Raw genomic sequence first — 57,671 nt, forward strand, 5'->3', positions numbered from 1 at the left:
GCGTGACTCATGCACGTGGCGTTGCCGTTGTGATTGATTCCGCACATATGTGTATGATGATGCGTGGTGTTGGTAAACAAAGCTCAACCACACGTACAGTTTCTTTTGTTGGTCAATTTAAAACTGACGAAGAAGTCCGCCGCGAATTTTTACGCGTTGTTCCTGAAAGCTATTAAGCTAGATGGCTAAAGGCAAGTATTTACTTGCCTTTTTTATCTAAGAGATGAACATCATCAATCTGCCAATTGCCTTGGGCATCACGTTTACCCAAGATCTTCATGACCAGCACCAAGCTCAGCAATAACAATAAATACCACGAACCGATTTTGCCCCACCAAACAATATGCCAACCATCAATCTGGCTTGGATAAACCCAGATATCATAAAAAGTACTGATATTTTCCGCAATCCAGATCAAAAATGCCAAAAACAGCAGCACAGGGAGCATCGGCAAATGCCATGTCCTTTTTAAAACTTGGAAATTGACTTTGGTTTTCCAAAAAATCAGTACACTCCAGACAAATAAAATACTGCGAATATCCTGAATAAAAAACTTACTGATAAAGTTAATATAGGCACACAACGCCAATGTCAGCATGTTGATCAGGCTTGGTAATTTTTCAAATGAAATATAAAACAGCCGAATCGAGCGAGCAAAAAAACTACCAATTGCCGAATACATAAACCCAGCAAACAGCGGTACAGTTAAAATTTTCAGGATGGCAGGTTCAGGATATTGCCATGAACCAATTTTAGGCGCGGTCAGAACCAGTTCCATGATCATTGCCATAACATGAAACAAAGCGATCACTTTGGCTTCTTGCCATGATTCCATCCGAAAATACAGCATCAATCCCTGAATCAAGACTGCACAGAAAAATAAATAATCGTAACGGTAAAAACCCAAATACGAGTGATGCCCCATTTTAAAACTCAAGGCAAAAATGATGAGTAATAAAATACCAAAAAGTGCAGCGGACATTGCACGCTGCACTACAGTATAAATAAAACGAACGGTGAGGTTCACGCAAATTTAGCCTAGATACTTGGCACTATATTCATGAACCGTATCCACAAACACTTTGGCATGATCAGGGTTGACCCACTGGGTAATTCCATGTCCAAGATTAGCAATATAGCCTGTTTTTTCACCATGTGCATAAGCATCATCTAACATGGCATGCACGGCTCTTTCTATCGACTTTGGTGAACCATATAAAATCGCAGGATCTAAATTCCCTTGTAGAGCCACCTGCCCATGTACCAGTTCACGAGCCGTTTTCAGTGACGTTGTCCAGTCTAGCCCCAAAGCATCAGCGCCCGTTGCCAGCATTGGAATCAGCCATTGCCCACCACCTTTGGTAAAGAGAATCACAGGAATGCGCTGCCCATCTTTTTCGCGTTGCAAACCTGCAATAATTTTCTGCATATATTGCAAGGAAAATTCCTGATACTCGCGATGTGCCAGTGAGCCGCCCCAACTGTCAAAAATCTGAATTGCCTGAGCACCTGCATCAATTTGTGCATTTAAATAATCAATCACCGATTCTGCCAGATGATCAAGTAAAGCATGCAACAGCTCAGGTTGGGCATACATCATCTGTTTGGTAAAACGGAATTCCTTACTCGATCCACCCTCAACCATATACGTTGCCAGTGTCCACGGACTCCCCGAAAAACCAATCAATGGTACTTGCCCTGCCAATGCCGAACGAATGGTCGAAACCACGTCCATGACATAACCCAAGTCTGTTTTAGCATTGAGTTTAGGAAGCTGTGCAATATCTTGTTCAGTTCTGACTGTTTTATGAAATTTTGGCCCTTCCCCAGCTTCAAAATACAAACCTAAACCCAAAGCATCAGGTACAGTTAAAATGTCAGAAAATAAAATGGCAGCGTCCAACGCATAACGACGCAAAGGTTGCAATGTCACTTCACATGCAAAATTGGTATTTTTACATAAAGAAAGGAAATCGCCTGCCTGAGCACGTGTCGCGCGATACTCTGGTAAATACCGCCCAGCCTGACGCATCATCCAGACAGGTGTGGTATCAACAGGTTCACGTAACAAAGCACGCAGGAAACGATCATTTTTTAAAGTCGTCATATCCTTTCCATGAATCATCAAAAATTCACCTATCATAACAAAAAGCCCGTATTTTGAATAATCAACCCGCTTGTTATTTTTATAGACGCAATATAGATACGAAATAATTAATGCATCGGTTTATTATTTCTGTAATACTGACCGCGTTTTTTCATCATACATACATAATTCTTAAGGTTGAATTAGATGTTCGTTCGCTCATTACTCGCTATGAGTCTAAGCTACCTCATGCTAAATACTGCTTTTGCAGCTCCTAATGCAGAGCAACCGTTAAATCCTAAAAAAGTAGCCTCAACAACTACTATTCAAGACCCGATCAATCCTCTTGCGCTCGATACCAAAGCGGCGTCTGAAGTGATGGAAGGTCGTAGCCCTGCAGCTTCTGAGGTTGCATCGGCGACAGCGGCATCTGAAGTACAAATCACTCAACAAGAACAGAACAATCTTAACCAAGTCACTAAAACGGTTAAAACGATTGATCAAAGTTCAGAGAAAACCACAGCGACATCAACAAAAAATAACGCTGCAAAACATGCATGGACACTTGATAATTTAAATAATATTCAATGGTATCCAAACATTGGTAAAGGGCAATTCCCTGTCTATGCACGCGCACAAGTCATGTTGAACAATAACCATGCTTCGCCTGGTGCAATTGATGGTAGCAGTGGCAAAAATACGCTCAAAGCCCTAGCTTCTTTCCAGCAAATGCAAGGTCTACCGACTACAGGCGAGCTTGATCAAGCGACTTGGAATGCCTTAATTGCAACTCAGAATAAACCTGCTTTTATTGAATACACAATTACTGAAGCTGATCTGAAAGGTCCATATGCGAAAAGCATTCCTTCAGACTACGCATTACAAGCCAAAATGCCAGGTTTGTATTACACTCGCGTCACCGAAATGCTAGGTGAAAAGTTCCATATGGATGAAGCGTTTTTAAAACAGCTCAATCCAAAAGCAACTTTCAATAAAGTCGGTGAAAAAGTTATTGTGACCAATATCCGCAATAATTTACCTGAAAATATTCATTTGATTGTGGCGCATAAAGGTGCAAAACAATTGTATTTGTTCAATGACCGCAACCAAATGATTGGGTCATTTCCTGCAACGATTGGTAGTAGTGATACTCCATCTCCAACAGGAACATACAAAGTTGTTGGTGCCTCCAAGAACCCATACTACAGTTACTCTCCAAGTAACTTTGTACAAGGCAAAAACTTAAAACCTTTGACTCTGCCACCTGGCCCGAATGCTCCTGTGGGTAATGTCTGGATTGGTTTGAGTAAGCGTTCATTTGGTATTCATGGTACACCAAATCCATCTGCAATTTCTAAAACAGCATCCCATGGTTGTATTCGTTTAACCAACTGGGATGCCAATGATTTAGCAAGTAAAGTAAAAGCTGGCGTAACTGTAAAATTTATTGAATAATTTTTATAGCCATCCTTAAATAAGCTCAGAATTTCTGGGCTTATTTTTTATCAAAAACAATCAACAAGAAAAATATTTATGGACACGAAAATTCTTTTTCTGCCTGGTGCATCTGGAAGTACTCAGTTCTGGCAGCCTGTACAAAAAGATCTTGCCAAAGATTATCAAACCAACATCATTGGCTATCCTGGGTTTGGTCAAACTCCAGCCAATGCAGATATTCATAATTTCCAACGACTCACAGAGTATGTACTCGATCAGATTCAACAACCGTGCTATTTGGTTGCTCAGTCTATGGGCGGCATATTTGCAATAGCCGCAGCCCTACGTAAACCTGAATTAATTCGTGGTCTGGTTCTTCTTGCAACGTCTGGCGGGATTGATCTTACTGCTTTTAAGGTGGCTGACTGGCGAAAAACCTACCGTGAGGAATATTTAAACCTGCCTGACTGGTTTATTACGGCACAAAGCAACCATCAAGATCAATTACACCTGATTCACTGTCCAACTCTTTTACTTTGGGGAGGATCTGATCCCATCAGCCCAGTGGCTATCGGACAATATTTACAACAACAACTTAAACAATCCAATTTAAACATCATTGCCCAAGGACAGCATGATTTTGGCAAAACACATGCTCTTGAAGTCACTCAACTGATTCGAAACTTTTTAACACGACATAAAAAAGCCAGCATATAGCTGGCTAATGGGCATTCAAAATTAAAGTTTTGGATCTCGTAACTGTACCTGTGACTGGTTTGCTTTAGTCAATACATCGGTCAGTTTATTCATAATTGCAGGTATAAGCTGGTCTGCAATTTGCGCTGCCTGCAAACCTAACTTTTCACCTAAAGTTGGTTTACGACGCGTGCTAATCAGATACACATCGTACTGCGGCAAAAGCTTCAAGATGACTTCATCTGAAGTTTGTAATTCATCAATCAGATTCAACTCTAGCGCATCCTGACCATACCAGTGCTCACCTGTTGCCACTTTTTCCACATTCAGTTTTGGACGATATTTTTCGACAAAGTGCTTAAACAGTGTATGGGTCTGTTGGAGCTCCTGCTCGAACTTGTCTTTCCCTTCCTGAGTATTTTCACCAAACATCGTCACGGTACGTTTATATTGACCGGCAGTATACAGTTCAAAATCAACGTGATGTTCACGCAGCAAACGGTTAAAGTTTGGAACCTGAGCCACCACACCAATAGATCCCACAATCGCAAATGGTGCTGCAATAATTTCATTAGCGATACATGCCATCATATAACCGCCGCTAGCCGCGACCTTATCGACAACAATCGTGACATGAAAACCTGCTTCGCGTAAACGCACCAGTTGAGCAGCAGCCAGACCATAACCATGCACCATACCGCCTGGGCTTTCAAGGCGAATCACGACCCGATCTTGTCCTGCTTTTGCAGTTGACAAAATCAAGGTAATTTCTTCACGTAAAGCTGAAACAGCAGACGCCTGTACATCACCATTAAAGTCAACAATATAAACTTTCTGATTATTTTTTTTACGCAGTTTTGCTTCTTTGGCTAACTGTTTGTTAAATTGTAATAATTCAAATTTTGATGCTGTACTTTGAATAATTTTCTTTCTTTGTTCATTGACACGTGCATTGAGATGGGTCACGTGAATTTCAGCAGGAATTTTGGGCACTTGAAATAGCATATCTTAGCCTAATACATAAAGTCATGACTTCAAGATGAGGGTTTAAGTAGTAAAAATCAATAGCCAAACATGAATCACTACAATTCAATAAAAATCCCCATGTAAACATGAGGATATAATTGAAAATCTTAAATTTAAATCAAAAATCAACCAAAGCGGCCTGTAATATAAGCTTCTGTTAATTGGTGGTCTGGCTGGGTAAAGACTTTCTCTGTTGAATTAACTTCAATCAAGTCGCCCAAGTGAAAATATGCTGTACGATCAGACACGCGCGCTGCTTGCTGCATTGAATGCGTCACAATCGCAATCGTGTATTGCGTTGACAAGTCAGAAATCAATTCCTCAATTTTTGCAGTTGCAATGGGATCGAGTGCTGAACAAGGTTCATCCATCAAAATTACTTCTGGGCTGACTGCAATAGTACGCGCAATACATAAACGCTGTTGCTGACCACCTGACAAGCTTGTTCCTGGGTGGTTTAAACGGTCTTTGACTTCTTCCCACAAACCCGCTTTACGCAAGCTGTTCTCTACAATTTCCTCCATATCATATTTGTCACGTGCCAAGCCATGAAGCTTAGGGCCATAAGACACATTATCAAAAATGGACTTGGGAAACGGATTTGGTTTTTGAAATACCATTCCGACCTGTGCACGTAACAATACAACGTCTAGGCTCGGGTCATAAATATCCTGTTGATCCAGTGTCACCTTCCCTGTAACACGGCAACTGTCAATCGTGTCATTCATACGATTTAAAGTACGTAAAAACGTTGATTTACCACAACCCGATGGCCCAATAAAAGCAATCACTTCATTTTGATAAATTTTTAAATCAATACCTTTAATGGCTTCGGTTTCACCATAGTAAACATGTACATTTTCAGTGCTGATTTTCACCTCTTGCACTGCTTTTTTCTTGTGGCTTTCATATTGGTCAAAGTGACCAATATGAACATTCACTGGACGATGATGTTCAGTACCTTCGTATGACGTATGAGATTCTGGCATCACCTGTATATCCTGTGTTTGTAATGAAGTTGTCTTTGCTGTATTCACGTTATTTTGCCCCGATTACCAACGAACTTCAAATTTCTTACGTAACCAGATGGCCAAACCATTTAACCCAATCATCATGACTAACAACACGATAATCGCAGCTTCGGTACGACCTTCAAAGAAGTTACGAAGTTCATTGCCCTGCCACAGAAAAATCTGTACAGGTAATGCGGTCGATTGATCCAATGGCGTAGCTGGGACACTCGCTACGAAAGCACTCATACCAATTAAGAGTAATGGTGCAGTTTCACCCAAAGCCTGAGCCACGCCAATAATCGCACCCGTTAAAATACCAGGCAGTGCGAGTGGCAAGACATGATGCAAAACAGTTTGTATGTTGGATGCCCCCAAGCCTTGCGCCGCTTGGCGAATCGAAGGAGGTACCGCTTTTAGTGATGCACGTGTGGTAATAATGACTGTTGGCAAGGTCATTAAACTCAGAACCAAACCACCGACCATAGGTGCTGATAATGGCAAATGCATCCAGCCCACAAAAATTGCAGCCCCCAGCAAACCAAATACAATTGAAGGAACTGCTGCCAAATTATTGATATTCACTTCAATAATATCGGTCAGGATATTTTTCTTGGCAAACTCTTCCAGATAAATTGCACTTGCTACACCAATTGGAATCGCAACAAAGATCACGATCAACATCATGAACAATGACCCCATAAAAGCACCTGCCAAACCACTCGATGCAGGTGAACTACGTGAGTCACTATTGGTAAAGATATTGAAGTTAAAAGTACGCTCAAGCATATTTTTCTTTGCTAACTGATCGACCAGTTTACGTACCTCAGGACTCAGTTGTTGTTGATCATCAGGTAAACTACGATCAATCTTGCCAGCCAGCCAAACATCCACATTCGCTTCAGCAAGGAACTTTAATTCCTCTTTTTTACCAATCAGGCTGGTATCTTCAAAAACCATATCACGGATACGAAAGGCTTCAGAGCTGGCATAAATACTACGTAAATTATCTTCTTGCCCAGCAAGACTCGGATCTTTTGCAATCATGCCCTTAACAATCATGCCATCCCAATCAACCATTCCCATTTTGGTTTGCCAGTCGATATAACGCTCTTGATATCTGGCTGGAGATTCACCTGCTCGCTGGACCGGTTTTGCACCCACATCAATCATCTTTGGATCAAAATACACGGGAACAGTCATACTGGCTTGCCAGAATGAAGGTAAACCTTTATACAAAATACTACCGAACAATACCGCCACAAAGAATAAACCTGTCACAACTGCTGACAGCCCCAAAGACCGAAAGATTTTTTCTTTACGGTGGCGCTTTGCCAAAGACTGGGTAATCATTCTTTTACGTTTTTCACGCAACTCTGCAGCAATATTCGGATCAACCGCAGGTTGCCGCATTGAGGTCATATTCATTCGTATTGCTCACGATATTTACGCACAATGTACAGTGCAACAATATTAAGACAAAGGGTAATGACGAACAGCGTTAAACCTAATGCAAAGGCAACCAGTGCCTGAGGACTCGCAAAGTCTGTATCACCTGTTAACTGGTTCACAATAGTTACGGTCACGGTAGAAACAGCTTCTAGTGGATTGGCCTGCAACAATGGGCTGTTGCCTGCTGCAAGTACTACAATCATGGTTTCACCAATTGCCCGTGATGTCGCCAGCAAAAATGCCCCCACAATACCTGGCAATGCAGCAGGTAAAACCACCTGACGAATAGTTTCAGACTGTGTTGCACCTAGACCTAGAGAACCATCACGCAAAGTACGTGGCACTTGGGTAATAATGTCATCAGACAAAGATGAAACAAATGGAATGATCATGACACCCATGACAAAACCAGCGGTTAAGGCACTTGTTGCATTAATATCTACACCAATACTGGCACCGACATACTTAAAGAATGGCCCAACCACCATTAAAGCAAAAACCCCATACACAATAGTTGGAATGCCTGCCAAAATTTCAATACTTGGTTTTGCCCATGCACGCAGCCTTGGAGAGGCATATTCAGCAAGGTAAATTGCAATCATTAATCCAACAGGAATGGATACCAGTAAGGCAATTGCACTCACCATGAGCGTCCCCCATAGCAAGGGCAATAAACCATAACTGCCTTCCGCACTGCCTGTTGTGCTAAACCCAGGGTTCCATTCAGTGCCGAAGAAAAATGTACTTGGGCTAACAAAATGAAAAAAACGCAATGCCTCACTCAGCATTGACATGACAATACCAATCGTCGTCAGAATCGCAACACCTGAACATAACACCAAACTAATACGAATGACTTTTTCTACATGGTTACGGGCACGATATTTTTGACTAATACGTTTTTGAGCAAAAATAAGACCAACCATTGCGACACAGATGACGACCGCAAACTTGGCATACTCACCAATTTTCACAAACTGTGCATATTGTTGTGCGGCTTTTAGCTCATATGGCATAACCTGATCGGTAACACCAAATCCTGTAGCAATTGCTTGAACACGATCAAGTAAAACTGTTTTACTCGCATCATCTAAATTTAGAAGCACTGATGCAGGCACCTGATTAAATACCGCCTGATGCAAGAAAGTGGATTGTAACAGATTCCAAATCGCCAAAATAAGGAATGCAGGCATACCACACCACATTGCAACAAGTGCACCATAATATCCTGGACGGGAGTGCAAACTAACGGAGCTATTGCCTTTCCCTGCCAACTGACGGCTCTTTTTTAAGCCTAACTGGTATGCAACTGCAATCAATGCCAGCAGTACACCCAAAAGAAGCAGATTCATCTTATCTCCGCTCGTTTTATCTTGATACAAAGCCCAATTGATCAACCTAAAACCCTAGATTAACCTGATTTTGAGCAAATCCAATTAGTTAACAGTTTTACCTGCTTGAAAATCTGCCAAAATTTTTGCACGCTCTGCATCAGACATTGCAATCAACCCAGCACGTTCAAGTTTTGAACCTTTACCAGAAACGTGCTTATTTAAAAAATATTCAACGTACTGTGGTAAACCTTTCACAAGTTTCACATGTTCTCCTTTTACATAGAAGAATAATGGACGAGATACAGGATATTTACCATTCAAGATCGTTTTTTCACTTGGAACAACATTATTGACTGTCGCAACGCGCAAACGGTCACGGTTTTGATTATAAAAACCAAGACCAAATACCCCCACCGCGCTTGGAGAAGTTTTTAAACGTGCCAATGTTTCCGTGTAATCCCCAGAAATTTCTATCACGCGACCATCTTTACGAAAGCTAGAACATGCATTTTTTTGTGCTTCTTTATCTAACTTCTTAAAGTAATCATATGCTTCACAGCCAGCATCTACCATTTTTTCTTGAAACACTTCACGTGTACCATGGTTAGATGCGGGGATCACCAACGTAATAGGTTCATTGGGTAAGCTTGGATCGATCTGATTCCAGCGCGTATATGGGTTTGGAACTAACTTGCCTTTTGATGGAAGCTTCTCGGCCAGTGCTGCAAATACATGATAAGGCTTTAATTTATAGGTTGGTTTTGCGCTGTTTGATGCAAATGCAATACCATCATAACCGATTTTTATTTCTTGGATTTTGTTCACACCTGCTTTTTTACAGGCTGCAATTTCAGTGTCTTTAATTTTACGTGATGCATTGGCAATGTCGATGGTATTATCACCTACCCCCTGACAAAATTGCTTCAAACCAGCAGATGAACCACCAGAACCAACAACTGGCACTTTAAACTGTGGGAAAGTATGTCCGAAGTCTTCTGCAACAATACTTGCGTAAGGCAATACGGTAGAAGAACCTGAGATTTGAATAGTTTCGCGCGCTGCATGCGCGCCTGTTGCGAATATTGTTACTGAACAAGCAAATGCTAAGGCAAAATATTTTTTGCTAAAATTCATTCCCATCTCTCAATTTAATTTATACCAATAAAACTGCTGCCTTTATTGGTAAATTCATGCTGAATCGCTTGCATTTTGAGTTTTTTATATGACATTTATGTTACAAATTAAAGACTATTTTGTAATAATCCAGATTAGGGCAATTTTTATAATTTTCATTAAAAATCAATAATAAATACAACTTAGATTAACTTGGCCATTCTACTTGCGATCATCTAAAGATTGAGTTCAGCTAGTTTAAATATGATGAATTCCATAGAAAAAGGTCACCTCAGTGACCTTTTTCTACAGCTTGATAGCAACTTATATTATTTAGTCAATCGCTGGAACATAAGTTCCCGCTGCAATTGCATCTTTAATACGATTAGCTTCAGCTAGAACCAATCCAAGTAAGTTCTGTACATTCTCAAGCGTTGCTACTGGGCTTAAAGTAGTCATTTTCAATGATTGAACATGACCTACTTTTGTTACACCAATATTCGCCTCGCCACGTGCAAACAGTTCATCTGCAACGTTTTGATTTAGGCTATCCAAAAATTCAGCAGGATAGCCTTCTGGCACAACTCGGAACAAAACTGACGCAAATTGTGGTTCAACCAGCAATTCAAGACCAGCAGTCGCTTTAATATAATCCGCCACTTGACGTGTTAACTTCACGCCGTGATCGATCATTGAACCATAAAGTTCTTCACCCAATGCTTCAACAGTCATCCACAATTTCAATGCATCAAAACGACGAGTCGTTTGTAATGATTTAGATACAAGGTTTGGTACACCATGTTCTTCATCATAAGCAGAGTTTAGATATTCTGCTTCATAATGCATAAAGCGATAGTTTGCTTCGTCTTTCAACAAGAAAGCACCACAGCTAATGGTTTGGAAATAGTGTTTATGGAAGTCTAGCGTCACTGAATCTGAAAATTCAATACCATCAAGCATTGAACGGAATTCATTCGATAAAATCAGCGCGCCACCCCAAGCTGCATCGACATGCATCCACGAACCATACTGGTTGGTGATGTCACGAATTTTCTTGAGTGGGTCAATTGCACCAGCGTCAGTTGTACCTGCTGTTGCAACAACACAGGCTACGATTTTACCTTCAGCTTTCAAATGCGCCATGGTTTTTTCGAGCGCATCGACATCCATTTGAGCATTTTCGTTCACAGGAACAGTCACAACTGACTGAAAGCCCATGCCCATCATTGCCATGTTCTTTTGCACAGAGAAGTGTGCATTTTCAGAACAAATGACTTTGACATTTTTCAATGCATCAGCAGGTAAGCCATCACGCTGAACAGACCATTCCTGACCGTTTTCGCCTTTCCAGTTTTTCGCAATACACCAGTCACGCGCAAGCAATACACCCATAAGGTTAGATTGCGTGCCACCAGAGGTAAATACCCCTGCCTGACCTGTGCCATAGCCCACTTTTTGACGTAACCAGTCAATCAATTGAACTTCCATCAACGAACCTGCAGGGCTTTGATCCCATGAATCCATTGATTGGTTGGTCGCATTGATTAACACTTCCGCAATCTGGCTCATCACCATCGTCGGGCAGTGTAAATGTGCCAATGAATGTGGATGATGTACTTTTAAGCTTTTATTGAGAAAAAGCTCAACCATACGTTGTAAAGACTGCTGTACACCTAAACCATCTTTAGATGGTTTAAAAGAAATCGCAGCACGCAAATCTTTGATGCTACCGCCTGTGTACATTTTATCATTTTGTAACCATGCAGAAACGGCTTTCACCGCTTCGCCCATTGCTGACTGATAGTCAGCAATGGATTGTGCATCATTACAAAGTAAAGCTTTGCGATGTTGTGCAAAATCAACCATTAAGCACCTCGAACGGCAACAAGCGCCTCAGCAATTGCTTTCTTGAAGCGTACAATAACTTCTACACACTCATCTTGAGTAATGATCAACGGGCAAAGTAAACGAATCACTGTACCGTTACGACCACCTTTTTCTAACAACAATTTGTTGTTAAAGCATGCTGTTTGAATCGCAGCAGCCAATTGAGCATCTGCAGGTAATGAACCCATGTGATCAGCAGCTTTACGCTCATCAACAATTTCAATACCTAACATTAAGCCGCGACCACGTACGTTACCGATACATGGGAATTCTTGTGCCAATTTTTTCATTTCAGCTTGTAAGAAATCACCACGTTCTTGCGCATTTTGAGCCAAGTTTTGCGCTTTAATAACTTGTAAAGAAGCTAAACCTGTACCCATTGCCAATTGGTTACCACGGAAAGTACCCGTGTGACCCGCTGGTTGCCAAGCATCAAATTTACGTTTAATGCCCAATACTGCAAGTGGCAAGCTGCCACCGACTGCTTTTGACATAACAACAACATCTGGCTCAATACCCGCATGTTCAAATGCAAACATTTTGCCTGAACGTGCAAAGCCCGCTTGTACTTCATCAAGAATCAACACAATGTTGTGTTTTTCAGTTACTTCACGGATTTTACGAAGCCATTTTGTAGGTGCAATGACGACACCGCCTTCACCTTGAATCGCTTCAAGAATGACAGCAGCAGGTTTAGTCACACCACTTTCAACATCTTCAATGAACTGTTCAAAATAGTAAGTTAATGCATCAACACCCGCTTCACCGCCAAGACCCAATGGGCAACGGTATTCGTGCGGATATGGCATAAACTGAACACCTGGCATCAGGTTATTGACTGCATTTTTTGCACTCAAGTTACCTGTCATTGCCAATGAACCATGAGTCATACCATGATAGCCACCAGAGAAGCTAATCACTGAACTACGGCCAGTATAAGTTTTTGCAAGTTTAATCGCTGCTTCTGTTGCATCTGCACCAGATGGACCACAGAACTGTAAGCAATATTCTTCTTTACCACCAGGCAAATAAGCCAATAAAGCTTCAGTAAAAGCATCTTTTAAAGGTGTCGTTAAATCTAAAGTATGTAAAGGCAGACCACTTGCAAGTGTGTCTTGGATACTTTGAATAACCGCAGGGTGGTTATGACCTAATGCCAATGTCCCTGCACCAGCTAAACAATCAAGGTACTCAGTACCTTCAACATCAGTAACCCAACAACCTTGTGCTTTCGCTATCGCTAACGGTAATTTACGTGGATAACTACGAACATTCGATTCCATCTGACTTTGGCGAGTCAAGTAATATTCGTTGGTGGAATTGGTGGCAGGATTTACAGAAGTAACGCTCATATCGAATTACCATCTCTGATATGGGTTGAAAGAAATAAGTCTGGTGACTTGTGGTCCTTTGACTCGGTGCTTGTAGAATTCTAGTTAGACAAAATTTATAACTTATAACTAGGAGGGCGATAATACCCTTTTTTCTATAAAAATAAAGACCTTTTAGCTCTTTATTTGACCTAATTCATTGAAAAAAACATTTATCTAATGAATTAGCTTCATTATTATGATACTCCATGACAAAAATAAGAAAATCCATCTCATCAGAAATATTTTTTTATCTTTAGATCAACAAAAAAAACCATCCAACATTCAACAATTAATTTACTGAATTTAAAAGATTTTATTTCTTAAACAAAGATACAAAAACTTAAAAAGTATTACAAAGAAGCGACAATTTAACTTTATATAATCCGTTTTCTCCAATTAACATGAGCCTGATAACAAACACTCCAAATTCAAGGAAAATTTATGAGAAATTTGCTCGTATCTAGCCTACTTATTGCTAGCGTCAGTCACCCAGTTTTTGCAGCCACTACCGAAGCATTAAACTACAATGTCATCAACATTCAAGCAGATGCTTCGCGCGAAGTTTCAAATGACCAGATTCAAGCTGTTCTTTACATTGAAAAGAACAATAAACAACCTGCTGAACTGGCAAATCAAATCAATACACTGATGAATCAGGCTTTGGCAACTGCCAAAAAATATCCACAGGTAAAAGTCAAAACTGGGGCTCAAAGTACCTACCCTGTTTACGACACTGATAACAAAAAACTCAAAGAATGGCGCGGGCGTGCTGAACTACAAATCGAAAGCCGTGATTTCAAAGCAGCAAGCCAGCTAATTAGTGAACTCCAACAAAACTTCCAGACCGACTCGATTGGTTTTAGTATTTCTGATGAACAGCGCAGCAAAGTTGAAAACGAGCTGATGCTTGAAGCTTCCAAAAACTTCCAGCAACGCGCACAGTTACTCACTCAGTCTTGGCATAAAACTAGCTACAATCTGGTCAATCTCAATATCAATACCAACAGTAGCTATCGCCCGATTATGATGAGTGCAAGAACTGCCAAGTTTGCTGAAGTTGCGGCTGCACCTATGGCGCAGGATATGAATGCAGGAGAATCTAAAATTAGTGTCAGCGCAAATGGAACAATTCAACTAAAATAAGACTTTGAATTAGTCTGAGTGAAACAACCCGATGAAATCTTTCTATGCCAACCACATTTCCTGTAGCCAAGACGATGATGTTTTCACGATTGGTTTGGCAGATGATGAACTTGACCCGATTGATTTCGTCATTTTAAGCCGTTTTGATGAGCCTGATATGGCAGTAAATCAACACATTGGTCTTCTGGTGAACGAAACTGAATTTGAATTTCACAATGCGATTGAATCTATCCGTTTTTTTGATACGCAAATGGTGATCCAGCTCAGAGCAAGCATTGTTGCAGACGAATTAGAATACTCTTCGATTCATATTGAACTGGCAGATCAAGGCGATGATTTACCGCGTGCTATCAAGCACATGTTTACAGGTTCAAGCGTACAACTAAAATTTAACTAATAAAAAAGCGCGGTTTAGACTGCGCTTTTTTATGACTTGATTCTTACTTTTTAAATGGTAGCGAGTATTTCAAAATACGTCCCAAAACCTGGCCATATTGTTTAAACAGGCTGGCATTGTTGTAGTTTAAACCGTATTTTTTACATACAGCTTCTACTTTTGGTCCCATCTTACGGTAACGGCGTGCAGGGATTTCTGGGTACAGATGATGCTCAATTTGATGACTCAAGTGCCCAGTCAAAATATGAAAGGCTTCAGAACCTGTTAAGTTAGATGAACCACGAATTTGGCGCATATACCAGTGTCCGCGACTTTCATTTTCCAAGACGCTTTTTGGAAAAACTTCAACATCTTTGGTGAAGTGACCACAGAAAATGATACTGAATGTCCAAACATTACGGATACCATTTGCCGCCATGTTTCCAAGCAATACAGGTACTGCACTTGGTCCCGCCACAAGTGGGAAAAAGACATAATCTTTGAACAATTGTTTCGCGACTTTACGTTGTACTGGACGCATTTCTTGTATAAATTTGGCTTTGGTCTTACGCCCCATCATGAGTTTGCCGATTTCCAAGTTTTGGATCGCGACCCCCCACTGGAACAGCAAACAAAATGGAATACTATACAAAGGTTGCAATAAATAGCTTTTTTTCCAACGTTGTTCTGGAAATAAACGAACTAGACCATAACCAATGTCATCATCCATACCTTTGATATTGGTATAGGTATGATGTTTATAGTTATGGGTTTGACGCCAGTTGTCACTTGTACCGACATTGTCCCATTCATAGGTTTGCCCCATAAATTTCGGGTCATTCATCCAGTCATATTGACCGTGCATGACATTGTGTCCGACTTCCATGTTTTCCAGAATTTTAGACAAACCGAGTAAGCCTGTACCCAGTACCCACGCTGGCGGAAACCAACCTGCGAACAATAAAGCACGACCTGCTAGACTGCTATAACGTACAACGGAGTAAACACGGCGAATGTACTGGGCATCTTGCTCGCCCAAGTCATCCACAACTTCTTGTTTGATGGCATCTAGCTCTTGAGCAAGCGCCTCTAAATCGGCTTCAGTGAGTTCGCGGTTTTTTGGATTTTTAAAATATTGTGTTTTTACTTGCATATTCATAGCAGATGCCTCTCTTAAAGATCTAACACAAGGTCAGTTTGAGCGGAGTTGACACATAAGCGTAGTAGGCTATTTGGTTCAGTATTTTCCGACTGATTATTTAAGTTTTTGGTTGCACCCGATACTTTATTACATGCACATTTATTGCAAATACCCATACGGCAACCGTGGGTTGGTTTGAGCTGAGCCTGTTCCAGACCAATCAGAATTGGCTGACCTTTGGCAACAGCAATAGTTTTATTGGATTTGCTTAAAGTAATATTTACAAAGCCAACATCATCAGTTTCTATATGTGTCAAGCTAAACGCTTCACCTTTGAAAAGTTTTGCGCCTGCAAACACACTTTCTGCGGCATTGACAAATCCTGATGGACCGCAAGCAAAGACCGTACGTTCAGCAAAATCTGCAACCAATTCAGCATGTTTCTGGTTAATACGTTCAGCAGCAGGTTCATCACGCGTACATAGCGCGGTAAACTTAAAGTTTGGATAGATTTGTTGCCATGTTTCAAATTCTGATTTGAAAGCCAGACCTGTGGCATGTTGTGCCCAGTACATCAAATGAATGTCATAGTCTTTCAGCTGACCAGACTGATGCAGTCCTGCCAACATACTATACATTGGGGTAATGCCACTGCCCGCAGCCAGCAACAGTACTTGTTTTTGTGGCTGTGTACCAATGAGCATATCGCCATAAGGCTGACCAAATTCAAGGATGTCGCCCACTTGAGCTTGTTCACAAAGCCAAGTACTCACCACACCGCCTTCAATTTTCTTCAAGGTCAGTTTGACATGATGGGCATCCAGCTGAGTCAAACTGTAGGTACGTTCATAGCGACAACCATGAATTTCGACATGTACGGGATGATGTTGCCCTGCAACGCCATATTGCATGCGTTGGTTACAATGAATGGTTAAACTCACGACATCATTGGCAATGATTTGTTTTTTGACAATTCGCCCAAGTATTTCATGAGTTGACCACAATGGATTGACTTTTTGAAGCCAAAAATTCACTGCGTTACTGTCATAGACACTACCAGACAGAAAATCTAAAAGCTGTTTTTTACGTTGAATGACATGCATTGTGGTCATCTCTATTATGTCTTTCTAATTATTATACACATGTATATATATATGTATAGTATTTATGCAATCAAGAAACAATTCTTTGCACTATTTCTTATCGTTCAGTTCTAAGGCTATAATCTTCAAATAAATCCGAGCTTGCCACATGAGTTTACATGCCCCCTTTATCGATAACTGCTATGCCAACTGATCACTCATTGCTTGACACTACACCTGCTCAAGTCAAAACACCTGCGCGTAGTGCTGGTCGTAAAGCCACGATTACTAAAGAAGAGTTATTTCAGGCGACCTTAAATTTAATCGGCCCAGAAAAAAGTATTTCATCTTTGAGTTTACGCGAAGTCGCCCGTGAAGCAGGCATTGCACCCAACAGTTTTTATCGGCATTTTAAAGACATAGATGAGCTTGCAATTGAACTGATTAATCGTGCTGGGGTGGTGCTACGTAAGATTATTCGTGAAGCACGCCTTAAAGCCTCTAAGCAAGAAAGCATTATTCGCACTTCGGTTGAAGTTTTTTTACAGCAACTCGACACCGATGACGGTAACCTGAGTTTATTGCTGCGCGAGGGCTATACAGGTTCAATTTCCTATAAACGTGCGGTGGAGCAACAACTCAGCTTTTTTCAGCAAGAATTACAAGAAGACCTGATTCGTTTAGAGCGTTTGAACCAGAACCGACTGTTTCATCCAGATTTAGCAGCAAAAGCCATTACCCAGCTGGTATTTAATATGGGTGCAAAAGTCATCGATTTACCTGTAAATGAACGTAATGTCGTAGCACAGCAGACCATGATCATGATTCGGATGATTCTTGAAGGTGCACGCCGCTTAAATGAATCGAAAATTGGCTAAACATTTTTGATTCAGATAAAGCGTATTTTTTTATTTCTAAGTATTTCCGAAGCAGTTAGAATGACCTTTGTCTAGGATTAATACAATTCTGTGCAGCCTCATTGCATTTCCTATGGCACTTCTTTTGCTAAATATCGGGTCAAACCAGCATGAATATCTTGAGCGACAGACAAAGCATTCTGGCAAGCTATATTCTTATTATATTATCTCTTGTGGCGATTATTCCTTTACATCTCCTGCCAAGTTTTTTTGCCGGCTTCCTGATCTATGAAATTATTCATAGTTTAAGCAAGGTGATTGATCGTTATATTGATAGTCATCGCGCAAAATTAATTATCAGCATTGTACTGAGTATTGTAATTGTTTCCTTAATTAGCTTCCTGATTACCAGTCTGGTCAGTTTCGTGATTTATGATTTACAAGGACCTGGACTGACTGCGTTTAGTGAAAAAATTGACCAAACCTTGATTTTATTACAACAAGAAGTTTCAAAATATATCTCCATTTATATTCCAAACAGCGTGACCGATTTAAAAAATCATATTTTTATTTTGCTTAAAGATAACGTTTCTGTTTTAAGGCATACAGGTTCAGATATTTTACATAATTTTGCCACTATGGTGATTGGCTTAATTATCGGGATCTTAGTTTCTATTCATTCTTTTAGCTATAAAGAAGCCCAGCCTATATTTAAAACAGCGCTGATGCTACGTATTGAAAAACTGGGATTGTCATTTAGAAATGTCGTTTTTGCCCAAATTCAGATCTCTCTAATTAACACTGCCCTGTTTATTGTTTTTGTATTTATTGCACTGCCATTATGTGGTGTGCATCTTCCTTTTGCTAAAACCCTAACTATTTTGACCTTTATTTTTGGATTGATTCCGATTGCAGGCAATTTAATTTCCAATAGCCTGATTATTATTTCAGGTTTAACCATTTCACTACCTGTCGCTGCTGCGGCTTTAATGTATTTAATCCTGATTCATAAGCTTGAATATTTTATTAATGCCAAAATTGTAGGAAGCAAAATTAATGCGCATGCTTGGGAAGTACTGCTTGCCATGCTGATTTTTGAAGCTATTTTTGGTTTTGGTGGGCTGATTGCCGCGCCAATTTTCTATGCCTATATCAAGCTTGAAATGAATGATGCCAAATTAATCTAATCACATCACAATAAAAAACTCCTGATGAACTGCCCTAGAAAAGTTGGGCAGTCAGTCACAATCAAGCCCGCTTCTTAATGGACTCAAGCCTAATATATTGATGTTAATTTTCGGTGTAAGGTGAGATTTTACTCAGCTTACAGGTCAAACAACATGGCACAGCAAGATTATGAAAATGGCTTAAAAGTTCGTACGGAAGTGATGGGCGAAGCATTTGTCAAACGCGCTCAAGACAATACCGTTGCATTTACCCAACCTTTACAGGACTGGATTAATGAACATGCTTGGGGTTCAACATGGCAACGCGAAGGAGTTTTGCCGCGCAAATACCGTTCTTTGATTACCATCGCCATGTTGGTTGCACAAAAATCTCCAACCGAACTGAAAGGCCATGTGCGTGGCGCGCTGAATAACGGTTGTAGTGTTGCAGAAATTCAGGAAACCTTATTACACAGCTTGCCATACTGTGGCGCGCCCGCTGCTCAAGAAGCTTTTCGTGCTGTGCTTGAAGTGATTCAAGAGTACCAAGCAACTCAATCATAAATTCTTCATGATTGATCATCTTGTTTTATGTCTCCTATTTTATAAGTAGAGGCAAAATTGCTTGATGAACAAAACCGAATATCTTCACTTGCACATAAATAACAGGTCACTGTGCTACTGAGGAACAAAGTGTTGCTCAGTAGCTTTTAACGGCGTTGAGTTGATCTTTTTCAATTGCGTTCATCGTGTATTTATGCAGTACAGGTTTCAGAAACCTGATTTTATTGATTCTGGGCAAGTTTTGCTTGCTGTGTTATATCCTGCGATACGTGTATTTTCAAAATTTAAACTTACTAATAAACGAATTACGATTTTGAAGTGTTTTTAAGATTTACCAATCAGATATTAAGCAATTTCAACTTGGAACACTTTTAGAATCCAAGTACAATACTTCGCTAGTCGAGGGATGCTGCGACGTTTTACAGGCACAAAATGTAAAATCGCCAGGCTCGACGATCGGTTAAATGTTCAATTTAGCCAACAACGGCATCCGCGAACTGAATGATCAACAATTGTTTTATTAAAAAGGAGATCGTGATGAACGCGGTTAATGCTTCATTTACTGATTATAAAGTTGCCGATATCAATCTTGCTGACTACGGTCGTAAAGAAATCAAACTTGCTGAAGCTGAAATGCCAGCCTTGATCGGCTTGCGTAAACGCTATGCTGCTGCAAAACCACTTGCAGGTGCCAAAATTCTTGGCTGTATCCACATGACCATTCAAACTGCTGTTTTGATTGAAACTCTGGTTGAATTGGGTGCAGAAGTTCGTTGGACTTCATGTAACATTTTCTCGACTCAAGACCATGCTGCTGCTGCAATCGCTGCCCGCGGTATTCCTGTTTTTGCTTGGAAAGGCGAAACTGAAGAAGAATACAACTGGTGCTTAGAGCAACAAATCAATGTCAATGGCACACCTTGGGATGCCAACATGATCTTGGACGATGGCGGTGACTTGACTTCACTTGTTCATGACAAATACCCAGAGCTTCTTGAGCGTATCCACGGGATCACTGAAGAAACTACAACAGGTGTACAACGTCTTCACGAAATGTTCCGTGACGGTACTTTGAAAGTTCCTGCAATCAACGTCAACGACTCTGTCACCAAGTCTAAAAACGACAACAAATACGGTTGCCGCCACTCGTTAAATGACGCGATCAAACGTGGTACAGACATGTTACTTTCTGGTCGCCGTGCATTGGTGATTGGTTATGGTGACGTGGGTAAAGGTTCAGCTCAATCTTTACGTCAAGAAGGCATGATCGTTCGCGTGACTGAAGTTGACCCAATTTGTGCAATGCAAGCCTGCATGGACGGCTACGAAGTCGTTTCTCCATACAAAAATGGCGTACAAACAGGTAAAAAAGAAGACATCAACCTTGATTTGCTTGAAAACACTGACTTGATCGTAACAACGACTGGTAACTACCACGTTTGTGATTCAGCAATGTTAGATACCTTAAAAGCGGGTTCTGTAGTCTGTAACATCGGTCACTTTGATACTGAAATCGACACCAACTACTTACGCGGTTACAAGTGGGTTGAAGTAAAACCTCAAGTACACCAAGTATATCGTTCAGAAAATGAAAATGATTACCTCATCTTGTTATCTGAAGGTCGTCTAGTCAACCTTGGTAATGCAACAGGTCACCCATCACGTGTGATGGATGGTTCTTTTGCCAATCAGGTTTTGGCTCAAATGCATTTATTTGCTGAAAAATTTGCTGATCTTCCTGCAGCAGAAAAACCAGCACACATCCGTGTTGAACTTCTTCCGAAAAAACTGGATGAAGAAGTTGCCGCAGCGATGGTTGCAGGTTTTGGTGGCGTATTGACTCAATTGACTCAAGTACAGGCAGATTACCTCGGTGTACCTGTTGAAGGTCCATTCAAATCTGACACTTACAAATACTAAGTTTTAGACCTCTCCTAACCTCTCCGTTTAGGAGAGGCACTTCCTTGATTGAGGTAGGTCTTCTCCTGCACAAACAATAAAAGCCACGCTTCATTGTTTGTATAGGGAGATGGTTAGGATGAGGATCAATATTCAAGAACAGTATTGATAAAAAGGATTTGAAATGACTAAACGCGTACCGATCTCCTTTGAATTTTTCCCACCAAAAACTGATGCTGGTGCCGAAAAACTTCGTGCTGTACATCAAGACTTACAGCAACTAAATCCAGAATTTTTCTCTATCACTTATGGTGCAGGTGGTTCGACTCGTGAACGCACTCTTGCTGCTATCAGTGACTTTAACGGTAAAGGCACACCTGTAGCACCGCACTTGTCATGTATTGGTGATGACAAAGCCCGTATTGCTGAACTTTTAGATTTATATAAATCTCAAGGTATTGACCGTATTGTGGCATTGCGTGGTGACTTACCATCAGGTCAGGTGGGTTTAGGCGAACTACCTTATGCACAAGACTTAGTTCGTTTTATTCGTGAACATTCTGGCGATCACTTTAAAATTGAAGTGGCAGCATATCCTGAAATGCATCCGCAAGCTGAAAGTTTTGACCAAGACATTCAACGCTTTGCAGAAAAAGTGCATGCGGGTGCCAATGCAGCGATTACCCAGTTTTTCTTTAATCCAGATGCATACTTCTATTTTATCGAACGTATTGCCAAACTGGGTGTGCATATTCCAGTTGCACCAGGCATCATGCCAATTACCAATGCCAGCAACCTGATTCGCTTTGCTGATGGAACAGGCGCAGAAATTCCACGCTGGATTCGCAAGCAGCTTCAAGCTTATGGTGATGACAGCAAGAGTATTCAGGAATTTGGTCACGAAGTTGTCGTCAAGCTTTGTGAACGTCTGATTGCTGGTGGTGCACCAAGCCTGCATTTTTATACCATGAACCATATCCAGCCAAATCGTCAGCTTGTGACGGATCTTGGACTCGCTTAATTTGTAACAGGTCACGAGCCCTATGAGTAATCGTTTTTTTATTGAAGCATCATTAACAGTGGGTCAGTCTATTGAGTTGACTGAAGTGGTGTTTCATCATTGGGTTCGCGTTCTGCGTGCAAAATTAAACGATCAAGCCATCTTGTTTAATGGGCAAGGTGGCGAGTATTTGGTTGAACTCACTGAAATTAATAAAAAGAATGCCTTTATTCAGGTTGTGTCTTTTGAACCAGCCAACCGCGCACCTAATTTTCAGGTGGTTCTCGGGCAAGTGATGAGCAAAGGGGATCGCATGGATTATGCGATTCAAAAAGCGACTGAACTGGGCGTACACAAAATTCAACTTCTTACCAGCGAACGCTGTGAAATGCGCCTGAAATATGACCGTGATCAGAAAAAAATCGATCACTGGCAAGCCATTGCAATTGCAGCATGCGAACAGTGTGGTTTAAATATTGTACCTGAAGTGCTTGCACCCATTTCATTACAAGAATGGTTTAGCCATTCCCTGCCTGCCACCAAGCTCGTACTTGCACCCGATACCGACGCTTTTGATATCGCTAAAGAGGCTACACCTGATCTTGCGCTATTGATTGGCCCTGAAGGTGGTCTCAGTCAGGATGAAATTACCCAAGCCAATGTTGCAGGTTTTAAAAACTGGTGTATTGGCGAGCGTGTCTTGCGTACCGAAACCGCGCCCGTTGTCGCTTTAGCCATATTGAATTATATTTTATAGCACATAAGGAAATCACATTTCTATCGTACTCAGTCATATACATTTGTCTTAAACAATACTATGTTAGTACGATTACTTGCTATTTCGTTGATGAAAACGGACTTCGAATGCCATTTATTCAAAATAATGATTTTTCTAAAGAAATCGCATCGAGTCAGATTAAAAAATCTGCACATTATCTACGTTATTTGCTGGTAAGTACCTTTATTGTCTGTAATTTTATTTTTTTAAATTTTTATTTGAGATATCTAGATAAAGCTTATTACATCAGCATTTGGGCGCTCTGTAGTAGTCTATTTTTTATTCCTTGCTTTGTATTCTTACATAAATTTGTGAGAAAAAAAAATCTTCACATAAGCACCATAGATTTAAGCAATAAACTCATTAGCGCAGGAACAGGTTGTTCCATTGGAGTTGGGGTCTATTTACTACATATTTACTTCCCCAGCAATTATGACTCAATTCTATTTTATGACACATTATATTTATCTTTAAGCTTAATCCTGAGTTGCCTAATTTTCTGCCTCATCTATCTAACACAACGTTTATCTTATTTTTTCTTGGTGTCCATCCCTGCCATTGCGCCAATTTTGCTCCTGCAACCGAGCAACCAGCAGGTTTTTAACCAGTTATTTTATTTTGCTTTTGATTTTATTTTGGCAGTCATTTGTGTTAGTGCTTTCGCTCTCAATCGCATGCATCGGAAACTGGCAAAATTATTTATACGTAATGAGCAATTGATTCGCAATGCAGAGCAGCAAGTGCAATATTCACAACGTGTTTGCAATGAATTACAACAGGAAATGCAACACTCAAAAAATATTAAAAACCAACTCCAAGAATATTCCCAAAGCCTTGAGCAAACCATTCATGAGCGTACACACACTTTAGAAAAACAAAAACAAACGATTGAAATGGCCAATTCGATTGCTTCAGTGCACACATGGGAATGGAACCTGATAAAGGGTACATTTGAAATCAATAATACCCATGTTAAAAAACTAGAATTCCGTTCACTCGAAAAAGATCTCACCCAAGCCTTACATCCTGAAGATATTCCCTTATGCATCGAAAAACTACATCAGCACTTTAATCATGAAACTGAAATTTTTGAGTGTGAATATCGTGTTAAAGATGAAAATGATAAATGGGTGTGGGTGATCAACCGAGGTAAAATCATTCAATACAATCCAGCAACCTCAAAACCTATGGTCATGATCGGAATTTTCCAAAATATTGATCGCCAAAAACAAGACCATGATCGAATTCAGCAAGCGGCCAATATTATGACGCATGTGGAAACAGGAATTGTGATGCTGGATGAACAATTACGCTATGTAGAAGCCAATCCTTATTTCTTTACCCTGTCCAATTTAACGATCGAACAAGTCCTTGGCAAGCAACTGTTTGAAATTACTGATAACTATCGCCCACGACAACGTAGTTTTCATTATTCGATTACGGAGCAACTGCTTAAAAATGCTGAATTTGATGGTGAATTTGAAGAAAAATTTATTTCAGGAAAAGAGTTAAGTCTACGTTTACGCCTAAATGCGATTCGAGATAATAAACAGCGGATTGTCAACTATGTCGGTATTTTTTCAGATCTGACCAAGATCAAACAACAAGAGCGACGCGTTTCCTATCTGGAAAATTACGACATTGTCACCAATCTACCCAACCGCTTTTATTACAACTATAAGATCTATCAATTTTTAATTACCAATAGCGACAGCATTCATCAGCTTGCCATTATTCGTCTGTCTATTGATCGTTTTACCGCACTTTATGAATTTCTAGGCAACCAAAATACATCTGAATTGCTCAAACTCGTGGCTCAGCGCCTACGCCTATCTAATCCAAATGCGTTAATGGTTGCCTATTTGAGCCGTGATGATTTTGTCATCGTGTATGAGCTCAATCATGTTCAACCGAGTATCCAAACCATCTGTGAGCAGATTCGTCAGTATTTTCATCAGGCAGTTAAAATTGCAGAACAAGAACTAATTATTACGTTATCAATTGGCGTGGCGATTTATCCTGAACATGCGAGTCAGTTTGAGCAGCTGAATAACTGTGCCCAACAAGCACTGAATCATGCGCGCCGCTTAGGTGGCAATACAATTCAGTATTACACCAAGTCACATGACAGCCTATATGAAAAAGATGTGAATCTGGAAAATGAATTACGCCAAGCACTACGAAATCAAGAACTCGAAGTTTATTTTCAACCCAAAATCTATATTCACAATGATCAAATCGTAGGCTTTGAAACACTGATTCGTTGGAATCACCCAGAAAAAGGCTTATTGCATCCAACCCAATTTTTACCTGCAGCACAGCAAACCAGTTTGATTTCTGATATTGGCGAATATGTTTTATTTACTGCGGTTGCTCAACTGCGTGAATGGCAAGATCAAGGATTACCTGAGGTTTTTCTCTCGATCAATATTGATGCTCAACAGTTGTATCGCGGGCAGCTCGTAGAACATCTTGATACGGCACTGAACCGTTATCAGGTAGCAGGTAAATATGTTGAGTTTGAAATTACTGAAGCTTCATTGATTGAAAATAGTGAATATATTCATAATCTTTTACATCAACTTAAGCAGCGTCATATTCAACTGTCTTTAGACGATTTTGGGACTGGCTATTCATCAATGGCATACTTAACCGAGTTTCCATTTGATGTCTTAAAGATTGATAAAAGCTTTGTGCAAAATATGCATATGAAACGTCACAATGCGATTATCAATGCGATTATTGCAATGGGTAAAGCCATGGATCTAAAAATTGTGGCTGAGGGAATTGAAACCCAAGAACAACTTGATTTCTTACGTGAAAAACAATGTGACATTGCGCAAGGCTTTTATTATGCCAAACCACTCAATAAAGCTGATGCCAGCCAGTATTTACAGACTTTTCACAGCAAATTCACACCATCATAACTAAAATTTATAGCGAACATCATTAACATAGGAATTTTTCGCTGGTTGTAACTGTGCGAAAACAAAAACAAATGATATAGTCAATTAGATTTTTTTTTGTGCCAGGACCGTTAAGTTACTGGATTAACTGTTGTAAATGAGATGCAAATGGACGACCAAACACTAAAACAGCAAGCTTTAAATTATCATGAATTTCCACGCCCAGGTAAAATCAGTGTTACGCCAAGCAAACAACTGGTTAACCAACGCGACTTAGCCCTTGCTTACTCACCTGGCGTTGCGGCGCCATGTTTAGAAATCGCGCGTGACCCTTCAACAGCAGCTAAATATACAGCACGTGGTAACCTCGTTGCCGTGGTCAGTAACGGTACCGCCGTTCTTGGTCTAGGTAATATTGGCCCACTTGCTTCAAAACCTGTGATGGAAGGTAAAGGTGTCCTGTTTAAGAAATTTGCTGGTGTAGATGTTTTTGACATTGAAATTGCCGAAAACGATCCAGACAAAATTGTCGATATCGTGGCAGCACTTGAACCGACATTCGGCGGTATTAACCTCGAAGACATCAAGGCACCAGAATGTTTCTACATTGAGAAAAAATTGCGTGAACGCATGAACATTCCAGTGTTCCATGACGATCAGCACGGTACCAGTATTATTGTTGGTGCAGCAGCACTCAATGCATTGAAATTAACAGGCAAGAAAATTGAAGAAATCAAAATTATTGCTTCAGGTGCAGGTGCAGCCGCACTTTCTTGTTTAAATTTACTTTGTGCATTAGGCGCACGTAAAGAAAACATTACTGTTGCCGACTCTCGTGGTCTATTAACCACATCACGTGAAGGTCTAGACGACTCTAAAAAACATTATGTACAAGATATTCCACAGACTCAGTTACATGAAGTCATGGAAGGTGCAGACATGTTCCTTGGCCTTTCTGCAGCAGGTATTCTCACCAAAGATATGGTGAAGAAGATGGCTAAAAACCCGATTATTTTTGCTTTGGCAAACCCAGATCCAGAAATTTTACCTGAACATGCTCATGAGGTACGTTCAGATGTCATTATGGCAACAGGCCGTTCTGACTATCCAAACCAAGTCAATAATGCACTTTGTTTCCCATATATCTTCCGTGGTGCGCTTGATGTTGGTGCAACCACTATTAATGAAGAAATGAAAATTGCCTGTGTACATGCGATTGCCCGTATGGCACACGTTGAAGCCGATGCCTCAACTTATGGTGAAAAATCAGCAGCTTTTGGTCGTGACTACCTGATTCCTCGTCCACTCGATCAACGCCTAATTTTGGAAATTGCCCCTGCAGTTGCGCAAGCAGCAATGGACTCTGGTGTTGCCACTCGTCCAATCGAAAACTTCGCAACTTACCGTCAACAGTTGTCTGAGTTTGTTTATAACTCAGCATTTGTAATGAAACCAATTTTTGCACAAGCGAAAAGCGCACCAAAACGTATTGCTTATGCTGAAGGTGAAGATCTTCGCGTATTACGTGCAGTACAAGTGGTCGTGGATGAAGGTTTGGCATTCCCAATCTTGGTTGGTCGAACCAAAGTTATTGAAGCGAACATTCAACAGTTGGGCTTGCGTCTAGAAAACGGTGAAAACATTGAAATCGTTGATCAAGAGCAAAACCCATTATACGAAGAGTTCTGGAAAGACTATTACAATAGCATGCAACGTAAAGGCGTAACGATTGAGTATGCTCAACGTGAAGCACGTCGTCGCTCAACACTGATCGCAGCAATGCTGGTGAAATTTGGTCAAGCAGACGGTATGCTTTGTGGTACGTATAGTAGCTATGACATTCACTTGGACTTCGTGCGCAATGTGATTGGTTTAAAAGAAGGTATGAACAACTTCTTTACGCTAAATGCCTTAATGCTCGAAGATCGCAACCTGTTTATTGCTGATACCTATGTCAATACCAATCCAACAGCTGAACAGTTGGCTGACATGACAATTTTGGCTGCTGCTGAAGTTCGTCGTTTCGGTATTGAACCACGTATTGCGTTACTTTCACACTCAAGTTTTGGTAGCAACCAAGATGATCCAAGCGCGCAGAAAATGCGTGAAGTGTATCGCCTACTTGCTGAACAAGCACCAGACCTTGCCGTTGAAGGTGAAATGCATGGTGATGCAGCACTTGATGAAAATATTCGTCATTTTGCATTCCCGAACTCACGCTTCAAGGGTTCTGCAAACTTGTTAATTATGCCAAACCTAGATGCAGCTAATATTTCATTTAACCTGTTGAAATCTACTTCAGGTAACAATGTAACGATTGGTCCAATTTTGCTTGGTGCTGCAAAACCAGTTCACATTTTAACACCAACAACAACGACTCGTCGTTTGGTGAACATGACTGCGTTAACAGTCGCTGAAATTCAGCAAGATCAACACGCTTAAACACATTTTTAAGCCCAAAGCTTAGACTTGTACAAACCTCTATTCTGTTGCATGATTGCTTTAAGAATAGAGGTTTTTTCATGCAAATTTATTTAGTAGGTGGTGCTGTCCGAGATCAGTTACTTGGGCACCCCTATCACGAGAAAGATTATGTAGTGGTGGGTGCGACACCCGAACAACTCATCGCACAAGGCTTCCAACCTGTTGGGAAGGACTTCCCTGTTTTCTTGCATCCTGACACCAAAGATGAATATGCACTTGCTCGTACTGAGCGTAAGCAAGGACATGGTTATCATGGATTTGAATTTTTCACTTCACCAGAGATTAACCTCGAAGATGATTTAATTCGACGTGACCTGACCATCAATGCCATTGCACAAGATATTCAAGGCAACATCTATGACCCGTATGGTGGCCAGCAAGATCTTGAAAATAAAGTACTACGTCATGTTTCTGATGCTTTTAGCGAAGACCCGCTCCGTGTGCTTCGCGTAGCGCGTTTTGCTGCACGCTATACCGAATATGGTTTTAAAATTGCCGATGAAACTTTGGCACTGATGACGCATTTAGCCAAATCTGGCGAGTTAAGTTGCTTGACTGAAGAACGAGTGTGGAAAGAAACATCGCGCGCTTTAATGGAAAAACATGCAGATGTGTATTTTCAAGTTTTGCGGGATTGTGGTGCATTAAAAATCCTGTTTCCTGAAATTGATGCCTTGTTTGGCATTCCACAACGTGCTGAATACCATCCAGAAATTGACTGTGGTATTCATACACTAATGTCTTTGCAACAAGCCTGCCAAGCCAACTATAGCCTAGATGTCCGTTTTGCTGTACTGGTACATGATTTGGGTAAAGCATTAACGCCAGAAGATGTTTTACCGCGGCATATCTTGCATGAACAGCGCGGAGTTGAGCCTGTCACCGAACTGTGTGACCGACTCAAAGTGCCAGCCAGTACCAAGCAATTGGCGATTGTAGTTTGCAAAGAACATTTAAAATGCCATCAGGCATTTACCTTAAAACCAGGAACACTATGGCGTTTACTACAACGGCTTGATGTTTTACGTCGCCCTGAGCGCGTTGAGGCATTTATACAAGCATGTGAATGTGATGCACGTGGACGTTTAGGCTTAGAACTGCGTCCTTACCCGCAAGCAGACTATTTACATGCAGCAATTGAATGCGTGCGAAATATTAAAGCACAAGACTTGCCTGCTCACATTACAGGCGCTGATATTGGTGAAATGCTGATTCAACGTCGTATAGATGCATTGGCACAGTTAAAACATGAACATATGAAACAACAACAGCCATCTTTTTGATGGCTGTTTTTCTAATACTTAAGCAATCTCGGCAGGAAAGGTAATCACCTGCTCAAGCTTCAATTTATTTTGAGCAATCATCAATAAACGGTCGATTCCCAACGCAATACCTGAACATTCTGGCATGTGCGGTAAAGCAGCTAACAAATGTTCATCGATTGGCATGACCGTTAACCCCTGCGCTGCACGTTCGGCATTGTCTGCCACAAAACGCTGACGCAATACCTCGGCATCGACCAGCTCATCATAAGCATTTGCCAGTTCCAAACCTTCAATATACACCTCAAAACGTGCGGCAACCTGTTCACCATCGCCATCAGTTTTAACTTTCGCCAGTGATGCCATTTCAGGTGGGAAATCGGTTAAAAATACAGGTGTATCGAAACCTAAACTTGGCTCGACCATATGGGAAAACAGTAAGTCCATATAGACAAGTCGATCATCGCCCAAATCCAGATTCAGTCCGACACGACGTGCGGTGTCTTTAAGCTGCTGTAATGTAGCTTGTAACGGATTAATGTCTAGACGATCCTGAAAAGCATGTTTGTAACTCAGCACCATCGGGCGTAATTCAGAAAAACGCTCTGCCAGACACACATTCAACAATGAAGAAGTTTCATGCATTAAATCAGTCAGGCTAAATGCAGGGCGATACCATTCCAGCATGGTAAATTCACTGTTGTGCTTGCGCCCATGTTCATCATCGCGAAACACCTTACAGATCTGGAAAATCGCACCGCTACCGCTTGCTAGCAACCGCTTCATGGAAAATTCAGGTGAAGTCTGTAAATAGTGGGTTTGCTGCTGACCATTGACATGGCGTAATGCAGGCACAGAAGCCAAATGCACATCGGTCACACCTGCCTGCGACAATACAGGCGTTTCAACTTCCAATACATCTCGCTCAGCAAAAAACTGACGTATGCGTTGATACATTTTGGCGCGGGCTTTGAGAGCTTGAACATCACATGTCGGTTGGAAGGTCTGACTCATGCCTGTGGCCCTCCATGCGCAGCCCATTCACGGCGCAATGGATAATTTTTACGTAAAGCATCAAACGCAGGTTGATGTACCCAGCCATCGACCACGCAGGCACACAAGTTGGCATCATCCTGTTGAATATCATAAATTTCTGATAGGTGCTTTACTAAAGCCTGTTTTAAGTCCTTCCCCTGGAAAAATGGCTCGCAAGCAGGCAACTGACTACGAAAGTCTTTATTGATCGCAAGTTGATATTTTTTACAAAATGCCTCGTAAATCATTTGTGTACCACGTGCCTTACCTTCAAGGCTATACCCTGCGATATGCGGCGTAACCAAAGTCACCAAGTCGAGTAGTTCTTGTGAAATCATCGGTTCATGCTCAAACACATCGAGCACTACTTTACGCTGCGTTTGGCGAATGTCTGCCATGAGATCTTGCTCGGCAATCACAGCACCGCGAGAGCTGTTGATTAAAATCGTCTCAGGTGCAAGCTGTGCCAAACGCTCTGCATTGATGAGGTGGTAAGTTGGGTGTTGCCCTGTTTTCACCATTGGCACATGCAAAGAAACAGCATTGGCATGTTGCAGTAATGTATTTAAATCGACCTGTTCAATCTGCTCACGCTGTACCAATGGGTCGCAGCCCAAGACTTTCCAGCCGAGCAATTTGGCCATGGCTGCCAGACGTGTGCCGACATTGCCCAATCCAACAATTCCTAAACAAAAACTGTCTGCGGCATCAATCAGTTCAGGTTTGAGTTTTAACAGTGCCGTAATTACGTATTCAGCGACTGCCTGTGCATTGCAACCTGCAGCATTTGCCCAGGTAATACCTTGTTGTTCTAAATAAGAAATATCGAGATGGTCTGTACCAATCGTAGCACTCGCTACAAATTCGACAGGCGTGCCCTGAAGTAATGCGGCATTGACTTGAGTCACAGAACGTACAAGCAGTGCTTGGGTTTTTATAAGATCTTGCTGTGTCAGGGTTCGCCCTGCATGATGCTGAATATCTGCCAGATCGGCAAAGAAATAGTCTGTAAATGCCAGATTTTCATCTGCAACAATGTTCATGCATGATCACCACAATTTAAGATAGCTTCATGATAACGTTCCTGTGGGCGTTAGGCTATGTTCATCCATGATAATTTAGTTTGCTAGCATGATTGCCTTTTCATTTCTATTTTTATAGCAGCAAAATACCAGCACATGGCAAGACATTCAGTTAGCATATCCTTAAAATTTCGAAATTTATTTATGCATGTCCTGTAAAACTTGGACAAAGGATTAGTTATGTTGATTAACGCTGATTTCTCTCAATCAGTCATGATGACACCTGAACAATATGAATGGATTCCTTCGCCACAAAAAGGTGTTGACCGAGTCATGCTTGATCGGATTGGCGCAGAAAAAGCAAGAGCAACAAGTATTGTTCGTTATGCACCATCTTCTATTTTTCCACCTCATAACCACCCAAATGGCGAAGAAATCCTTGTACTTGATGGCACTTTTTCCGAGCAAGGTCATGACTACCCAGCAGGATGGTATTTACGTAATCCCGATGGAACATCTCACCAACCCTTTAGTCACGATGGCGCTGTAATTTTCGTCAAATTACGCCAAATGAGCAGCGATGATGATCAAACTATTCGTGTCAATACAAATCTGATTGAAGCTTGGCATACTGAAAATGGTCAAAGAATTTGTCCCCTTTTTCAAAATGAAAATGAAAAAGTAGAACTGCGCCAAATTCCTATGAACGACCTTTTACACATTGAATCAGATCAATTCACTGAAATCTTAATTCTAGATGGCACAGTAGACATCAATCATCAGGCATTCCCAACGGGTAGCTGGATTCGATTGGCTAAAAATTCAAATCATTGGCAAATAACAGCAAAAACTCAAGTGAAGCTTTACCTGAAAACCATGAAAAATATAACTAATATTGACTAATATCAGCGTAGTCTCAGAATTTTATATGAACTTCTGAGACTGAATTTTTTATTTTGGTAAGTTTTAAATCACCTACTCACATTATTTCACCCTATTCACAACGGGTTATTAATTTCTATTAATATCAACAATATACCAACTTCTATTATATTTATTATTCGAGAATATATGAAATAAAAAAGCCCCTGCATCTCTGCAAGGGCTTTTCGAATTTGGCGGAAGCGGTGAGATTCGAACTCACGGAGGACTCACACCCTCGTCGGTTTTCAAGACCGGTGCATTAAACCGCTCTGCCACGCTTCCATGTGCGTAAGAATACAAAGACTCATCTTTGATTTCAAGGAAAATTTTAATCCAGTCCAATCAAACGCATATTATTTCGTCAAAAATATTCTTATTTAGGCTATCTGTTTTATTTTAAAAGTAATTTGTATAAATTATCAGCAGGATTTTCCCTATTTTGAGATAAAAAACCAGATCATCATGATGTAGGTTAAACGCATCAGCAGGCTATTTTACACAGTGGCATGACTTAGATAGAGTCAAAATCTACCTGTTGCATGTTTTTCATAAGTTGCTGCATAACATAAATAGTTACATATCTCCTTTACCGCCACCTTGACCATTCATTTTCGCAATGGTGGAAAAATGGTGATTATGAATACAGCCTGCCCTATTTCATCCCGAAAAACTCGCCTGTTTGCACCTTTAGTCAAAAATTTTGACCTTGCGGATGATAAACAGGCCATCATTGACTACAACCTGAAAATCTTTGAAGAAAATCGCTTGATGGTCGAAAACCAAAAACCTGAACGTTTACCGCTAGATTTGAGTCTAGAAGCGCATATTCCCGCAGATCGCAGTTCGGTAATGTTTCGGCGCTGTTTAAAAAAGTCGGTTTTGGCGAGTTCTTTTTGGTTTAAATCTTGCTAGCTTCTAGATAGGTACAATAAAAAGGACAAGCCCATGGACAAATTAAAAGTCGTCGTCGACAGTATTTCTCGCCAAGGGGAAGGCAATCTGGCAATCACATTGATGCCTGTTCAGCCTTTAAACTTACCTGAATGGCAAGCAGGTGCGCATATTAATATCTATTTACCCAATCATCTGACTCGGCAATATTCTCTGACTGGTAGTCCCACCCAGCGAGAACACTATGTGATTTGTGTAAAAAAAGAACAGCTTTCTCGCGGTGGCTCGCAATATATTCATGAAAATTTACGCGTTGGACAATATATTGAAATTTCGCCGCCTTGTAATCAATTTTCTCTCAAAGCCGCGGAACAATATTTGCTGATTGCAGCAGGGATTGGCATTACCCCGATTTTAGCCATGGCAGAACAACTTGAAGCTCAAGGTAAATTTTTTGAACTGTATTATTGTGTGAAAACGCCACTACACCTCGCATTTATTCACCGTTGGCGACAAGGTTTTAAGTTTGGCAAGATTCACGTGTTATACAGTTCACTCGGTGAAAGCCTACGCGAGCAACATCCTCCAAGCTTGCAACAACCCCAACCCAATACACGCTTATATTTTTGTGGTCCACACAGTTTTATGCAGGACTATCAGCACTATGCCTTAGAGTTGGGGTGGCAAGCTGAACAGATTCACTTAGAGGCTTTTCACCCAATACAAGTGCCAACATCACCATTCGATACAGCCACAAATACAGGCTTCCAAATTAAACTACAACGTTCAGGACAAATTTTTCATGTGCCTGAGCACCAAAGTATCGCTCATGTTTTGCTTAAAAATCGAATCAATATTCCTTTATCGTGCGAAATGGGCATGTGTGGTGCTTGCCTGACCCGCGTAGTGGCGGGCGAAGTCGACCACCGAGATAGCGTACAAAGCGACAGTGAAAAAAATTCTAGCGAACAATACATTGCCTTATGTTGTTCACGAGCCAAAAGCCCAGTGCTTGAGCTGGATCTATAAACAATGATTGAAAAATTAGGGGGCTCTATGAATGCCATTCCAGTCACGCAACTGCTCGACAAACCCTGCTACAGCCAATTTGACAGCAACGATTGGGATATTTTGGCACAGCACTGGTATCCTGTGGCCCGCATTGAAGATGTCAGCACTTCCCCACAGCAAGTCACGCTACTTGATGTCAAATTGGCTTTGTATAAAACCGAAACTGGGCAGATTCGGTTAGTTCGCGACATTTGCCCGCATCGTGGTGTCCCACTCACCAAAGGCTGGGTGGAAGGTGAAGAAATTATTTGCCCGTATCATGGTTTGCGCTACAACAGCGAAGGTAAATGCACACTAATTCCTGCACAGCCTGATCTAACCAAAATTTCAGATCGCTTTTCACTGACCAGTTTTCCAGTGGTAGAAAAATATGGGCTGATTTGGACGAGTCTGCTCAGTCGAGACGAAAGCAAAGCCAATTTTCCTGTGCTCGACACGTGGGATCAACCTGGACATCAGGCGATTTTGCCACCCTTTGTCGATATTGCAGGTTCCAGTGGTCGGCAACTAGAAGGTTTTATTGACGTGGCACATTTTGCTTGGGTACACCACAACGCCTTTGCCAGTCGTGACAATCCTGTTGTGCCCAAATATTCAACAGTAAAAACGGATTACGGTCTACACACCGAGTACATCAGCAATGTCAGCAACTATCCACATGGTTTGCAACACCTCGCGCCTGATGATTTTTTATGGAAACGCACCTTTGACGTCTATCCGCCATTTTCAGCGATATTAACCATTGATTTTCCGAACGAAGGCGTATTAAAAATCTTAAATGCCTGCTGTCCTGTATCTCACAATAAAACCCGTTTGTTTGTACCATTGACCCGCGACTTTGATACCACAGGCGACTTGCAAGCGGTCTATGACTTTAATGCGCAGATTTTTTCCGAAGATCAGGACATGATCGAATCGCAAAAACCTGAAGAACTACCGCTTGATTTGAGCATGGAAGCCCACTTTGAAGCTGATCGCTCATCGGCCACTTATCGGCGTATTTTGGCAGACTGGGGATTAAGCAAACGCTATACCGTCTAATTCGATCTGTACTGTTTTGCCGCAAAATCCGTGTCCTGTCACGGATTTTTACTTTTCAAGTTCGCAATTTTTCGGCAAACTTTATTTGAGCTGTTCTTTAACCCTATTTTTAGTCAAAACTGCTGCATGAAATCTGCTTTCATCGGTATTTTTAGCAAAAACATCTGTGGTGAAAAGTGCTACAATAAAATGTTTACAAATTTTCAGGGTAGCCCAATTCGCGGCACCTATTCATAAGTTAGGACTAGCAATGACTGATAATGCAACGATCTTGCAGCATGTACCAGTAGGCAAAAAAGTTGGTATTGCCTTTTCTGGTGGTTTAGACACTTCAGCAGCTTTATTGTGGATGAAACAAAAAGGCGCTGAACCTTATGCTTATACTGCAAACTTGGGTCAGCCTGATGAAGATGACTACGATGCCATTCCGAAAAAAGCAGAACAATACGGCGCTGTAAAAGCACGCTTGATTGATTGCCGTATGCAACTTGCGCTTGAAGGTATCGCGGCAATTCAATGTGGCGCGTTCCATATCAGCACTGGTGGTATTCCTTACTTCAACACTACACCACTCGGTCGTGCAGTAACAGGTACCATGCTTGTCACTGCCATGAAAGAAGATGATGTGAACATCTGGGGTGACGGCTCAACTTATAAAGGTAACGACATTGAACGTTTCTACCGTTATGGTTTGTTGACTAACCCTAACCTTAAAATCTATAAACCTTGGTTAGACCAACAATTTATCGATGAGTTGGGCGGTCGTGCAGAAATGTCACAATTCCTGATCGACAACGGCTTTGACTACAAAATGTCAAAAGAAAAAGCTTACTCGACTGACTCAAACATGTTGGGTGCAACTCACGAAGCCAAAGATCTTGAATACCTCAATGCAGGCATCAAAATCGTAGACCCGATTATGGGCGTTGCGTTCTGGAAAGAAGAAGTTCAAATCAAACCTGAAGAAGTTTCTGTAACTTTTGAAGAAGGTATGCCTGTTGCACTTAATGGTCAGCGCTTTGAAAATCCGGTTGAATTGATCCTTGAAGCGAACCGTATCGGTGGTCGTCATGGTCTAGGCATGTCGGATCAAATCGAAAACCGTATCATTGAAGCAAAATCTCGCGGTATCTATGAAGCTCCGGGGATGGCACTTCTTCACACGGCTTACGAGCGTTTAGTCACTGGTATTCACAACGAAGATACCATCGAACAATACCGCATTAACGGTTTACGTTTGGGTCGTTTATTGTACCAAGGTCGCTGGTTCGATTCTCAAGCGCTTATGCTTCGTGAAACTGCACAGCGTTGGGTCGCAAAAGCAATTACAGGTACTGTGACCATCGAACTTCGTCGTGGTAATGACTACACCATCATGAACACTGAATCTCCAAACCTCACTTATGAAGCTGAGCGTTTAACTATGGAGAAAGGTAACTCAATGTTCACGCCAATGGATCGTATCGGTCAGTTGACTATGCGTAACCTCGACATTACTGACACACGTGCCAAATTAGGTTTATATACTGAAACTGGCTTGTTGTCTCTTGGACAAGGTTCAGCAGTTCCTCAACTTGAAAATAAAAGCAAATAATTGATTTTATTTTTAGTCAAAAAAGCCACCTATATTTAGGTGGCTTTTTGTTTTGGCTCAACATTATGATATTCATCTGAAATCACATGCCGACAAATTTGGTGACGACCGCAAGCCTTCGCCCGATACAGTGCCTGATCAGCAAAAGAAAGTAACTGATTTGCAGAAATAGGATATTCAACTGTATAGACTGCAAGCCCTACACTAATGGTAATGTACGGGTTAATCTCTGATTTTTCATGATGAATGGATAATTCATCTACTGCTATGGAAATTCTAGATGCCACAAGATACGCCTGATCTACATCGGAGTTTGGTAGCAGAACAACAAATTCTTCTCCCCCATAACGCGCGACAAAATCTTGATGCCGAATCGTACGCTGAATCACCTGTGCAATGCATTTTAAAACCTGATCACCTTGCAAATGCCCGTAATGATCATTATATGCCTTAAAATAATCGATATCGATAAACAGTACTGCCAATGGGCAATGTTCAGCCTGTGCCGATGCATAATAGCGCTCTAGCGCATCATCGAGACTTCTACGATTTGCAATGCTAGTCAAACCATCACACTGACTCAACTTTAACAACTGGTTATTATAATTTTTTAAAATTTCCTGATCGACTTCAATTAATTTGGTCTTTAAAAAACTACCGCGCTCTTGGTGATTAATCACCTTGGTAATTGCAAAACCAATCAGGTTACTACCAAAAAATACCCGAATCAAAACTACTGAATCAAATGAAATATGCAAATAAAAGAGCATCTCAAAAATAGCAGCACTAGCAAGCAGCCCTACAATAAACATATGCAGAGGCTTAACCCCTGTCATGATGTAACCAAAAATAAAAATAAAAATAATAAAAACAAATTGCTGTCTTAGTGATGATGTATATTGAGATAAAGTTAAGACAGCTGTCAGAAAAATTGTCCAACCCACAACCAGCAATGCAAAATAACGAAAATACGTCTGTGCTTTGGGGTGGCGGGCAGCTAACACCAAAATTAGCAAACAGATTCCGCCATTCAGAACACTCACTACACTACGCCAAAAATCATGTTGTAAATAAACCGATGGGATAATGGAATAATTACGAGAGATAATAAATATGCTAAAAAACAGATAAACTATGCCACCAAGTTTGTAAAAATTTAGAAACCCGTTCGCAGCTCTTTTTTGATGATATGCCCAAAACTCGGTTTCATATGGTTCAGGTAGACAAGCGCCTGCCCGCTGTTCATGCATGACTAAAACAGTTTCAATAGATTGCTTTTGTAATTTTAATGTCACTATGTTTTGATTATTGAGCATAATGAAATGAAAACCAGCTTAGGTTAGCTTTAAAGTTAGCATACTTTTTAGCAAGATAATGCTTTTCTTCATAGATTTCTCTGTCTTGAAAATTACCATTCTGCAGTAAATTGCATTATCATTTGTTTTATTTTTAGCTTGAATATCTCTTGAAAACGATAACCCTTGTCCAGCCAGATGATTGGCACGCCCATCTGCGTGATGGCTTAGCCCTAAAACGCACTGTTCCTGACTTAGCCAAGCAATTTGCACGCGCGATTTGTATGCCAAACCTTGTTCCACCTGTAAAGACCGTGGAAGAAGCCGAAGCCTACCGTGAACGTATTTTGCAACATGTACCAGAAGGCATTCACTTCGACCCGCGCATGGTGTTGTATTTTACCGATCATACGCCACCGAGCGAAGTGCTTAAAATTAAGCAGTCAGCGCATGTCAATGCCATCAAGCTGTATCCTGCGGGTGCAACCACCAACTCTGACAATGGCGTGAGCGACATCCGTAAGGTCTATGCCGTACTTGAGCAACTTGAAAAACATCAGATTCCCCTGCTACTGCATGGTGAAGTGACTCATTCTCATGTCGATATTTTTGATCGTGAAAAACGCTTTTTAGATGAAGTTCTTTCGCCGATCTTAAAGCAGTTCCCTGAACTTAAAGTCGTACTTGAGCATATTACCACCAGCGATGCTGCTCAGTTTGTGCTTGAACAAGACCGCAATATTGCGGCAACGATTACGCCACAGCATTTATTGTTTAACCGTAATGACATGCTCGTCGGTGGTATCAAACCACATTTCTATTGTTTACCAATTTTAAAACGCCAAAGCCACCAAAAAACTTTGCTTGAAGTGGCAACCAGCGGTAATCCAAAATTCTTCTTGGGTACAGACAGCGCACCACATGCCCAAAATGCCAAAGAAAATGCCTGTGGCTGTGCGGGCTGCTACAGTGCACCAACAGCAATTGAGTTATATGCTCAAGCATTTGACCAAGTTGGGAAAATTGAGCGTCTTGAAGGCTTTGCCAGCTTCTTTGGTGCAGATTTTTATGGGTTGCCACGCAACACCAGTACCATTACCCTTGTCAAAGAAGATCAAGTGATTCCTGAAAGTTTCGACTATCTAGAAAATCAAAAAATTATTCCGCTTCACGCTGGAAAAACCATTCATTGGAGAAAAGTGTGACCGACTCTACTGCACCCTTAATTGGTCAGCGCTTTCGTGGTTTTTTACCTGTAGTTGTTGATGTTGAAACTGCAGGCTTTAATGCCAAAACCGATGCTTTACTCGAAATTGCCTGTATTCCGATTGTTTACAATGAACAAGGTGAGTTTGTACCAGGTACAGCATTGCACGCACATATTAATCCGTTTGAAGGTGCACATCTGGATCGCCGCTCGCTGGACTTTATTGGCATTGATCCATTTAGTCCACTCCGTGTGGCAATGGCAGAAGATGAAAAGTCAGCACTCAAGCGGATTTTTAAGGCATTAACCGAAGTACGTCGTGCTCAACACTGTACACATGCTGTATTAGTCGGTCACAATGCACATTTTGACTTGGGCTTTTTACAAGCAGCAGTTGCTCGTACAGGGACTAAAAACCAAAGTCCGTTCCATAGTTTTTCCGTATTCGACACCGTAACACTGAGTGCTCTGATGTTCGGGCAAACGGTATTGGCAAAGTCGTGCATTCAGGCAGGCATTGAGTTCGATGGTAAAGAAGCGCACTCTGCTTTATACGATACGCAGAAAACTGCTGAACTGTTTTGCTATATTTTAAACAAACTGTCACCGCACCTGCTTGACAGTTTCCTGGCGGATCAATAAGATACCGCCATCCTCAAAACGTCCCTATCGTCTAGAGGCCTAGGACATCGCCCTTTCACGGCGGTAACCGGGGTTCGAATCCCCGTAGGGACGCCATCTATTTAATGATTCCATCATTACAATGACGCAAACAGCACAATTAAAAATGGTGCAAGCAGCGTTAAAATAAAACCACTAAAAATCGCCATCTGTACATCACTGCTACGACAGTTCTGTTTAATAAATGGCAAGGTTGAATCCATTGCGGTTGCACCACAAACACCAATCACGCTTCTAGGCAAGCTGCGCCCACATAAAAATAACAACACAATGCCATAAAATTCACGTATCAAATCAGTCAATAAAGCAAAACTCCCCATTTCCTTACCCAATAAGTTTGTCACCAGTGAACCCGACAAGCTAAACCAGCCAAAACCACTGGCAACTGTCAGCAGAGTTGTAAATGAATGTGGCAACAACCACTGGGCAATATAAGCAGCCATAAAAATCGCCAATAGCATCGCACATGGCACCCAAATCTGATGTCTTGTTAAGCGTGCTAAACGTACTGTAAATAGGTCAATTCCAATCAATACAATTAAAATCAACAGCAAAGCATGTGAAAATTGTGCCGCGCGCAAATCATGTGGCAAGAACAAATAACTCAGCATTCCCATAGCTACCATCAGCATGGCAATACAGCATTCCTGCAAAGGCTTGAGTAAACTACGAAAATTACGTTTTGGGTTTATATTGCCCTGTTGTTCAACTGGTCGGGCAAGTAATAATAAAAAGCTGCTGGCTGATAAAATACTGGCGTAAATAAAGCTTTCACGTAACACTTTCCATCCTATATCAGGTTGAAACAGCACATCTGCAAATTGATAGCCAATTACGATCAACAAGCCCCAGACCAGATAACCAATACTTGCAACTGCCAATGTTTTGATCGGAGCAGTCATAACCTTTCCAGCTACACTCCCCAATAGCAGCGCCATAACAATAGGCAAAACAGAGCTGAATAAAATGGCGAACATATAAAATAATATGAATAAAAATCTTTATTATATCATGTTGATTTTTGATCCATTCGTTCAAACTATTAGGGTTTTATGTTGATAAATCGCTTGAGATATTATGCATTTCACAAAAAATAGACGGCTATTGCACATTTAATGGTTTTCTCTACAATAACCCGCTTCATTTTTTGTATTTCTCATTTCCCATGCAGTCATCTCACTCTCCGAATGATGCGTCGCATCAGGGCAATTCTGCGCCACTCAAACGCGCTATGAGTACTCGACACCTTGTTATGCTGTCATTAGGCGGTGCCATTGGCACAGGTCTATTTTTAGGGTCGGGTGAAGTCATTGCACAAACGGGGCCTGTAGGTGCCATTATTTCTTATTTTCTTGGCGGTATAATCGCCTATATGGTGATGCTGTGCTTAGGCGAACTGGCTGTACATATGCCTGTTTCAGGTTCTTTTGGTGAATACGCCAACAAATATATTGGACCTGCCACAGGCTATATGATTACGTGGCTGTACTGGCTCACTTGGACGGCCACCCTCGGTACAGAATTTACCGCCGCAGCACTGCTCATGCAGGAATGGTTTCCACATGTTTCCATGTGGATCTGGACTGCGATTTTTGCGGCACTGATTTTTATTTTAAATATTAGCTCTACCCGCATGTTCGCTGAATCTGAATTCTGGCTGGCTTTGGTAAAAGTCGTGACCGTGGTGAGCTTTATTTTACTGGGTCTGTTGGCAATTTTTGGGGTCGTTTCCTATCATGGTGAACCACAAGCACCGCTGTTTAGCAATTTGCTGGCACAAGGCTGGTTTCCAAAAGGTTTAATGCCAATTTTTGCCACCATGCTGATTGTCAACTTTGCCTTCTCAGGAACAGAACTGATTGGGGTTGCCGCAGGTGAAACGGCAGACCCTGCACATAATGTTCCCAAAGCGATTAATGCTGCAATCTGGCGTTTGTTGATTTTCTTTGTCGGAACGATTGTAGTGATCTGTGCATTACTACCGTATCAACAAGCAGGTTTAAACGCAGCTCATGTGAGTAATAGTCCATTTGTGACTGTATTTAGTTATATGGGTATTCCATATGCTGAAGATATTATTCGCTTTGTGATTATTACCGCGTTGTTGTCTGCTGCAAACTCAGGCTTATATGCTGCATCGCGCATGATGTGGGCGTTATCGATCAAACGCCAACTACCTGCGATGTTCTCGAAACTCACCAAGCATGGCACACCCATTACCGCGATTATTGTCACCATGTTTGGCGCAATTCCTGGGTTATTGTCAGAACAGTTTGCACCAGAGACTATCTTTAAAAACCTGCTCGGTGTTGCTGCATTTACCATGGTGATTGTCTGGACAGCGATCTGTGTCTGCCAGTTCAACTTCCGTCGTCAATGGTACAAGACTGGACACACTATTGCCGATTTGCGTTTTGCCGCACCATGGTTTCCACTGACTCCTATTTTAGGTTTTGTGTTTTGTGTGATTACCTGTATCAGTATGACGCAAGACAGTTCCATGCTGCCTGGTTTCTATAGTTGCCTGATTTTTATTGCTTTGTGTTATGTAAGTTACTACTTCTTATACCGAGACAAAGACTAATTAACAGGGCTAACAGGACAACTGTGTTTTATTGTAAAAGTGTAGCTCTGCTACACTTTTTTTATATTGTTTTTATAATCAAATACAATAGTTTATTAAAACAATACGATTAATTTAATGAAAATAATTTTTATTCATGGCATTAAACAGCAAAATTTTGACGCATGCTCATTTCAGGAGTACTGGCTCAACGTGTTCAATACAGGCATGAATAAAATTGAACCTAGCATCAATGTCGATCAACTTGATCTCGCTTTCCCCTTTTATGGCGATATTTTAGATGTGTTTAATCATCGCAAAGCCATCAATATGGAAACCCTACACCCAAACTGGTCTTTCTTTGCCAGACTACCGCGTATTCGCCAACAACGCAGCGATGCACTAAAACAGGCTCTCGAAGAGATTCCTCTTTTGCCGCACGATGACATCCCCTACTCACTCAAAAACCGTTTTTTTATGCTGTCACAACTTGCCAAAGACCGCATGCTTAAAGAAATGGTGATGTTACTCAATCATTTTCCAGACCTGCATGAATCATTAATTCAACGTTTTTTATGCGAGGTCTATTTATATTGGTATAACCCAGAATTCAAGCAACAGGTACATGAACGCATTTTGACCTGCTTTGAACCTAACCAGCGGCATATTGTGATTGCCCATTCACTGGGGACGGTGATTGCTTACAATTTATTGCATGAACTGTCTGTTCACTATGAGATCAAGCGTTTTATTACCTTGGCATCACCTTTACCATTCAACGTGATTCAAAAACATTTAACTCATCCTGTACAACGACCAAAAGTACTCAGTGGGGACTGGCACAATTTTTATTCTGAAGATGACTACTTGACCACGTTTCCAATGCTCCCTCCGATGTTTGACCTTCACCCACAAATCGACAATAAGCTGATTACAACATTTGTGGATAAACCTCATGAAATTACAGGTTATTTGCAGCACCCTCTAGTACTTCGGCGTATTTTAGAATTGCTATATGACATGCCACAATTTCAGGCGCATGCTGCTCCCTAATATGTAGCTATTTCACCCGCTCCAGACTAAAAAATGCTCTAAAATCATAAAAATAGCATTTAGAGATGATTTATTATTCACTCATAACTATTTTTCATATTTTTTCAGAAAAAAGGTTTGACATACTTTTAAATCCCCCCTATTATACGCGCACCTTCTGATGTGTCCCTATCGTCTAGAGGCCTAGGACATCGCCCTTTCACGGCGGTAACCGGGGTTCGAATCCCCGTAGGGACGCCAAATTCGAAAAAGCCCAGTATTAATTTACTGGGCTTTTTCTTTTATAGGACATATGTACTTTCCATACAAGAAACCCTGTATAAATTATTGATTTGCAAGTCTTGAGAAGTCTGCTTTAATTTGTTGAATATCAGGCGTACGCTTATATCGAATGACTTCATAGCCAGCTTCTGCAATAAGTGCATCTCGATTCTCATCTTTGGCTTCATTACCCTGATGACTTGAGTCATCCAATTCAACAATCGCAACAATGTTAAAATGTTGATCTAAAACCACAAAATCAGCAATTTTTCGATTAAACAAGTTGCGCGTTGCATATCCTTTTGCAGTCATAAACGCACTGAATGCAACTTGTGCCAAAACAATATTTTCAGGCAATGCTTCTTTTAACCTTAAAAATGTAGGCTGCTCATTCATCGTTAAAATGCGTTTACCTTTAATCGGATTGCGCTCTCGCTGATTATTTTGCTTTTTTAATGCGCCTAAAGCCAACCAAAGCAAGACCATTACAATAATTATTCCAAAAATCATCATCATCTTGTTTTTCCTTTATTTTCTAAGATTTTAAATTCAGTGTAGAACCTCAGTCTTATACATGTACATCTGGCATCAAGCTAAAATTATAATGAGATATCAAAAACAGCATTGAACCTCTCAAGCCAACACTTGCCCTCTATCAATATTCGAGACATTTATTCAGTCTACACTTATCTTATAAAGCATTTTCAATACTGACTCGCCTGAATCAATTGCCGAGTATATTCAGTCTGCGGTTGTAAAAATAATTGTTCCGTTGTCTGCCGCTCCACCACTTTGGCATGATGCAAGACCATAACTTGCTGACACAGCGCACGAACAATCTGTAAATCATGGCTAATAAACAGGTAACTTAATTCAAGCTGTTGCTGTAATTGGCGCAGCAAATGCACAATAGCTTTTTGCGTGGTTCGATCCAGTGCCGAAGTTGGCTCATCCAGAATAATCAGTTTCGGCTGCAAAATCAGGGCACGGGCCAATGCCACGCGCTGGCGCTGACCACCTGACAACTGATGTGGATAACGTGACTTAAATGCTATTGGCAATTCAACCTGTTCTAATGTCTGTTCTATACGCTGCTGTATTTGATCCTGAGATAAATTCAGCAAACTTACACCTTCTGCAATCAGTTGTTCGACTGTCATACGCGGATTTAAACTGCTGTACGGGTCTTGAAACACCATTTGAAAATTGCGACGTAAAGGTCGCAACTGCTTTTCATTACAATGATTCAGATCTTGACCCAACAACACAATTTGCCCATCACTCTCAACCAAACGTGCAATTGCAAGTGCCAACGAGGTTTTGCCTGAACCACTTTCACCAACAATGCCAATCGATTCACCTTCAGCCAAATATAAATCCAGTGGTTCAACTGCGACGACATAATCTTTCACCCGATTCAGCAAACCTTGTTTAATCGGGAACCGGACACCAAGCTGTTTTAACTCCAGTAACGCTCGATTCGATTGCACGGCTAAAGCCTGACCAAAGTCATGATCAAGCAATTGCTGGGTATAGTGGGTTTGAGGTGATTCAAAAATTTGCTGTACTGAACCTGCTTCCTCAATCTTGCCACGATTCAATACCACAATATCGTCTGCGTAACGTCGTACCAAAGCCAGATCATGACTAATCAGAATCATGGCCATATGGCGCTGTTGCTGAAGCTGTTTTAGCAATTGCAACACCTGTGCCTGCAACATCACATCAAGTGCTGTTGTCGGTTCATCAGCAATCAAAATTTCAGGTTCTAATGCCAGCGCCATCGCAATCATGACCCGTTGCCGCTGACCACCAGAGAGTTCATGCGGATAGCGTTTGAGCTTCTTTTCAGGTTCGGGCATGCCGACATCTTCAAGCAACTGGATCACGCGTTGCTGGACTTGCTGTTTGCTTAATCCTTGCAGCAGCAAGCTTTCTCCAATCAGTTTTTCCACCCGATGCAACGGATTGAGCGCAGTCATTGGTTCCTGAAAAATCATGGCGACCTTATACCCACGCAATGCCTGCAACTGGGCTTGAGACATATTGAGGATTTCATGCCCATGCAACCGAATTGACCCTGTAACCTGCAAATGATGGGGCAACAAACCTAGAATTGCTAAGCTACTGATGGACTTGCCTGAGCCACTTTCCCCCACCAATGCCACCGTTTCCCCTGCATGCAAGGTCAAATGGAAATCTTGCAGAAGCGGCTGTTGTTGAGCATTACAAATTGATAACTGCTCAATGGTCAGAATCGGAGGTTTAGTTGCGTCTTGGGTCAAATGCATCACGCGCTGCCTCCCCGATATAAATCAGTAACGATAAGACCAATGCCAAACTAAAAAAGCCCGACAAAGCCAGCCACGGCGCATTCAGATTATTTTTCCCTTGCAACAATAACTCTCCGAGCGAGGCTGCATCGGGAGGCAAGCCATAGCCTAAAAAGTCCAGTGCTGTCAGCGCTGTAATATTGGCTGTCAGCATAAACGGTAACTGCGACAAACTTGAACTGAGCGCGTTGGGTAAAATATGCCGCAAAATAATCCGACCATCTCGTACACCCAGTGACCGTGCTGCCCGCACATAGTCCAAATGCCGAGCACGTAAAAATTCAGCACGCACCAAACCGACCAGTGTTGTCCAGCCAAAAATCAGCATGATCAAAAATAACCAGTACACATTTGGGGTAAACATACTGACCAGAATCATGACCATAAACAGCATCGGCAAACCGCCCCAGACTTCAAGGATGCGTTGTCCTAGTAGGTCAACCCGGCCACCATAGTAGCCCTGAATCGCCCCCACCAAAATACCCACTATTGCCGAAAATAAGGTCAGTGCAAAACCAAACAGCAAAGACACGCGCAACCCATAGAGCAATCGGGCAAATACATCCCGCCCCTGATCATCTGTACCCAGCCAGTTTTCCAAGGTGGGTGGTGAAGGCACAGGCACAGCCAGCTCCAGATTAGGCGTTTGATAGGAATAATGCACAACTGGCCAGATTTGCCAGCCATGAGTATTGATCATCTGCTGTACTGCTGGATCACGATAATCAGCTTCGGTTTCAAATACACCACCAAAGGTCGTTTCGGGATAGCTTTTTAGGACAGGAAAGTAGAAATGTTGCTGGTAACACACCAATAGAGGCTTGTCGTTGGCAATCAGCTCAGCCATGCTCGACAGCACAAAAACAATTAAAAAAATGATCAGGCAAAAAAAACCAAGCCGATTTTGCCGAAAGCGTTGAAGACCCTGCTGCAACATTGGTGACATGCTTACATCCCCCGTGCATCAAAGTTAATTCGTGGGTCAATCACCTGATACAGCACATCACTGACCAAACGCAGTACCAACCCCAGCAAGGTAAATAAAAACAGTGTACCAAAGATCACAGGGTAATCCCGCTGACTAATTGCCTCGAACCCCAATAATCCAATCCCATCGAGGTTAAAAATAATTTCGATAAAAAAGTTACCTACAAAAAACATGCCCACCAGAGCTTCAGGCAGACTCGCAATCACAATCAGCATGGCATTACGAAAAATATGCCCATACAACACCCGATTTTCACTCAAGCCTTTGGCTTGTGCCGCCAAGACATATTGCTTACCCATTTCTTCCATAAACGAATATTTGGTTAAATAGGTCAGACTGGCAAAGCCACCCAGCACCATCGTTAGGAGTGGCAGTGCCATATGCCAAAAATAATCCTGAATTTTACCCATCAGGCTCAGTTGGGCAAAATTGTCTGACACCAGTCCCTGTAGCGGAAACCATTGCCAGTAACTGCCACCAGCAAAAAATACAATTAGTAGAATCGCAAAAACAAAGGTCGGCACGGCATAACCAACAGCCAGCAACAATGATGTGGTTTTATCAAACAGCATGCCATGACGTTTGGCTTTTTGAATACCCAAGGGAATCGAAATCAGATAAATCAGCAAAGTGCTCCATAGCCCCAGCGAAACAGTGACTGGCATGCGTTCCCACAACAACTGTGTGACAGGCTTGTCTTTAAAGAAACTGGTACCGAAGTCAAAGCGCAGATACCCCTTCAGCATTTTCAAAAAACGTACATACGCGGGTTGATCAAAACCGTATTGTGCCTTGATTTGCTCAACCATTTCAGGGCTTAAACCGCGCGCCCCCTGATAGTGCGTATCGGCACTGGCAAGGGTTTCTGTACCCGCGACAGTTTTATTCACCCCCTGAAAACTTTCAGCTTGCTGAATTGCCTGCTCTACAGGCCCACCAGGGGCAATCTGGATCACCACAAAGTTAATCAGCAAAATACACAACAGCGTAGGAATAATCAGTAATAGCCGTTTCAGAATATACGTGCCCATCCGATCTCCTTATTCTTAATGCTGACGTAGATAAGCTGTGACTTTTTGTGCCTGTTTGGCATCCGTCCACCAGTAATCGATTCCTGATGAGAGTTTTGGTTTCACTGCGGGTTGACGATACATATTCCAGTAGGCATACCAGTTTTCACCTTTACCATAAGTCAGAATCTGATAATAACCTGCACGCAACAACCGATCGAGCACATGCGTATACAGCACCAGTTGCTGACGATTGGGGGCTTGCTGCATATTTCGAATCACAGCATCAATCGCAGGGTTTTTAATCCCTGAATAATTATAATTGCCAATCTGATCTGCTGCCGCGCTGCCCCACATTTGCGACTGTTCATTACCAGGCGTCAGACTTTGCGGAATTCCACCTGTAGTCAGATCATAGTCATAACGGCGCATCCGTTCCAGATACTGAGGAACATCGACCTGACGTATGCTGACCGTAATTCCCAGTTTTTTCAGGTTACGCACAAATGGCATTAGGGTACGTTGTAAACCATCCTGATGAATCAGAAACTCTAGACGAATCGGTTGACCTTTCAAGTCTAGCAATTGCTGATTTTTAACCCTATAACCTGCCTGAAGCAACATTTGCCGTGCGACCAGTAAATTATTACGGTTAAAGCCACTGGCATCTGACACCGAATACTTCCAGTTAACTAGAACACCTTGTCGCATAATCGGATCAAATTTAGATAACCACGGCTTTAAAATCGCAAGCTCGGCAGCCGTCGGCTTCCCTGTTGCTTCCAGCTCACTGTTGGCAAAGTAACTCTGCAAGCGTTGATACTGACCGTAAAACAAAGCTTTATTCTGCCATTCAAAATCATACGCATACGTCAGTGCCTGTCGAAAGCGAATGTCATTGAGTGGTGTACGGCGAGTATTCAGCATAAAACTTTGCGCGGTAATCGGGTTATGGTGCTGAAAACGGTATTTCACGACCATACCCGACTGGAAGGCAGGGAAATTATATTGGGTGACCCATTTACGCGCCGTAAATTCTTCGTGCAAGGTATATTGCCCTGACTTAAATCCTTCAAAGGCAATATCCAGATTACGGTAGTAAATATATTTGAGCTGGTCAAAGTTATAGCGTCCACGATTCACAGGCAAATCTTTTGCCCAATAATCGGGATTACGTTTATATGTAATGCTGCGCCCTGGATCAATCTGTGCAATGCTATAAGGCCCCGAGCCTAAAATCGGCAACATCGTGACGCGGGTAAAATCCTTGTGCTGCCAGTCTGCCTGTGAATAGATCGGCAAACTTGCCAATATCGAGGGCATTTCAGGATTATTCGGTGATTTAAAAGTGCATTTCACCTGATATCTGGACAACATTTCTGTTTTCGCCAAATCTGCCAAATACATTTGCAGCCCAGGATTAGACTTGTGTTGAAACGTATCAAAGCTGAACTTTACATCCTGTGCAGTGACAGGCTGACCATTACCAAAACGTGCTTTCGGGTTCAAATGAAAAATCACAAAATGGGTTTTTTCAGGATCAAAAGTCACTTTCTCGGCCAGCAAGGGATACATCACCGCAGGTTCATCTAGCGAATTGGACATCAAACTATCAAACAGATAATTGACACCATCGGTTTCAGTACCCTTGCCATTCATACTGTTCAGGTTATCGAACGTGCCATTACTGGGGCGAATTAAATAACCCCCTTTGGGCGCATTCGGGTTCGCGTATGGCATACTGAACGCATTGCTATATAAAGGGCGCGTATGAATCGCAATATAAGCGGTGGTCTGAACCTGAGCCAATACACCCTGACTCAGCAGTAATGCACTTGCCCAATAAGCAAATTTCACGCAATTTCAACCTTGATGAATCTGCAGTAAAATCACTGCATGTTATTGTTATAGCAAAAATCCCTCAACCGAGGGATTTTATATCATTAACTTAAGAGTTTGGCACTTTCAGCGTACTTCCTAAACGTAATTGAGCATTGGGTTCCAGATCGTTCATTTGCGCCAGTTCTTTGACATCCATATTGTATTTATTGGCAATACGAATCAGCGAATCGCCTGACTTGACTTTATAAGTCATCGTTTGCTTTGGAATCAAAATGGTTTGTCCACGGCGTAAGCCTGCTTTGGCATTCATGTCATTAATATCTGCAAGCTCTTTCGCAGTTAATCCATAACGACTAGCAATCGCATTCAGGGATTCACCCGACTTCACGGCATAACTTTCTGTATTGGCAGTATTGCTGGATTTTGCCTTGGCACTTACGGTGGCTGACGGCTTAGCACTGGCTTTTTTCGTCGTTTCTCCAGTCAGCTGAAGCTGTTGCCCTGCCTGTACCTTACTCGTGCTCGACAAGTCATTTAGCTCAGCCAGATAGTTGGTTTGCAAATGAAATTTCTTCGCAATACTGGCTAAAGTATCCCCTTTTTTCACTCGATAACTGTCTGGTAGGCTGACATTATTACTCTCTGACTTCTTCGGCAACTCTTCAGTCAATCTCAACTGTTGCCCTGCATGTACTTTACTAGCCGTAGAAAGGTTGTTGATCTGTGCCAAATAGCTCACTTGCAGATGATACAATTTTGCGATACTCACCAATGACTCACCGCGTTTAACCGTGTAAGTATCGGGTGTATCTGCGCCATCATTCTCAACGACTTTAGCAAGCTCACCAATCAGCTTCAAACGCTGACCAGGATGAATATTTGGAGATTTACCCAAATGATTTAACTCAACCAGCGTATCCTGCGCAATATCATATTTACCTGAAATTGAAGCAATGGATTCACCACGTTTCACAATATGATATTCAGGTGTTTTACTCGCTTGGGTCGGTGTTACTGTATTTGCCTTGAGTGAACCTGCTGGGACTTTCAACGCTTGCCCCACAAAAATTGGAGCGTCAAGTTTAAGATCATTGAGTTTTGCCAGATCAGCCACTGACATATTCAATTTATTGGCAATAATTCCAAGCGACTCACCACTTTGAACCTTATAAATATCGGTTTTAATGGTTTTACTTGTATTGGCATCTTGAGTCGACGCCTGATCAGCATCACTATGATTAACTGTATGTAGCGGTACATTAATTTTTTGCCCGACCAACAAATTACTGCCAACGCTCAACCCAAGAGTTAAATCTGCTAACTCTTGTACGGATAAGGCATATCGGTCTGCAATTACTTTTAAGTATTCGCCATGCTTGACACTATAAACCTTGGTTTTAATTTTGGCAGTCTTGTTTTTATTATGCGCTACAACCGTTGAAGAATCTGCTGACTTGTCAATTGGCTGTTTCAGTATCAACTTCTGCCCAACCATGACATTACTGGTCACAGACAAGTTATTCCATTCAGCCAAATCTTTCAGGCTAAGACCGAACTGATCTGCAATTCCAGTCAAACTGTCATTTGGTTTTACAGTGTAGCTATTTGGATGGGCTGTCTTGCCACTGTTGGTTGTGCCTGACTGTTGTGGTTTGGCATCATATAAATACAGAACTGTACCAACAAATAACGGTGCAGTTGGATCAATCTGGTTCCATTTGGCAATATCACGCCAAGACACGCCATTTTTCATGGCAATAATTGCTAAAGTATCTCCAGCGACAACTCTATAATTACTTTTCTTACCTTTCGGCGCAACCACAACGACATCTGTATCGGTTTTTACAACATTCTTACCTTGATTACGCTTGGCTTCATCTGAATCAGGAGAAACTGATTCTGCCAGCTCTTTCGGATAGGCAAAACTTTTACTGACTTCTTTACCCTGTTTTTCTGCGACAGACAAACTGGTCTGAATTGCAGTTAACTTGATCTTGCCATCATACGGGTCAACAATTTCTGTACCTGCTGGAGCAATCGCTTTAATTTCATCGACCACCTGCTGTTTTTCAGTGGTTGAAGCTTGCGGTTGCAGCACTTTTGCCAGTGTTTGCGCTTTATCATCTTGCTGCTTAATTTCGGTTTGAATCTGTGTTTTTTCCTGATCCGAAATCGGCGGCTCAATTGAGATTGGATTTTTAACATTACTTGCTGTCGTCACTGCAACAGGAATACGCGGCGCACTTGGAACATCGGCATTATTCGCAAATGCAGCTAAAGCATCTGCATTTTGTGGCGTGGTGATTCGACTGGTTTTACTGGCTGTCGTCTGCGGAATGCTGGTAATGTTTTTAGCTGTTGCTGGAGTACGAGTTGCCGCACTCACCACAACATTACTGCTCGGCTGATTGCTTACAACGGCAGCTGTATTGTTTATTTTAATTTCAGGAGGTGCTATATGCGTTGGTCTAAGCACCTGATCTGCTGGGCGTGAGACCGTGTTGCTACTTGCCCAAAATCCGCCTGAGCTTGATTTTAATGCCAACAGACGCTTATCCACCACAGGGCTAATATCCGACGGAATCAAAATACGTCCGGGACTTACCGGATCAACAGCATCTCCACGATAACCTGGGTTAAGTGCATACAATTCGGTACGGCTTAAACCCGCTGTTGCAGCAACATCATTTAATGACACGCCAGGAGTAACTTTGACTTCACGAAAGTGTGGACGGTTCGCGATGGGTGGTAAAGTTACCCCATATTCTCTTGGGTTTTTTACAATCTGAGCAACTGCCAGAAACCGTGGTACATAGTTCATGGTTTCCTGTGGCAATTTCAATGACCAGTAATCCGTTGGCAAACCGAGTGCCTGATTACGGTTAATCGCTTGCTGAATTCGTCCAGGGCCTGCGTTATAGGCTGCCAAAGCCAGTTCCCAAGAACCGAACTGGTTATATAAACTGCCTAAAAATTCATAAGCAGCACGGGTCGACTCAACCACGTCGCGACGTGCATCATACGTTCCGCTTTGTTGTAAACCATAAATACGCCCAGTACTTGGAATAAACTGCCATAGGCCTGCTGCCGATGCAGAACTGGTTGCTGCAGGGTCATATGAACTTTCAATTACTGGTAACAATGCCAGCTCAGTCGGCATACCACGGCGCTCGGCTTCTTTGACAGTATGATACAAGTAACGGCTGGCACGCGCGCTCATTCTATCCAGATATGGCTGGCGCGATACAAACCAGTTACGCTGTGCTTCAATACGTGGGTCCCAATGTGTTTCATCCATTTTGAAACCAACCGTCATTCGCTTCCAGACATCGCCATGTTTTAAAATTTGTAAGCGATCGCCTTCTACGGCACTCATATCGGTTGCGGACAATAAGTCCTCTAATGAATCAAGTGAATCTGAATCTAGATAATCAGCACCGACTTGTTTGGATTTGCTTGGTTGCTTTGTCGTTGTTGTAGAGCTACAGCCTGTGCTTAAAACAATTGCGGCGACAGTTGAGCTTAAAAAAGAAATTTTAAAAAATTGCGGTGCAGAAAGTTGCCACAATGTTGTGGTAGTTTTAAACATAGATGATTCCAAACAAAATCGTGAGACTTGCAATATTCACATAGCCATTGTATTTAAGCATGTCGATCACACAAGGCTTATGCTACGCAGATATTCATATAAATGTTACAAGAAATTAAAAAATGTTCAGCAGTTACTGAATCCCGCTATTTTGCGCGTTAGAATAATGCAGTTTTGTAATTTATTGAGTTTGGGTTTTGTATCATGTCACAGACAATCACGCTTTACGTAGACGGCGCTTGCCGTGGCAATCCCGGTTTAGGTGGTTGGGGCGCATATATTTTAATTGATGGCATACAACATGAACTTTGTGGTGGTGAAGCCGAAACAACCAATAACCGCATGGAGCTTACGGCTGCCATTGAAGGCATTAAATTTTGTGCCAAAGATGCCAAACTAATTATTTGGACAGATTCAAAATATGTCCAACAAGGCATTACCGAATGGATTCATGGCTGGAAAAAAAAGAACTGGAAGGACGTTAAAAACCCAGACTTATGGCAACAGCTCGATGCAGTTTGTCAGGGGCGTGACATTGAATGGAATTGGGTTAAAGGTCACGCGGGTCACGCAGGTAATGAAAAAGCCGATCAGCTTGCCAACCTCGGAGCCGACCAGACCCTCGCCTTGCTCAAACAACCCGCTCAAGATAAAAAAAAGCCTGAAACCGATTGGCTGCTTAATGACCCCTTTGGTTTAGATTTTATAGAGGATGAACTGGCTGAAGAAGAAGATGAAATACTTTCTGAACAGTTGCAAGCTAGCTCCGTAGAATTACAAATGGATACAGCAAAAGGCTCCAGCCTGCACCCGCACATCAAAATTACTAAAGCAACACTCGAACAGCACGGACCACGCCAACTTATTCTCGATACCGAAACTACTGGTTTTTACTATCAAAATGGTGACCGGATTATTGAAGTGGGTGCGATTGAAATGATCAACCGCAAACTCACTGGTAGCTCGATTCACATTTATATCAACCCTGAAAAACCTGTAGGTGACTCGGCACAAGTCCACGGGATTACCGATGAGTTTTTGGTTGATAAACCCAAATATGCCGAAATTGCCCATACCCTGTTTGAATATCTTCAGGGGGCTGAAATTATTGCGCATAATGCTAACTTCGATATGAACTTTCTTAACATGGAATTTCAGCGTGTCGGGTTACCCGCATTGTCTGATGTCTGTGGGGTTGTTGATACTCTTGCTTTAGCAAAAAGCAAACACCCTGGACAGAAAAACTCTCTCGACGCATTGGTCCGACGTTATGAAATTCCAGCGCGCGACCGTACCTTTCACGGCGCGTTACTCGATGCAGAAATTCTGTCTGACGTTTACCTTGCAATGACCGGTGGGCAAGTGTCTTTTGATATGGATGCCCTATCGCATAGTGACCAACAAACAGATACCTCTATTCGCCGAGTACAACTTAATGTTACTCTGCCTGTGATTTTGCCTTCCGAGGAAGAAGATCAGGCTCATGAAAACTGGGTTCAGCAATATCAGGAGAAACATGGGGAACCTTGCTTATTTGCGAAATAAAATACAGTTTTCATGAAGGTAAACCCTTTCACTGCCACTGTTTTCAGTTATATTATTATAAATAGCATCAGTGGCTTAACTCTCACTGCGACAAGACACAGCATAATTAAAGGACAGGTGCAGATTTATGTCTTACCAAACCTCAATTCATTTTGATCCAACTGCGTTATTAATTATAAAAAATGAGGTCGACAATTCAATTAAACTGGTTGAGTCTGCGGTCGCAACATTAGTTGAAGAGCAGCAACTTCCTTTTGGGATTGACGATGCACTTCTTCAACTTGAGCAATGTTCTCAAATTTTATTATTAATTGACCTTCCCGACATCGCCAAAATTGCTCAATATAGCGCCGAGCTTATGCGCAAGATCATGAGCAACCCACAGCAAATTGTGACTAGCGATATCCAGCATTTAAGTGAAGGGGTCACCACTTTAAAATGCTATATCGAATTTAGCTGTGTCAAACAGCTCACCATTCCACAGTTTCTATTGCAAAGCCTTAACCAGCTCGAACTTTCACTGAATAAACCACTCACTCGTGAAGGTTATCAGATTCAACAACAACTGGGTGGCATAACTCCTAAGCTTGATCTTCCAGTGCAAGCTGCTCTTGAAAAAAGCGAACATATTCACCGCTTATACAAAAACTGCTTGTTAAAGGTGCTTACAAGAAAAACGCAAAAGTTAGATTTTGAAGGCTTTAAACTGGTCGGCCAATATATTTCGGGGATTGCCCAGCAAACTCAAAGTGAGCAGTACTGGAATCTTGTACGGATTGTACTGGCTCATTTGAATGATACGCTTTTGACCGAACCGCGTTTACGCATCCTGATCAATCTTGAAACTCAGATTGCCCAATTTTTAAAGCAACCACTCGGTTTTAGCGTTTCTGTTGAAGATGTATCAGATATTCTGACTTTGTGTATTACTCAAGACAACCAACACTCGGACTATTTACGTCAACAGCTCAAGATCAGCGATGAAATCTTGTCTGATTCTGAGCTATATTTGTACAGAAAACAGCTATTTGGCCCAGATCAGCAAACCATACGTACTGTGTGTAACCTGCTCAACGATGAAATTACAGTTTTACATAAAGATATTGAGTTTAATTACACGAATTTTAATGACGAACGTACATCAGAAATCAAGCAGCAACTGCTAAATGTATGTCGCACATTAAGTGTTTTAAACCTGTCTAGCACCAGCCAGCAGCTTGCCGAACCGCTTAAGCAATTACATTCTGCACAAGATTTTCAAAATGAGCAGTTTACTCAAGCACTCATGAATAGCTTACTGATTGCACTGAATGACTTAGGTTTACTGCTTCGTCAGTACCGTTCAAATTTACTGCAATATCCAGTCAATAACCCCAATATTGCACTTGATCGTTTAGAGAATGCTTACAAAACGCTAGTGCATGAATTGAAAGCTCTGGTGGATCTATCAAGCCAAAGCGTAGTGGGTTATGCACAGTCATATGACAGCATCTTAATTGAAAATCTTGCCAGCCATTTTAGAGAAATTGCAGGTGCTCTGTTGTTCTTGTTGCACTACGAGAACTTATATTATGCATTCTTAAATTGCGCTGTGTTCATTGAAAAGCAAGTTGCAGCAGAAAAAGCTCTTGAGCCAGAACAAATCAGACATCTA

The 57,671-nt window shown here is 41.6% G+C and carries 44 protein-coding genes, 3 tRNA genes and 2 pseudogenes (2 of these 49 running past the window's edge); 27 read left to right on the forward strand and 22 right to left on the reverse strand.

Features of this window, described 5'->3' with window-relative positions; translation table 11 throughout:
- Positions 1-176: the final stretch of a GTP cyclohydrolase I FolE gene (folE, locus tag F975_RS11275; RefSeq protein WP_171063183.1), read on the forward strand. 373 nt of this gene lie to the left of the window's left edge; 176 of the gene's 549 nt are visible here — the last part of the coding sequence; its start codon lies off the left edge, out of view; its stop codon occupies positions 174-176.
- A 23-nt stretch (positions 177-199) separates the two neighbouring features.
- On the opposite strand, the gene F975_RS11280 is transcribed toward folE, so the two are convergent.
- Positions 200-982: a DUF817 family protein gene (locus F975_RS11280; RefSeq protein WP_051064867.1), complete on the reverse strand. Its 783-nt coding sequence runs from the start codon at positions 980-982 to the stop codon at positions 200-202.
- Between the two features lie 51 nt (positions 983-1,033).
- Positions 1,034-2,107, reverse strand: coding sequence for a uroporphyrinogen decarboxylase (hemE, locus tag F975_RS11285; RefSeq protein ID WP_034425990.1), 1,074 nt, complete (start codon positions 2,105-2,107; stop codon positions 1,034-1,036).
- Between the two features lie 186 nt (positions 2,108-2,293).
- Here hemE and F975_RS11290 point away from each other — a divergent pair, with 186 nt between their 5' ends.
- Positions 2,294-3,541: a L,D-transpeptidase family protein gene (locus F975_RS11290; RefSeq protein WP_004753388.1), complete on the forward strand. Its 1,248-nt coding sequence runs from the start codon at positions 2,294-2,296 to the stop codon at positions 3,539-3,541.
- A gap of 78 nt (positions 3,542-3,619) precedes the next feature.
- Entirely contained in the window at positions 3,620-4,240 is a 621-nt protein-coding gene (locus F975_RS11295; RefSeq protein WP_004753390.1) for an alpha/beta fold hydrolase, read from the forward strand.
- 21 nt (positions 4,241-4,261) lie between these two features.
- Here F975_RS11295 and sohB read toward each other — a convergent pair whose 3' ends face one another.
- The 7 genes and pseudogenes from sohB to F975_RS11330 form a co-directional block, all read right to left on the reverse strand.
- Positions 4,262-5,224, reverse strand: coding sequence for a protease SohB (gene sohB / locus F975_RS11300; RefSeq protein ID WP_004753394.1), 963 nt, complete (start codon positions 5,222-5,224; stop codon positions 4,262-4,264).
- A gap of 146 nt (positions 5,225-5,370) precedes the next feature.
- Positions 5,371-6,135 (reverse strand): annotated as a pseudogene (pstB, locus tag F975_RS11305) (phosphate ABC transporter ATP-binding protein PstB); the annotation flags it as partial.
- A gap of 162 nt (positions 6,136-6,297) precedes the next feature.
- Complete coding sequence (gene pstA / locus F975_RS11310) at positions 6,298-7,683, reverse strand: phosphate ABC transporter permease PstA (protein ID WP_004753397.1); 1,386 nt, start codon at positions 7,681-7,683, stop codon at positions 6,298-6,300.
- Positions 7,680-9,059, reverse strand: coding sequence for a phosphate ABC transporter permease subunit PstC (gene pstC / locus F975_RS11315; RefSeq protein ID WP_004753399.1), 1,380 nt, complete (start codon positions 9,057-9,059; stop codon positions 7,680-7,682). The genes pstA and pstC overlap by 4 nt, the downstream gene beginning before the upstream one ends.
- Before the next feature lie 84 nt (positions 9,060-9,143).
- Entirely contained in the window at positions 9,144-10,175 is a 1,032-nt protein-coding gene (locus F975_RS11320; RefSeq protein ID WP_004753401.1) for a substrate-binding domain-containing protein, read from the reverse strand.
- A 312-nt stretch (positions 10,176-10,487) separates the two neighbouring features.
- Positions 10,488-12,020 (reverse strand): pyridoxal phosphate-dependent decarboxylase family protein, encoded by a 1,533-nt coding sequence (locus F975_RS11325; RefSeq protein WP_004753403.1) that lies wholly within the window; start codon positions 12,018-12,020, stop codon positions 10,488-10,490.
- A complete protein-coding gene (locus tag F975_RS11330; RefSeq protein ID WP_004753407.1) occupies positions 12,020-13,393 on the reverse strand; it encodes a diaminobutyrate--2-oxoglutarate transaminase in 1,374 nt (457 codons plus the stop codon). Before F975_RS11330 ends, F975_RS11325 begins: the two co-directional genes overlap by 1 nt.
- A 462-nt stretch (positions 13,394-13,855) precedes the next feature.
- Between F975_RS11330 and F975_RS11335 the strand changes: the two genes are divergently transcribed.
- Together F975_RS11335 and F975_RS11340 are read left to right on the forward strand one after the other, a co-directional pair.
- Positions 13,856-14,557, forward strand: coding sequence for an SIMPL domain-containing protein (locus F975_RS11335; RefSeq protein ID WP_004753409.1), 702 nt, complete (start codon positions 13,856-13,858; stop codon positions 14,555-14,557).
- A 31-nt stretch (positions 14,558-14,588) separates the two neighbouring features.
- Positions 14,589-14,954 carry a hypothetical protein gene (locus F975_RS11340; protein ID WP_004753414.1) on the forward strand — a complete coding sequence of 122 codons (366 nt, stop codon included), beginning with the start codon at positions 14,589-14,591 and terminating at the stop codon, positions 14,952-14,954.
- Positions 14,955-14,997: 43 nt separating this feature from the next.
- Here F975_RS11340 and F975_RS11345 read toward each other — a convergent pair whose 3' ends face one another.
- A complete protein-coding gene (locus F975_RS11345) occupies positions 14,998-16,092 on the reverse strand; it encodes a fatty acid desaturase family protein (protein WP_004753416.1) in 1,095 nt (364 codons plus the stop codon).
- A gap of 14 nt (positions 16,093-16,106) precedes the next feature.
- Entirely contained in the window at positions 16,107-17,177 is a 1,071-nt protein-coding gene (locus F975_RS11350; RefSeq protein WP_004753418.1) for a flavin reductase family protein, read from the reverse strand.
- Between the two features lie 182 nt (positions 17,178-17,359).
- On the opposite strand from F975_RS11350, the gene fabR reads away from it, so the two are divergent.
- From fabR to F975_RS11395, 9 genes are all read left to right on the forward strand, one after another.
- Positions 17,360-18,034: an HTH-type transcriptional repressor FabR gene (gene fabR / locus F975_RS11355; protein ID WP_155757317.1), complete on the forward strand. Its 675-nt coding sequence runs from the start codon at positions 17,360-17,362 to the stop codon at positions 18,032-18,034.
- A gap of 149 nt (positions 18,035-18,183) precedes the next feature.
- Complete coding sequence (locus F975_RS11360; RefSeq protein WP_004753424.1) at positions 18,184-19,200, forward strand: AI-2E family transporter; 1,017 nt, start codon at positions 18,184-18,186, stop codon at positions 19,198-19,200.
- 153 nt (positions 19,201-19,353) lie between these two features.
- Complete coding sequence (locus tag F975_RS11365; RefSeq protein WP_004753426.1) at positions 19,354-19,743, forward strand: carboxymuconolactone decarboxylase family protein; 390 nt, start codon at positions 19,354-19,356, stop codon at positions 19,741-19,743.
- Positions 19,744-20,280: 537 nt separating this feature from the next.
- A complete protein-coding gene (gene ahcY / locus F975_RS11370; RefSeq protein ID WP_004753429.1) occupies positions 20,281-21,663 on the forward strand; it encodes an adenosylhomocysteinase in 1,383 nt (460 codons plus the stop codon).
- 163 nt (positions 21,664-21,826) lie between these two features.
- Positions 21,827-22,663 carry a methylenetetrahydrofolate reductase [NAD(P)H] gene (gene metF, locus F975_RS11375; protein WP_004753430.1) on the forward strand — a complete coding sequence of 279 codons (837 nt, stop codon included), beginning with the start codon at positions 21,827-21,829 and terminating at the stop codon, positions 22,661-22,663.
- Between the two features lie 22 nt (positions 22,664-22,685).
- Complete coding sequence (locus tag F975_RS11380) at positions 22,686-23,399, forward strand: 16S rRNA (uracil(1498)-N(3))-methyltransferase (RefSeq protein WP_004753432.1); 714 nt, start codon at positions 22,686-22,688, stop codon at positions 23,397-23,399.
- Positions 23,400-23,962: 563 nt separating this feature from the next.
- Positions 23,963-26,347 carry a bifunctional diguanylate cyclase/phosphodiesterase gene (locus F975_RS11385; RefSeq protein ID WP_228127438.1) on the forward strand — a complete coding sequence of 795 codons (2,385 nt, stop codon included), beginning with the start codon at positions 23,963-23,965 and terminating at the stop codon, positions 26,345-26,347.
- Between the two features lie 147 nt (positions 26,348-26,494).
- Positions 26,495-28,768, forward strand: coding sequence for an NADP-dependent malic enzyme (locus tag F975_RS11390; protein WP_004753436.1), 2,274 nt, complete (start codon positions 26,495-26,497; stop codon positions 28,766-28,768).
- Between the two features lie 80 nt (positions 28,769-28,848).
- Positions 28,849-30,093, forward strand: coding sequence for a multifunctional CCA addition/repair protein (locus F975_RS11395; RefSeq protein WP_004753438.1), 1,245 nt, complete (start codon positions 28,849-28,851; stop codon positions 30,091-30,093).
- 18 nt (positions 30,094-30,111) lie between these two features.
- Here the strand turns inward: F975_RS11395 and epmA are convergent, their stop codons facing one another.
- Positions 30,112-31,086: an EF-P lysine aminoacylase EpmA gene (epmA, locus tag F975_RS11400; RefSeq protein ID WP_004753439.1), complete on the reverse strand. Its 975-nt coding sequence runs from the start codon at positions 31,084-31,086 to the stop codon at positions 30,112-30,114.
- Positions 31,083-32,150 carry a 4-phosphoerythronate dehydrogenase gene (locus tag F975_RS11405; protein ID WP_004753441.1) on the reverse strand — a complete coding sequence of 356 codons (1,068 nt, stop codon included), beginning with the start codon at positions 32,148-32,150 and terminating at the stop codon, positions 31,083-31,085. Before F975_RS11405 ends, epmA begins: the two co-directional genes overlap by 4 nt.
- Positions 32,151-32,369: 219 nt before the next feature.
- Between F975_RS11405 and F975_RS11410 the strand changes: the two genes are divergently transcribed.
- Positions 32,370-33,032, forward strand: coding sequence for a cupin domain-containing protein (locus F975_RS11410; RefSeq protein WP_004753443.1), 663 nt, complete (start codon positions 32,370-32,372; stop codon positions 33,030-33,032).
- Positions 33,033-33,245: 213 nt separating this feature from the next.
- On the opposite strand, the gene F975_RS11415 is transcribed toward F975_RS11410, so the two are convergent.
- A tRNA-Ser gene (locus tag F975_RS11415) sits at positions 33,246-33,335 on the reverse strand.
- Positions 33,336-33,626: 291 nt separating this feature from the next.
- On the opposite strand from F975_RS11415, the pseudogene F975_RS11420 reads away from it, so the two are divergent.
- From F975_RS11420 to argG, 4 genes and pseudogenes are all read left to right on the forward strand, one after another.
- Positions 33,627-33,965, forward strand: a pseudogene (locus tag F975_RS11420) (aromatic ring-hydroxylating dioxygenase subunit alpha); the annotation flags it as partial.
- A 33-nt stretch (positions 33,966-33,998) separates the two neighbouring features.
- Complete coding sequence (locus F975_RS11425) at positions 33,999-34,973, forward strand: PDR/VanB family oxidoreductase (protein WP_004753448.1); 975 nt, start codon at positions 33,999-34,001, stop codon at positions 34,971-34,973.
- Between the two features lie 27 nt (positions 34,974-35,000).
- Positions 35,001-36,056 (forward strand): aromatic ring-hydroxylating dioxygenase subunit alpha, encoded by a 1,056-nt coding sequence (locus F975_RS11430; RefSeq protein ID WP_034426341.1) that lies wholly within the window; start codon positions 35,001-35,003, stop codon positions 36,054-36,056.
- 250 nt (positions 36,057-36,306) lie between these two features.
- The gene (gene argG / locus F975_RS11435) at positions 36,307-37,650 is read left to right on the forward strand and encodes an argininosuccinate synthase (RefSeq protein ID WP_004753451.1); all 1,344 of its coding nucleotides are present in this window, start codon (positions 36,307-36,309) and stop codon (positions 37,648-37,650) included.
- Positions 37,651-37,685: 35 nt separating this feature from the next.
- On the opposite strand, the gene F975_RS11440 is transcribed toward argG, so the two are convergent.
- On the reverse strand, positions 37,686-38,945 hold the full coding sequence (locus tag F975_RS11440; RefSeq protein ID WP_228127421.1) for a GGDEF domain-containing protein: 1,260 nt from the start codon (positions 38,943-38,945) through the stop codon (positions 37,686-37,688).
- Between the two features lie 170 nt (positions 38,946-39,115).
- On the opposite strand from F975_RS11440, the gene pyrC reads away from it, so the two are divergent.
- The 3 genes from pyrC to F975_RS11455 all read left to right on the forward strand — a co-directional run bounded on the left by pyrC (position 39,116) and on the right by F975_RS11455 (position 40,890).
- A complete protein-coding gene (pyrC, locus tag F975_RS11445; RefSeq protein ID WP_004753454.1) occupies positions 39,116-40,150 on the forward strand; it encodes a dihydroorotase in 1,035 nt (344 codons plus the stop codon).
- Positions 40,135-40,794 (forward strand): ribonuclease T, encoded by a 660-nt coding sequence (gene rnt / locus F975_RS11450; protein ID WP_034425999.1) that lies wholly within the window; start codon positions 40,135-40,137, stop codon positions 40,792-40,794. Before pyrC ends, rnt begins: the two co-directional genes overlap by 16 nt.
- Positions 40,795-40,814: 20 nt before the next feature.
- Positions 40,815-40,890 (forward strand) — tRNA-Glu (locus tag F975_RS11455).
- A 20-nt stretch (positions 40,891-40,910) separates the two neighbouring features.
- Here the strand turns inward: F975_RS11455 and F975_RS11460 are convergent.
- On the reverse strand, positions 40,911-41,735 hold the full coding sequence (locus tag F975_RS11460) for a LysO family transporter (protein WP_155757295.1): 825 nt from the start codon (positions 41,733-41,735) through the stop codon (positions 40,911-40,913).
- A gap of 263 nt (positions 41,736-41,998) precedes the next feature.
- Here F975_RS11460 and F975_RS11465 point away from each other — a divergent pair, with 263 nt between their 5' ends.
- The 3 genes from F975_RS11465 to F975_RS11475 all read left to right on the forward strand — a co-directional run bounded on the left by F975_RS11465 (position 41,999) and on the right by F975_RS11475 (position 44,689).
- Positions 41,999-43,417 carry an amino acid permease gene (locus F975_RS11465; protein WP_004753457.1) on the forward strand — a complete coding sequence of 473 codons (1,419 nt, stop codon included), beginning with the start codon at positions 41,999-42,001 and terminating at the stop codon, positions 43,415-43,417.
- A gap of 117 nt (positions 43,418-43,534) precedes the next feature.
- Positions 43,535-44,449: a lipase family protein gene (locus F975_RS11470; RefSeq protein WP_004753458.1), complete on the forward strand. Its 915-nt coding sequence runs from the start codon at positions 43,535-43,537 to the stop codon at positions 44,447-44,449.
- Between the two features lie 164 nt (positions 44,450-44,613).
- Positions 44,614-44,689, forward strand: a tRNA-Glu gene (locus F975_RS11475).
- A gap of 84 nt (positions 44,690-44,773) precedes the next feature.
- Here the strand turns inward: F975_RS11475 and F975_RS11480 are convergent.
- The 6 genes from F975_RS11480 to F975_RS11505 all read right to left on the reverse strand — a co-directional run bounded on the left by F975_RS11480 (position 44,774) and on the right by F975_RS11505 (position 54,472).
- The gene (locus F975_RS11480) at positions 44,774-45,196 is read right to left on the reverse strand and encodes a DUF2726 domain-containing protein (protein ID WP_416201883.1); all 423 of its coding nucleotides are present in this window, start codon (positions 45,194-45,196) and stop codon (positions 44,774-44,776) included.
- Positions 45,197-45,414: 218 nt separating this feature from the next.
- Complete coding sequence (locus F975_RS11485; RefSeq protein WP_004753460.1) at positions 45,415-47,001, reverse strand: dipeptide ABC transporter ATP-binding protein; 1,587 nt, start codon at positions 46,999-47,001, stop codon at positions 45,415-45,417.
- Complete coding sequence (locus tag F975_RS11490; protein WP_004753461.1) at positions 46,976-47,989, reverse strand: ABC transporter permease; 1,014 nt, start codon at positions 47,987-47,989, stop codon at positions 46,976-46,978. Before F975_RS11490 ends, F975_RS11485 begins: the two co-directional genes overlap by 26 nt.
- Before the next feature lie 2 nt (positions 47,990-47,991).
- Positions 47,992-49,062 carry a microcin C ABC transporter permease YejB gene (locus F975_RS11495; RefSeq protein WP_004753462.1) on the reverse strand — a complete coding sequence of 357 codons (1,071 nt, stop codon included), beginning with the start codon at positions 49,060-49,062 and terminating at the stop codon, positions 47,992-47,994.
- Between the two features lie 15 nt (positions 49,063-49,077).
- The gene (locus F975_RS11500; RefSeq protein ID WP_004753463.1) at positions 49,078-50,898 is read right to left on the reverse strand and encodes an extracellular solute-binding protein; all 1,821 of its coding nucleotides are present in this window, start codon (positions 50,896-50,898) and stop codon (positions 49,078-49,080) included.
- Between the two features lie 91 nt (positions 50,899-50,989).
- Positions 50,990-54,472, reverse strand: a complete 3,483-nt coding sequence (locus F975_RS11505; protein WP_004753464.1) for a lytic transglycosylase — start codon at positions 54,470-54,472, stop codon at positions 50,990-50,992.
- Positions 54,473-54,676: 204 nt separating this feature from the next.
- Between F975_RS11505 and dnaQ the strand changes: the two genes are divergently transcribed.
- Both dnaQ and F975_RS11515 read left to right on the forward strand, forming a co-directional pair.
- Positions 54,677-56,017 (forward strand): DNA polymerase III subunit epsilon, encoded by a 1,341-nt coding sequence (gene dnaQ, locus F975_RS11510; RefSeq protein WP_004753465.1) that lies wholly within the window; start codon positions 54,677-54,679, stop codon positions 56,015-56,017.
- 127 nt (positions 56,018-56,144) lie between these two features.
- A protein-coding gene (locus tag F975_RS11515; RefSeq protein ID WP_004753467.1) for a hypothetical protein crosses the window boundary here: on the forward strand, positions 56,145-57,671 show its 5' portion. The gene runs 120 nt beyond the window's last position; 1,527 of the gene's 1,647 nt are visible here — the first part of the coding sequence; it begins with the start codon at positions 56,145-56,147; the stop codon falls past the right edge of the window.

The sequence above is a fragment of the Acinetobacter brisouisimilis genome (assembly GCF_000368265.1).
In the GTDB taxonomy this organism is placed as follows: domain Bacteria; phylum Pseudomonadota; class Gammaproteobacteria; order Pseudomonadales; family Moraxellaceae; genus Acinetobacter.

Excerpts from the sequence above, each read along its gene's own strand:
- F975_RS11495 (WP_004753462.1), bottom strand. The coding sequence starts at position 49,062 with ATGGGCACGTATATTCTGAAACGGCTATTACTGATTATTCCTACGCTG.
- metF (WP_004753430.1), top strand. The coding sequence starts at position 21,827 with ATGACTAAACGCGTACCGATCTCCTTTGAATTTTTCCCACCAAAAACT.
- F975_RS11390 (WP_004753436.1), top strand. The coding sequence starts at position 26,495 with ATGGACGACCAAACACTAAAACAGCAAGCTTTAAATTATCATGAATTT.
- F975_RS11325 (WP_004753403.1), bottom strand. The coding sequence starts at position 12,020 with ATGGTTGATTTTGCACAACATCGCAAAGCTTTACTTTGTAATGATGCA.
- F975_RS11425 (WP_004753448.1), top strand. The coding sequence starts at position 33,999 with ATGGACAAATTAAAAGTCGTCGTCGACAGTATTTCTCGCCAAGGGGAA.
- F975_RS11345 (WP_004753416.1), bottom strand. The coding sequence starts at position 16,092 with ATGAATATGCAAGTAAAAACACAATATTTTAAAAATCCAAAAAACCGC.
- F975_RS11335 (WP_004753409.1), top strand. The coding sequence starts at position 13,856 with ATGAGAAATTTGCTCGTATCTAGCCTACTTATTGCTAGCGTCAGTCAC.
- F975_RS11320 (WP_004753401.1), bottom strand. The coding sequence starts at position 10,175 with ATGAATTTTAGCAAAAAATATTTTGCCTTAGCATTTGCTTGTTCAGTA.
- fabR (WP_155757317.1), top strand. The coding sequence starts at position 17,360 with ATGCCAACTGATCACTCATTGCTTGACACTACACCTGCTCAAGTCAAA.
- sohB (WP_004753394.1), bottom strand. The coding sequence starts at position 5,224 with ATGCTATTTCAAGTGCCCAAAATTCCTGCTGAAATTCACGTGACCCAT.
- F975_RS11395 (WP_004753438.1), top strand. The coding sequence starts at position 28,849 with ATGCAAATTTATTTAGTAGGTGGTGCTGTCCGAGATCAGTTACTTGGG.
- F975_RS11505 (WP_004753464.1), bottom strand. The coding sequence starts at position 54,472 with ATGTTTAAAACTACCACAACATTGTGGCAACTTTCTGCACCGCAATTT.
- F975_RS11485 (WP_004753460.1), bottom strand. The coding sequence starts at position 47,001 with ATGCATTTGACCCAAGACGCAACTAAACCTCCGATTCTGACCATTGAG.
- F975_RS11380 (WP_004753432.1), top strand. The coding sequence starts at position 22,686 with ATGAGTAATCGTTTTTTTATTGAAGCATCATTAACAGTGGGTCAGTCT.
- F975_RS11295 (WP_004753390.1), top strand. The coding sequence starts at position 3,620 with ATGGACACGAAAATTCTTTTTCTGCCTGGTGCATCTGGAAGTACTCAG.
- epmA (WP_004753439.1), bottom strand. The coding sequence starts at position 31,086 with ATGAGTCAGACCTTCCAACCGACATGTGATGTTCAAGCTCTCAAAGCC.
- F975_RS11290 (WP_004753388.1), top strand. The coding sequence starts at position 2,294 with ATGTTCGTTCGCTCATTACTCGCTATGAGTCTAAGCTACCTCATGCTA.
- pstA (WP_004753397.1), bottom strand. The coding sequence starts at position 7,683 with ATGAATATGACCTCAATGCGGCAACCTGCGGTTGATCCGAATATTGCT.
- F975_RS11490 (WP_004753461.1), bottom strand. The coding sequence starts at position 47,989 with ATGTCACCAATGTTGCAGCAGGGTCTTCAACGCTTTCGGCAAAATCGG.
- argG (WP_004753451.1), top strand. The coding sequence starts at position 36,307 with ATGACTGATAATGCAACGATCTTGCAGCATGTACCAGTAGGCAAAAAA.
- F975_RS11465 (WP_004753457.1), top strand. The coding sequence starts at position 41,999 with ATGCAGTCATCTCACTCTCCGAATGATGCGTCGCATCAGGGCAATTCT.
- pstC (WP_004753399.1), bottom strand. The coding sequence starts at position 9,059 with ATGAATCTGCTTCTTTTGGGTGTACTGCTGGCATTGATTGCAGTTGCA.
- F975_RS11280 (WP_051064867.1), bottom strand. The coding sequence starts at position 982 with ATGTCCGCTGCACTTTTTGGTATTTTATTACTCATCATTTTTGCCTTG.
- F975_RS11470 (WP_004753458.1), top strand. The coding sequence starts at position 43,535 with ATGAAAATAATTTTTATTCATGGCATTAAACAGCAAAATTTTGACGCA.
- F975_RS11410 (WP_004753443.1), top strand. The coding sequence starts at position 32,370 with ATGTTGATTAACGCTGATTTCTCTCAATCAGTCATGATGACACCTGAA.
- dnaQ (WP_004753465.1), top strand. The coding sequence starts at position 54,677 with ATGTCACAGACAATCACGCTTTACGTAGACGGCGCTTGCCGTGGCAAT.
- F975_RS11480 (WP_416201883.1), bottom strand. The coding sequence starts at position 45,196 with ATGGTCTTGCTTTGGTTGGCTTTAGGCGCATTAAAAAAGCAAAATAAT.
- F975_RS11360 (WP_004753424.1), top strand. The coding sequence starts at position 18,184 with ATGAATATCTTGAGCGACAGACAAAGCATTCTGGCAAGCTATATTCTT.
- hemE (WP_034425990.1), bottom strand. The coding sequence starts at position 2,107 with ATGACGACTTTAAAAAATGATCGTTTCCTGCGTGCTTTGTTACGTGAA.
- F975_RS11340 (WP_004753414.1), top strand. The coding sequence starts at position 14,589 with ATGAAATCTTTCTATGCCAACCACATTTCCTGTAGCCAAGACGATGAT.
- F975_RS11460 (WP_155757295.1), bottom strand. The coding sequence starts at position 41,735 with ATGACTGCTCCGATCAAAACATTGGCAGTTGCAAGTATTGGTTATCTG.
- F975_RS11430 (WP_034426341.1), top strand. The coding sequence starts at position 35,001 with ATGAATGCCATTCCAGTCACGCAACTGCTCGACAAACCCTGCTACAGC.
- F975_RS11365 (WP_004753426.1), top strand. The coding sequence starts at position 19,354 with ATGGCACAGCAAGATTATGAAAATGGCTTAAAAGTTCGTACGGAAGTG.
- F975_RS11350 (WP_004753418.1), bottom strand. The coding sequence starts at position 17,177 with ATGCATGTCATTCAACGTAAAAAACAGCTTTTAGATTTTCTGTCTGGT.
- F975_RS11405 (WP_004753441.1), bottom strand. The coding sequence starts at position 32,150 with ATGAACATTGTTGCAGATGAAAATCTGGCATTTACAGACTATTTCTTT.
- F975_RS11330 (WP_004753407.1), bottom strand. The coding sequence starts at position 13,393 with ATGAGCGTTACTTCTGTAAATCCTGCCACCAATTCCACCAACGAATAT.
- ahcY (WP_004753429.1), top strand. The coding sequence starts at position 20,281 with ATGAACGCGGTTAATGCTTCATTTACTGATTATAAAGTTGCCGATATC.